This window comes from Roseitalea sp. MMSF_3546, assembly GCF_030732865.1.
Classification (GTDB): domain Bacteria; phylum Pseudomonadota; class Alphaproteobacteria; order Rhizobiales; family Rhizobiaceae; genus Roseitalea.
Genome location: NZ_JASHKB010000022.1, coordinates 1 through 55,726 on the forward strand (window position 1 = coordinate 1; position 55,726 = coordinate 55,726).

A 55,726-nucleotide genomic window follows, 5' to 3' on the forward strand; every position below is an offset into this window, starting at 1 on the left:
CCCCCCCCCCCGCCCCTTTTCGTCTTCCGCTTCCAGCACAAACCGATTTCATGAGCCTGACCGAAGGCGACCGCCTCCACACCGTCAGCGGCGAGCACATTTCGAGCCAGCGCGTGCGGGCAGGCAGGACCGTCCTGTGGTTCGGCGCCCTCGTGATGGTCGCCGCCTTCGCCGTGCAGACGCTCAAGACGGCCGGGCTCACAACGGCCGGCTTCGACAACTGGCGGCCGGTCTTCTACGCCTATTTCTTCTGGGCCTTCGCGCTGTGCGCCTCGCGCGTGATCATCTACGGCGAACAGGGCCAGAAGGCGCTGTTCGTGCTGCCGGCGGCGCTGTTCGTGATCTCGATGGTGGCGTTTCCGCTCGGCTTCGGGCTCTACATCTCGTTTACCGACTGGAACCTGTCCTCGCTCGACGGCGCCCAGTTCAACGGGCTCGACAATCTGCGGCAGATGTGGACCGACCCGTTCTACTGGAACGCGCTCGGCAACATGGTCATCTATGTGCTTGCGATCCTTGTCGAATATGCGATCGCATTCGGTCTGGCGCTGCTGCTCAACGCGCAGATTGTCGCGCGCAAGTTCTGGCGCGTCGCCTTTCTGCTGCCGCTGATGCTGTCGCCGGTGGCGATCTCCTGGATGGTCGGCAAGTCGATGTTCGAGGCCCGGTTCGGGCCGATGGCGCGGCTGGCGCGCTGGCTGGGCTGGGAGAGCCCGTCCTTCTTCGGTTCGCCCGAAATGGCGCGGCTGATGATCATGCTGATGGATGCGTGGAACTTCATCCCCTTCATGATGATCATGATCCTGGCCGGGCTGCAGGCGCTGCCGCGCGAGGTGCTCGAGGCGGCCAAGGTGGACGGCGCCAATGCCTGGCAGACATTCTGGCAGGTGACCTTTCCGCTCATGCTGCCGGTGTCGATCACCGCGATCATGATCCGCATCATCTTCAAGCTGAAGATCGCCGACATCATCATCAACGTCACCGCCGGCGGGCCGGGCGGGGCGACCGATTCGGTGACCAGCTTCATCTTCCGCGAATATCGCGACCGGTCCAATGTCGGCTACGGCACCCTGCTGGCCATGGTCTATCTGGTGCTGATCGTGATCTTCATGACGATCCTGCTCAAACTGTCGGACCGACTGGTGCGCCGGGCGACGGGCGGAGGCTGACCGGTGTCCGATCTGGAGATCACCCATGACGACTATGACCGCCGCCGGCGCATGCGCTGGTGGCTGAGCCGGCTGGTCATCTACGCGCTGCTGATCGCCTGGACGCTCGTGTGCCTTTTTCCGATCTTCTGGACGGTGACGACCTCGTTCAAGCTGGCGCCGGACGTGATGCGCGGCAATCTGATCCCCTATGTCGACTTCCAGCCCAAGGATCGCGGCTGGGAATCGCTCGGCCTTTCGTTCGACACCATGTTCGAGGTGTCGACGGTGCGCGAGGAGTTCCTCAAGCGCTTCATGAACTCGACCGTGATCTCGCTGAGCGCGTCGTTCCTCGCCGTGGTTCTCGGCTCGCTCGCCGCCTACGGGCTGAGCCGATTCTCCTACCGGGTCGGCTTTCTGCGCAATTCGGACATCTCGTTCTTCTTCCTGTCGCAACTCATCCTGCCGCCGGTGGTGCTGGCGCTGCCTTTGCTGGTGCTCTATCGCGAATTGGCGCTGCTCGATTCGCGCGTCGGCATGGTCATGATCTACACGCTGATGGTGCTGCCCATCGTCATCTGGATCATGCGCGACCAGTTCATGGCGATCCCGGTCGAGCTGGAGGAGGCGGCGCTGGTCGACGGCATGTCGGTATGGGGCGCGTTCGCGGTGATCATCGTGCCGCTTGCCCTGCCCGGCATGGTCGCCGCCTTCATCCTGTGCCTGGTCCTGAGCTGGAACGAATACTTCTTCGCCGCGCTGCTGACCTCGACCAACGCCAACACCTTGCCGGTGATGATCGCCAGCCAGACCGGATCGCAGGGCATCAACTGGTGGTCGATGGCGGCGCTGTCGACGGCGGGCATCGCCCCGCTCGTGCTGGTCGGCATCTTCCTGGAGCGCTACATCATCAAGGGCATGACCGCCGGCGCCGTGAAATAGAGCGTGTGGCCTACTCCATGTTGGTGTGGCGCGCGCGCATGGTCTGCGCCGTCTGGCCGAGCCGGCCCCGCAGATCGGCGATCATCGCCTCGAACACAAAGAACAGGGCGCCCTCATAGACCGAGCCCATGGGCAGCATGGACGTGCCGTCATCGCCGCCGTCGGACGCCATGGTCTGGGCCGGCACGGCGAGCACGAGATCGGCCAGTGCGGCCGATGGCGTGCCGGGCACGGCGGTGAAAAGGAGCAGCCGCGCGCGGGCGGCGCGGGCCGTGGTCATCTGCGCGGTCACCGTGGCCAGTTCGCCCGGCCCGGCCGAGACGATCAGCAGATCGCCCGCGCCCAGCGGCGGCATGGTCGTCTCGCCGACATAGCCGACCGCGCAGCCAAGGTGGTACAGCCGCATGGCCAGCCCGCGCAACTGGTAGCCCTCGCGGCCACAGCCATAAACGCCGATGCGCCGCGCACCGGCGATCATCGCGCAGGCGGTGTCGAGGCTGGCCGGATCCACGCCGCCGAGCGCGGTCCCGACACGGTGCAGCGCTTCGTCGAACCGGCCATCCATCACAGCGGCCCGTCGATGGCGGCCATCAGGTCCCTGGTCTGCGAATAAAGGTTCTTGAAGATCGCATACTGGCGCTGATAGAGGGCGGCGTTTTCGGGCAACGGCGCCACCTCGCTCGCAATCGGGTTCCAGCGTTCGATATCGCCCGCCGCGACATCGCCGAGCGCCAGCGCGGCGAGAAAGGCGTCGCCATAGGACGCGCCGATCGACTTCTCGCGCATCACCTGACCCATTGCCGCGACATCGGAGGTCGCCTGCATCCAGACCGCGTTCCTGGTGCCGCCGCCGACGGCGTGCAGGCTTTCGGGCCCCTGGCCGATGTCGCGATAGGTCTCGATGACATGGGCCGTGCCATAGGCGATGCCCTCCAGCAAGGCCCGGAACATGTCGCCGCGCGTGTGGGTCAGATCGAGCCCGAACAGCATGCCCTTGGCGTGGGAATCGTGGATCGGCGTGCGCGCGCCGGAGAAATAAGGCAGCAAGATCAGGCCGTTGGCACCAGGCGGGGAGTCTTGCGTCTCGCCGACAAGGTCGGCAAAGGCCGTTTCGGCGTCCAGATCGCGGGCGAACTGGTCGCGGAACCAGTGCGTCAGCGTGCCCGCCGTCGGGATCCCGGCCATGGAGGCATATTGCCCCTCGAACAGCCAGGGCGCCGACCACAGCCGTCGGTCGCGCACCCACTGGGCGGTCGGCATGATGATGAAGATGGACGAGCCGTACATCACCATCATCTGTTGCGGCGACAGCACGCCGATGCTGACCGCCTCGGCCGCCGCGTCGATCGTGCCGGCGGTAACCGGCGTGCCGGCGGCAAGGCCGGTTTCGGCGGCCGCCTTCGCCGCGACCTGGCCGACGATCTCGGTCGTCCAGACCGGCTCGGGCAGGCGTTCGGGCTCGATGATGTCGGCCGACAGGTCGGTGACGTAGCGCCGGGCGGCCATGTCGTAGAGCGGGGAGGTATTGGCGGCCGAATAGTGATCGATGACCACCCTGCCGGTCAGCCGCTGGACCAGAAAAGAGGTCGAGTTGAGCACATGGGCGGTCCTGGCATAGATGTCGGGATGGTTGCGCTTGAGCCAGAGGATCTTCGGGCCGACAGACTGGGCGGTCAGCGCGTTGCCGCAGCGTTCAAGGATCGCCTCCTCGCCGATTTGAGCGGTCAGTTCGTCGACCTGCGTGGCCGCGCGGTTGTCGACGCCGTAAAGGACCGCGTTCATCAGCGGCTCGCCCTGCGCATCGACGGGCAGCATGCACGGACCGATGGCGCTGGTCGCAACGGCGCGGATCGCGCCCGGGTCGATGCCGCTATCGGCCAGCAGCGTGCCCGTGACATGAACGAAATCGCCCCACCAGTCCTCGCGGGGGCGATGTTCCGCCCAGCCGGCCTGCGGCACCAGCATCTTGTGCCCGCGCGCGGCGCGGGCGACAATCCGGCCCTCGGGGTCGGCCAGAACGCCCTTGGTCTCGAAGGTGCCGATATCGACGCCCAGATAATAGCTCATGACGGATAGTCGTCCCTGTTCAGACTGAAGCCGGCATCGATGCGGCCTATTGCGGCGACGAGCAGTTCGGCCAGGCCGGTCAGGTCGCCCAGATCGCACATCTCCATGGCCGAATGGGTGTAACGGCAGGGAAAGCCGACATCGATGACCGCCACGCCCTCGCCGACCAGCTGGACATAGGCCGTCTCGGTGAGCGCCCCGGTATGGGCGCTGCGCTGCAATGGCAGGCCGGCCGCCGCGGCCGCGCCCTCGAGCAGCGCCACCAGGCCCGGATGCGGAAAGGCGCCGTTGAGCGTGCCGCGGCCGTGAAAGGCGTAAAGCGAAATGCCCGGCCCGCCGCCGAGCCGGACCTCGCCTCGGCTCGCCATGTCGGGCGTGTCGGCGGTTAGCAGCAGATCGAGCTGGATGGCGATCTTCGGCGCGAGCGCCTGCGCCGCCGGTAGCGCGCCGCGCAGGTTGAATTCCTCCTGGACCGAAAAGACGACATGGACGGTCGGCCGCGCCGTCACGGCGGCAAGCCGGCGAACGGCTTCGAGCTGAACGGCGCAGCCGGCCCGGTCGTCGACCGCGGTGCCGGCGATGCGTCCGCCGGCTAGGCGCGCCACATGCGGCCTGTAGACGACCGGTGCGCCGATCCTCACGCCCGCCTCGGCCGCCTCGCCGGCGCTGCGGAAGCCGCAATCGACGAAAACCTCCTGATAGGGCACGACGCGGTACTTCTCGTCCGGGCCGGTGGCATGATGGCTCTTGTTGGCGATCAGGCCGGGCACGTCGCGTCCCTCGCCGACCATGACCAGCACGGGCTGGGCGGCGAGCGCCCGCTCGGGCACGCCGCCGACGCGCTCGAGCCGCAAGAAGCCGTCGGGCTCGATCCTGCGGACGACGAAGCCGAGCTGGTCCATATGCGTGATCAGCATCACCGAAGGCAGGTCTGGATCGCCGTCGAGCGTTGCGATCAGATTGCCGAGCATGTCGGTGCGGCTGTCGATGCCGAGCGCGTCGAGCTGGCGCTTGAGCCAGGCGCGCACGCGGCCCTCATGGCCGCACAGGCCGGGGATGCGCATCAGTTCGTCGAGCGCCTCGCCGATGCGCTTTTCGGCCCCGGTCCCGGCCATGCTCACGCGCCCCGCGCCGCGCGCACGCGCGCCATGAAGTCGTCCGCCCGATCCGGATCGACCGGGTTCCAGGTATTGCCGTCGACCTTGAGCGAGGAGCCGACGACGCAGCCATCGGCGATGGCGAATATGTCGGCCACGGTGGCGTGCCTGACGCCGGTATTGGCCATGACCGGCGTGTCGGGCAGCGCCTTCTTGACCGCTTCGAGATCGCTGATCGCGGCCGCCTCGCCGGTAATCTGGCCCGAAACGAGCACCGCGTCGGGGATCGAGGAGAAGACGGCGCTGCGCGCCCGGTCGGACAGCGGCCGGCGGTCGAGCGACCAGGCGAATTCCGCCGAGACGTTGAACAGCGTGACCAGGTCGGACCGGCCGAGCCGGTCGCGATAGCGCAGCGCCTTGCCGGCGTCGGGCGTCCAGGGCCCCATGTCGGAGGCGTAGGTGCCGGTGAAGATCTCGCGCACGAAGCGCGCGCCGGTCGCGGCGGCCAGCGCCATGGTGCTCATCGGGTCCCACAGCACGTTGACGCCGAAGGGCATGGTCAGATCGTCCTTCAGCCGGCCGATGACGTAGGCCATCGCCGCGGTCGAGGCGGTATCGACCTCGAACTCATAGGGCCGGTCGTTCTCATTGCCGAACATGACCGCGTCGAAACCGGCCGCCGAAAGCGCCTTCAGATCGCGCCGGGCGGCCTCGACGATGGCCTGCATGCCGGCGCGGTGATCGTGCAGGGGCGTGCCCGGCAGGGCGCCCAGATGCACCATGGCGATGGCGGGCTTGGCCGTGCCGAAGACGGCGCTGAAACGTTCGGTCATGTGCGATGTGTCCTCCCCTGCTGCCGAGGCTAGCACCGGGGGTCACATCGCTTCAAGCGTGGCCTTGCCGGCCGCCGCGCGCTGATTCATGATGGTGCCGCAAGGCGGAGGATATCCATGAAAACAAGGCATTGGGAGCGGCTCGAAGGTCGCGGCATCGACTTCACCGAGCTCGGCTTCGGCACCGCCCCGCTGGGCAACCTCTACAAGGCCGTCAGCGACGAGGCGGCGCGCGAAACGCTCGATGCGGCCTGGGAGACCGGCTGCCGCTATTTCGACACCGCTCCGCTGTACGGGCTCGGGCTGGCCGAAACGCGGCTGAACGGGTTTCTGCGGGGCAAGAAGCGCGAGGACTACGTGCTGTCGACCAAGGTGGGACGGCTTCTCGAGGTGTGTCCGCCCGAGCAGCGCCACGGCATCGGCAAGTTCTTCGACACGCCCTCGCGGCGCGAGGTCTATGACTTCACCTATGACGGGGTGATGCGCTCGTTCGAGCTCTCGCTCGAACGGATGGGCGTCGACCGCGTCGATATATTGTTCGCGCACGATCTCGACCTGTTCAATCACGGCACCTGGGAGGCGCTCGAGGCCAAGCTGACCGAGTTCATGGCCGGCGGCTATTACGCGCTTATGTCGCTGCGCGACCAGGGCGTGATCAAGGCGTTCGGCGCGGGCGTCAATGAATGGAAGCCGGCGCAATGGCTGACCGAACGCGGCGATTTCGACATCTTCCTGCTCGCGGGGCGCTACACGCTGCTCGAGCAGGAGGCGCTGGAGAGCTTCCTGCCGCTGTGCGAGCAGCGCGGCATCGGCATCGTCTTGGGCGGGCCGTACAATTCCGGCATTCTGGCGACCGGCCCGATCGAGGGGGCCTTTTACAATTACGATCCGGCGCCCCAGGACATTCTCGACCGGGTCGGACAGATCGAGGCGGTCTGCCGGGACCACGGCGTCAAGCTGATCGAGGCGGCGCTGAAGTTCCCGCTCAACCATCCGGTCGTGGTCTCGGTGATCCCCGGCGGGCAGTCGGCGACGCAGGTGACCGGCAACCGGGCGATCTACGAGACCGATGTGCCGCCGGCGTTGTGGGCCGACCTCAAGCAGCGCGGACTGATGCGCATGGACGCGCCAACGCCCTAGAATCGGTCGAGCAGGGCGCGCACCGCGTCCGGGCCGATCCGGTCGCGGTCGGCGACGGGCGTGGACACAAAAAGCGCGGCGGCGGCCATCGCGTAAGACAGCGCGGCGGCCATCGCATCGCCCTGCGCAAGCCTGGCGACGAGCGCGCCGCAGAACATGTCGCCGGCGCCGTGGCTCGAGGCGACCGGCACGCACGGGGCTTCATGGTGAAGGGCGCCCTGCCCCTTGCGGCGATGGACCAGACCGTCCGCGCCGAGCGTGACGATCAGGTCGGCCGGGCCGCCGGCCCACGGATCGACCGCGCGCAACGCCGCGTCGATTGTCGCGACCGGCCCGCCAAGCAGCGCCTCGGCCTCGATGCGGTTGACGATGAGAATATCGACCAGGGCGAGCAGGCCCGGATCGAGCGGGCGCATGGGCGCGGCGTTCAGAACGGTTTTCGCGCCCTGATCGGCCGCCATGCGGGCCAAAGCAAGGTTCACGGGCTCGGGCACCTCGTTCTGCAGCAGCAGATGGCCGGTGCCCGGCGGCCATGTCAACGCGGCCGGGTCGATGTCGCGATTGACGCCGGAGACGACGACGGCGCCGTAATCGCCCCTGTCGTCGACAATGGCGACGCTCATGCCCGACGCGCCGGTTGCGGCCTGCTGAATGAGCGCGGTGTCGACGCCGGCGCTTTGCAGATTGGCGAGCAGCGTCTGCCCGAAACCATCGTCCGCCAGCCGGCCGGCGAAGGCGGTCGGGGCGCCGTGGCGCGCGCTCGCGACAGCCTGGTTGCCGCCCTTGCCGCCGCAGACATAGCGCACCGCGGCGCCCATCAGCGTCTCGTCGGGGCGCGGCAGGCGCGGCGCGTCGACGACGACATCGAGATGCAGCGCGCCGGCGACAAGGACGCGGCCGTCGCTCATCGCTCGGCGCCGCCGAACAGCGCCGCCTGCACGATGGCCTGGCTTGCCGGCGCATCCTGGCGGGCGATCGCCTCGGCCAGCGCGCCGTCGTCCATCAGCCGGCGGGCGATCGGGATCAGGCGATCCATCGCGGCGATGTTGGCGCGGCACTCGGCGACGGGATCGAGGCCGGACTGGTCGGGAAAGGTGTCGAAATAGACGGCCCGGTCATAACCGCAGCGCATGACTTCGACGAGCAGTTCGAGGGTCTGCACCGGGTGGACCGCGCCGGCCATCAGCCCGTCGTCGCGCTTGCCGTAGCCGTCATTGAGATGCACGCCCAGCAGCCTTGAATGGCGGGCGACGAGCGCGGCCGAATGGGCCGGCATCTCGTCGGCATAGAGCACATGGGCGAAATCGAGCGTGACGCCCATGTTGGGCGCGCCGACCTCGCCGATCGCCAGCAGCGTGGTCGCGACATCGGGCATCAGCGCGAAGGCGCGCGGCTCGTTGGGCTTGTATTCGATGGCGATGTCGATCGACCGGTCATGCGCTGCGACCGCATCGAGAGCGGCGATGGTGTGGTCCCAGGCCCGCCGGTAGTCCAACTGGAAGGCGTAGTCGAACCCGTCCTGGCCCATCCACAGGGTCATCAGCCTGGTGCCCATCTCGGCGGCGGCGTCGATGCCCTTTCTGGTGATGTCGATGGCGGCCTGGCGCACCGTCGCATCGGGATGAGTGAACGCGCCCAGCTTGAAGCCGTGATCGGTGTAGTAGCGCATGGCAAGGCCGTTGACGGCGATGCCGAGCCCGTCCATCGCCGCGCGCAGTTCGGCCGGACCCGTATCCTCGAGATGGTCGGGAAAATTGAGGTCGGCGGCGTTCAGGCCATCGGCCTCGGCGGCGCGCTCGAGCAGATCGAGCGTGGTGATCCGGTTCCTGCCGGGCCAGCGGCGCTCGGCGCCGATGCGGAAGGCGTTGAGCCGCGCCGCATAGCGCGGCCTGTCGGGAAAGCCGGACATGTGTGCTCCTTGAGGAAAGGCCGTCGGCGGGCCGTCACGGCCCCGGATAGGGCAGGCCCGACACGTTCACATAGGTGGCATAAAGGCTGGTCGTGCCGCAGATGAAGAGCCGGTTGCGCCGGGCGCCCCCAAAGCACACATTGGCCACGACCTCGGGCACGGCGATCTTGCCCAGAAGGGCGCCATCGGGCGCATAGCAATGGACGCCATCGCCGGCGCTGGTCCAGACATTGCCGTGGACATCGATGCGAAAGCCGTCGAACAGCCCATTGTCGCATTCGGCGAAGACATCCCCGCCCGACAGGCGGTCGCCGTCGACGGAAAAACGCCGGATGTGGCGAGGGCCGTTGTCGACATGGGTCGCGCCGGTGTCGGCGACGAACAGTTCGGTACCGTCCGCAGAAAAGGCAAGACCGTTGGGCTTGACGAAGTCGGTGCCGGCCGCCTTGACGGCGCCGGTGCCCGGGTCGACGCGGTAAAGGTGCGAGGCGCCGATCTCGCTTTCGGCGCGCGCGCCCTCATAGTCCATATCGATGCCATAGGTCGGATCGGTGAACCAGATGGCGCCGTCGGCGGCGACCACGACGTCATTGGGCGAATTGAGCCGCCGGCCCTGGTGGCTGTCGGCGATCACCGTGACCGTGCCGTCATGCTCGGTGCGGGTGACGCGGCGGCCCAGATGCTCGCAGGTGACGAGCCGACCCTGGGCATCGCGCGTATTGCCGTTGGCGTTGTTCGCCGGTTCGCGGAAGACCGAAACGCCGCCATCCGTCTCGTCGAAGCGCATCATCCGGTCGTTGGGAATGTCGGAGAAGATCAGGTAGCGCCCGCCGCCGAACCAGGCCGGTCCCTCCAGCCAGCGCCCGCCGGTCCACAGCCGTTCGAGATGGGTGTTCATCAGGACGAGCGCGGCAAAGCGCTGATCGATAATGCGAAGATGGTCCAGAAACACGCGCTCGGCCCTCCCGTGCCGCTTGTCTCCGTGTCGGCCAATGGCGGCGGCGCGTCAAGGCGGCCATGGCTTGCCAAGCCCGGTTGCCGGAGACCAATATCGCACCGAGCAAGGGTTCAACGCCAGCCGAAGGTTCGACCATGTCCGCCACCATCACCCATGTCCACGCCCAGGACATTCGATTTCCCACCTCGCGCGCGCTCGACGGCTCGGACGCGATGAACCCGGCGCCGGACTATTCGGCCGCCTATGTGACGCTGCACACCGACCACGGGCCGACGGGGCATGGCCTGACCTTCACGATCGGGCGCGGCAATGAATTGTGCGTCGCGGCCATCGATGCGCTGGCGCCGCTGCTTGTCGGCCATCGGCTCGACGACCTGTTCGCCGATATGGGCGCGATGTGGAAACGGCTGACCGGCGACAGCCAGTTGCGCTGGCTCGGCCCGGAAAAGGGCGTCATCCATCTGGCCGGCGCGGCGCTCGTCAACGCGGTCTGGGACCTCTACGGCAAGAGGGAAGGCAAGCCGGTCTGGCGGATCCTGGCCGACATGACGCCGGAGGAAACCGTGCGGCTGGTCGACTGGACCTATCTTGCCGACGCGCTCGATCCGGGCGAAGCGCGCGAGCGCCTCGAGGACAAGGCCGCCGGCCGCGCCGCGCGGATCGCCGAGATGGAGGCTGGCGGCTATCCGGCCTACACGACCTCGGCGGGGTGGCTGGGCTATTCGGACGACAAGATGCGGGCGCTGTGCGAAGCGGCGATCGCCGATGGCTGGAGCCATTTCAAGATGAAGGTCGGCGCCGACATTACGGACGATCTGCGGCGAGCGGCGATATTGCGAGAGGCGATCGGGCCCGAGCGCAAGCTGATGATGGATGCCAACCAGGTGTGGAGCGTGGACACCGCGATCGCCAACATGAAGCGGCTCGCCGCCTACGAGCCGTGGTGGATCGAGGAGCCGACGAGCCCGGACGACATTCTCGGCCATGGCCGGATCGCGCGCGAGATCGCGCCGATCAAGGTGGCGACCGGCGAGCACTGCCACAATGCGGTGATGTTCAAGCAGTTCCTGCAGGCAGATGCGCTCGGTTTCTGCCAGATCGATTCATGCCGGCTGGCCGGGCCGAACGAGATCGTCGGCGTGCTGCTGCTGGCCGACAAGTTCGGCGTGCCGGTCTGCCCGCATGCCGGCGGCGTGGGCCTTTGCGAATATGTCCAGCACATCTCGATCTATGACTATGTCGCCGTTTCGGGCTCGCTGGAGAACCGTGTGCTCGAATATGTCGATCACCTGCATGAGCATTTCATCGATCCGGTCGTCATGCGCGACGGCCACTACATGCCGCCGACAGCGCCGGGCTATTCGATCGAGATGAAGCCCGACAGCCTGGCCGCGCACCGCTTTCCCTCGGGCGAAGCGTGGACGGCGATGCCGGCTGCCTGACGGCCGGTCAGGCGTCTCGCCCCATCACCTTGCCCGGCGTCAGCACGCGCGGGTCCGGCAGCACCTCGATCAGGGCGGCGGTCTCAGTGGCCATGGCGCGCTCGAAGGCGGGCGCGAAATCGGCCGTCCGGGCGACGCGCTCGCCATGCAGGCCATAGGCGCCGGCCAGCGCCATGAAATCGGGATTGAACAGGTCGGTGCCCGAAACCCGGCCCGGATAATGCGCCTCCTGATGCATGCGGATGGTCGCATACATGCCGTTGTTGACGACGATGACGATGATCTTGAGCTGGTGCTCGGCGATGGTGCCCAGCTCCTGCATGGTCATCTGCAGGCAGCCATCGCCGGCGAAACAGACAACGGTGCGGTCGGGATGAACCAGCTTGGCCGCGACAGCGGCCGGCAGGCCGTAACCCATCGAGCCCGATGTCGGCGCGAGCTGGGTGCGGTAACGGCGATGGCGGTGGAAGCGGTGCAGCCAGACCGAATAATTGCCCGCGCCATTGGTGATGATGGCGTCCTGGGGCAGCCGATCGCGCAGCCAGACGACCGCTTCGCCCAGATTGAACGCGCCCGGCAATGCCGTGGCGGTGTCCGAAAAGGCGCGATAGTCGGCATTGGCGGCTCTCGTCCAGTCGACCCAGGCGCATTGCGCAGGTGCCGCGAGCCGCGTTGCCGCGGCGAGGAATTCGCCGACCGTTGCATTGATCGCCATGGCGCCGTGATAGACGCGGCCAAGCTCCTCGGCATCGGCGTGGATGTGGATCAGGCCCTGGGCGGGTCCGGGGATGTCGATCAGGGTGTAGGACGAGGTGGTGCAGTCGCCAAGGCGTGCGCCAAGCGCCACGATCAGGTCGCTTTCGCCGATGCGCGCGGCGAGCCTTGGATCGATGCCGAGTCCGGCAACGCCGGCATAGTTGGGATGGTCGTTGGGGAACCGGTCCTGGCAGCGAAAGGCGGCGGCGACCGGCAGCGACCAGCGCCCGGAGAGGCCGACCAGCGCGGCGCAGTCATCGGCCGTCCAGGTCTCGCCGCCGACGATCATCAGCGGGCGCCGGGCCGCGGCGAGCCGCTCGCCGAACCGTGCCATCTGCGCGCGCGAGGGCGCGGGCCGGCCGACCACGGCCTCGGGCACCGGTGCCGCCTCCGCCTCGCCCGACAAGACGTCCTCGGGCAGGCCGAGCACCACCGGGCCGGGCCGGCCCGACATGGAAGTGGAAACGGCGCGGGCGAGATATTCGGGCAGGCGCGCGGTGTCGGACACGGTCGCGGCCCATTTTACCTGGTCGCCGAACATCGCCTTGACGTCGATCTCCTGGAACGCCTCGCGCTCGACAAAGCCGCGCTCGATCAGCCCGACCAGCAGGATCATCGGCACCGAATCCTGGGCGGCGACATGCACCCCGGCATAGGCGTTGGCCGCGCCCGGCCCGCGCGTGACCAGCGCGATGCCCGGCCGTCCGGTCAGCTTGCCAAAGGCCTCGGCCATCATCGCCGCACCGCCCTCCTGCCGGGCGATGGTCAGGCGGATGTCGGGCGCGTCGACCAGCGCATCCAGGATCGGCAGAAAACTCTCGCCGGGAACCGAGAAGACGTGGTCGATCCGATTGGCCCGCAGGGCCTCGACGACGATCCGGCCGCCGGATTTCAGCATGGCTTGCACTCCGTCTTGCAATAAGCGGTTGCGTTCGCGCCGACTTGGCCCATTGTGGGACCAAATCGATATCGGGAACGGCCATCGGCGCGCCAGGCGCAGGTGGACGATGGTCTTGTGGTTTGTGATTTGCCGGCATCTGGTGTATTCGAGCCAGCAAAAGCAACGATCACGAAGCAGCCATGGACGACCAAACCGCAACCAGAAGCCGAACCAATTCCGACTTTCTTGTCGCCCATGGCGAACGGGCACGGTCCGATGCCGAGCGCCAGCGCATCTACGCCAAGCTCAAGGACGCCATCGTCACCGGCACGTTCGGCGAGGATGGAAGGCTGCCGACCGAGCGGGCGCTTGCCGAGCATTTCGGCACGGCCCGCAACACCATCCGCAAGACCATGAGCATGTTGGCCGAAGAGGGCCTGATCGAGCGCCATGTCGGGCGCGGCACCTTCGTTGCGCGCGCGAGCCAGACGCGCGCCGACGCGCCGGCCGAGGAGTACAACCTCGCCGAACTGCTCGAGGCGCGGCTGCTGTTCGAGCCCAATATTCCCGACCTTGTCGTCGAGCGGGCGACAGACGACGACATCGCGCTGATGGAGGCCTATCTGGCCGAGATGCACTCGGCGCGCAGCTGGCGCGAGTTCAAGGAGGCCAAGTACTGCCTGCACCTGGCGATCGTGCGGGCAACCCACAACCGCTTCATGAGCTTCGTGTTCGAGCAGATCGTCGCCTCGCGCCGGCGCGCGCAATGGGGCCGGCCCGGCGGCCATCCGAGCCCGGTGGCGGCGGTGCGCGAGGCGGCCTACCGGGACAATGCGCGCATTGTCGATGCGCTCAAGGCGGGCGAAGCGGAGGCGGCGCGCGAGGCGATCCGCTCGTACCTGATCCATACGCTGGCCATGGCCAGTTCGAACTGACCCGGTATTGCGGCGCGCGCTCATCGGCTGTTCATCCGGCGCTGCAGGGCGCGGCCGACCAGCATCAATGCAAGCGACGTGATCAGCACCGCCAGACCCGGAAAGATCGAGATCCAGGGGGCAAACAGGATATAGTCCTTGCCCTGTTCGAGGATCGCGCCCCAGTCGGGGGTGGGCGGCTGCACGCCAAGGCCGAGAAAGCCGAGCGCCGCCTGAATCTGCAGGATCAGTGGAAACAGGATCATGTACTGGGTCAGCATCAGCGGCATGACATTGCGCGCCACGTGGCGGCCCAGGATCGTGGTGTCGCGCAGGCCGACGCTGCGCGCCGCCTCGACATAGGGCAGGCTCGCCTCGCTCATCGCGCCGGCGCGGGCGATGCGGAAGAAGACCGGCATGTAGACGATCGACAGGGCAAGGACGAGATTGACCATTTGCGGGCCCAGAATGCCGGTGATGATGATGCCCAGGATGATCGGCGGAAAGCTGAGCATGACATCGACGAGGCGACCGAGCACCTGGTCGATCAGCCCGCCGAAATAGCCCGAGATCAGCCCGAAGAAGCCGCCCAGGATCGCAGAGAGCAAGAGCGAGCCGGCGCAGATCGAGAGGGTGACGCGTGCGCCGTGCACGACGCGGGCGAACAGGTCGCGGCCGACATCGTCGGTGCCGAACCAGTGGGCTGCCGATGGCGGCTGGAGGGTGGCGGCGGAGTTGATCGCAAAGGGCGATTGGGCGGCGAACAGGCCCGGCACGGCCGCAACGACCACCAGCGCGCCGATCAGCGCCAGGCCCGTGGCCATGGCCGGCTCGTTGCGGGCGCCGCGCAGGAGCCTGACCGGCCAGGAGGGCGAAGCCGGCCGTGTCCGCTCGGGCAGCGTCATGGTCATGACACCCTCATGCGCGGGTCGATGGCGTGGTAGGCGATGTCGATGACCAGATTGACGATCATGGCCACCAGCACGACGAGCAGAAGCGCGCCCTGGACGACCGGGTAGTCGCGCGTTTCGATCGCCGTCAGCAGCAGCCGGCCCAGGCCGGGCAGCGCGAACAGGCTCTCGATGATGACGACACCGCCAAGAATCTGGATCAGGATCAGCCCCATGAAGGTGACGATCGGGATCGTGACGTTGCGCAAGATGTGCTTGAAGAAGACGATGCGCGTGGGCAGGCCCTTGGCGACGGCGGTGCGCACATATTGCTGCTGCAGCGCGGAGACGACGTTCTGGCGCACGAACTGGCTGTAGGCAGCGACCTGCAACAGGGCGAGGCTCGACACCGGCAGAACCAGGATGGCGGCATTGTCGGCGAGCGACTGCGTGGGCGGCACGAAGCGCAGCGGCGGCGACCAGGACAGAGCGCTGGAGACGGCAACCAGCAGCATCAAACCGACCCAGAACACGGGCGCGGACAGGCCGATCACGTTGAAGCCCTGAATGAGCGTGTCGATTGGCCTGCCCTCGTAAATGCCGGCGAGGATGCCGAGTGGCACGCCGATGACGGTGGCCACGGCAAGCGTGACGAGCCCCAGTTGCAGGGTCACCAGGAAGGACGACACGACCATGTCGGTGACGGGAATGCCGCGCGTCCAGCTCACGCCCAGATCGCCGCGCAGCGCATCGCCCAGCCATGTGACGTACTGGACATGGATCGGCGCATCGAGGCCGAAAAAGGCGCGCAGCGCGGCCTCGGCCTCCGGTCCGCCGGCCTGACCCATCATCTGCGCGACGACGTCGCCGGGCACCATGCGCACCAGCGCGAAGATCAGAAAGGTCGCGAGCAGCGCGGTGACGATCGAGGCGCCGAGGCGCTTGAGAAGATAGATGCCCATCGGGGAACCATGGCTGTTTCAGCATGTGGCGACCGGGCGCGCCTTGGCGCCCGGCCGCGCAATGTCAAGCGAAGGCCTTACTCGTCCAGCCAGGTGCGCGCGATACCGTAATACCAGCCGGTGGGATGTTGGCTGTAATTCTGTACCGCCTCGTCCCGCACCACGATGTGGTCCGAGGAGAACATCATGATCGTCGGCACGGTCTCGGCGAGCACCTTCTGGAACTGGGCATAGATATCTTTGCGTTCGTCGTAATCGCTCTCCGAACGGCCCCTGGCGAGCAGTTCGCTGGCTTCCTCATTGTTCCAGTTGCGGAAGTCGGCGCCCTCGGGCTGCTTGTGGAAGTGACGGAAGAACAGTAGGTTCGGATCGGGCTGGGTCGCCCAGTCATTGAAGGTGAAGCCCATCTGGCGCGAGCGGAAGTTGTCGATCCACACGCCCAGATCGACGCGCTGGATCTGCAGGTCGATGCCGATCTCGCCGAGTTGCTCCTTGAGCGTGACCGCGGCCGGGTCCATCCAGTCATAGCCGTTGATGGTGGTCAGCGTGATGTCGACGCCGTCGCCATGGCCGGCGTCCTCCATCAGCGCGCGGGCCCGCTCCAGGTCGCGCGCCTGAAAGGGCAGTTCGGAGGCCGGCACGCCCCAGCGGTCTTCCAGGCCGGCCACGATGGTGGTGATCACCTGACCATAGCCGCCGATCGCCGCCTGCATGATCTCTTCCTTGTCGATGGCGAGCGAGATCGCCTGGCGCACGCGCACATCGTCGAGCGGCGGAGTTTCCGAGCCCAGATCGACGGTTTTCTGGTTGAGCGACGGGAAGCGCTCGATGACCAACCCTTCAATGCCCTCGACCTGGGCGACGTCCTGGGGTCGCTCGAGGTTGACCACGTCGATGCGACCGTTGCGCAGCGCGACCAGCATGGAGGCACTGTTGGGCAGGAAGGCGAAGTTGACCGCATCGAGATAGGGCGCGCCCTCCTCCCAGTAGTCCTCGAAACGCTCCAGCGTGAGGTTCTGGTTGGGGTTGAACTCGGCCAGTCTGAACGGGCCGGTGCCAACGCTTTGGGAGTTCATCGCCGTCCTGGCGTTCTCGTCGTCGAAATAGCCGGCCGGGATGACGGCGCCGTATTTGTTGCCGAGCGTCATGGGCAGTGCCGCGTTGGGCTCGGACAGGGTCATGACCACGGTCAGCGGACCGGTCGCCTCGACGGAGTCGATGATGGCGAAGTCGCCGGCGCCGGGCGAGCCGTTTTCGGGATCGCGGATGTAGTTGTAGGAATAGGCGACGTCCTCGGCGGTCATATCCTTGCCGTTGTGGAACTTGACGCCCTCGCGCAGCTGGAACGTGTAGGTCAGCCCGTCCTCGGAGACCTCATAACTCTCGGCCAGAAGCGGCTTGGCCTCGCCGTCGGCGGCCTCGTAGAAAAGGCCCTGATAGATCAGCACGGTGACGCGGATGCGCGCATCGGCGGCCTGGTGGAACGGATCGAGCGCGGGCGGCTCGACCAGCATGCCGACATCGAGCGTGCCGCCCATCTGCGGGGCATCGGGCACCGGACCGTAGAGCTCGGCCCAGGCCGGGCTCGCGGCGGCGCCGGCAAGCGCCGCCGCAGTGAATGCAGTGATGATGGATTGCCGTGGCCTCCGGCCGATTGCGGCGACGATGGATTTGTGCATGGACATTTCGCTCCTCCAGGCTCGCATGCCACCGCAAAACCGCCGCGCCAAGGCGCGACGCCGCCCGGAGGTGGCCTTTCCGGGCGATCGGTCGAACAATTCGGGCTCAGCTTGCAATACCGATTCACGCAATCCGCCCAAGCTCCCGTTCTCCCTTGGTTTTCGTCAGTCGCGCACAGCGACCGTCATCTCGATCTCCACCGCACAGTCGCGCGGCAGTTCGGCAACGCCCACGGCGGCGCGCGCATGCCGGCCGGCCGCTCCAAAGATCTCGCCGAGCAGGTCAGATGCCGCATCCAGAACACTTGGCTGACCGTTGAAGCCGGGCGCCGATGCGACATAGCCGTTGATCTTCAGGATGCGCTCGATCCGATCGAGCGAGCCCAGTTCCGCCCGAAGGCAGGCCAGACCCTGTAGGACGCAGACCCGCGCTTCACCCTGCGCGGTTTCAAGATCGACCTCGGCGCCGACCTTGCCGAAGACGCGCACCTCGCCGTCGACCTTGGGCACCTGGCCGCTGACATAGGCGACGCCGCGATGCACGGTCACCGGCACGTAGTTGAAGGAGGGGCTGGCCGGATCAGGCAGGTTGATTCCAAGCGACTTCAGCCGTTCTTCATGCATTGGCAGGCTCCTTGGCGAGCATGGACTTGACGACGTCGGCAAGGCCGAAGGCCGGGGCGAAGCCGAATCGGCTGCGAAAGCGTGCATCGTCGATGAGAGGAAAGGTCCGCGCCTGCGGCTCGGGGTCGATGGCGATGTCGAGGCTGCCGAAGCGGCCTTCGAGTTCGGCCGTGACATCGGAGAGCCGCGCGGTGAAGCCGTTGATGTTGTAGACCGCCTCGGCCTGGCCACGTCGCGTCAAGGCCAGGACCATGGCATCGGCAACGTCGGCCACGTGCATCAGGTCCATCGGATCGTCGTGGAATGCGGCGCGAAGCGCCCTGCCGGCGCCGGCAGCCTCGATCAGCGCGACGATGGTCGAGGCTGCGCCCTGGTACCACAGGCCAGGGCCGAGCACGAGCGGCAGGCGCAGGCCGACCACGTCGAGCCCGTACCGATTGCGGTAGTGCACGGCCACGTCTTCGGCCATCTGCTTTGTCAGGCCATAAAAGGTGATCGGGCGGCGCGGCGCGGCCTCGTCGACGCGGCCGGGCGGATAGGCATCCGCATCGCCATAGACGACGGTCGAACTCGTCCAGACGACGCGGCCGACACCGGCTTGGCGCGCCGCTTCGAGCGTGTTGCGGAAGCCGAGCACGTTGATCGCCAGCGCCCGGTCGGCCTCGGCCTCGCCCGAACGCATCAGCCCGCTGCGGCCGACGCTGTGGGCGGCCATCGTCACGAGCGCGCGGGCACCGGTGTCATGGATCGCAGCGACGATGGCATCGCGATCCTCGACGCTGCCATGGGTCTCGTCGAACCGGCCGGCGAGGTCGGCGAGCAGATCGTCGGCCATGGGCGGGCCGAACAGGTGCGGGCGGATGCCCGCCTCGATCAACCGTCGCGTCAGATGGCTGCCGACGAAGCCGCGGCCGCCGAGCACGAGCACGCTTGCCAGTTTCCTCGGCATGTCACAGAGCGATGTCGTCACGGATGCAAGCCTTGAACTGATCGGGCGCGACCTCGCGCAGCGGCGGCACGGTCCTCGCGCAATCGGCGATGGCGAAGGGGCAGCGCGTGCGGAAGACGCAGCCCGAGGGCGGCGCGGCCGGGCTCGGAATCTCGCCCTTCAGGATCACACGGTTCTCCGGCGAGACGGCGCCGGGCACTGCCTGCAGCAGTGCGGCGGTGTAAGGGTGTGCCGGCCGGCGATAGAGTGCCTCGGTCGGCGCGCTCTCCATGACACGGCCCAGGTAGAGGACGACCACGCGGTCGGCGATGACCTCGACGACGGACAGGTCATGGCTGATGAACATCAGCGCCAGCCGCAGTTCCTGCTGCAGCGACCGCATCAGGTTGACGACATCGGCCTGCACCGACACGTCGAGCGCGGAGACCGGCTCGTCGGCGACGATGAACTTGGGCGAGGAGGCCAGCGCGCGGGCGATGGCGATGCGCTGGCCCTGTCCGCCCGAGAACGAGCGCGGATAGCGCTTCATGTGCCGGGCCGACAAGCCGACCTGCTCGAGCAGCCTGACGGCGGCGGCCTCGGCGGCGCGCCCGTCCAAGCCGAAATGCAGGCGCAGCGGCTCGGTCAGTATGCCGCCGACCGTCATGCGCGCATTGAGCGAGGAAATCGGATCCTGGAAGATCATCTGGAAATTGCGGCGGAAGCGACGCAGCGCGTTGGCGTCGAGCGCGCCCAGATCCTGGTCCTCGAAACTCACCGTGCCTGAAGTCGCCTCCAGAAGGCGCAGCACCAGCCGGCCCAGGGTCGACTTGCCCGAGCCGGATTCGCCGACGACGCCCACCACCTCGCCGGGCGCGATGTCGAGATCGACCGCCTCCACCGCGCGTACCGTGCCGCGCCGGGACGGCAGCAGGGAGCGGCCGATCGGAAAATGCTTGGTCAGCGCGCGTGCGCTGAGCAGCGGCGCGGCCTCATCTCGCGTCGCCTCTGGCGCCATGGCGACGGCCGCACTCATGCGACGATCTCCCGATGGCGCATGCAGGCGGTCCAGTGACCCTGCGAGGCCTCTTCAAGGCGCTGCACCCTTGTGGCACAGCCGGCCTGCGCATAGGCGCAACGGTCGTGGAAGGCGCAGCCGGCCGGAGGGTCGAGCGGGTCGGGGAGCGTGCCCGGGATCGGATGCAGCGCCTGGCTCTCTGCGGAAGCATAGTCGCGTTTCGGGATGCAGGCGATCAGCGCCCTGGTATACGGATGCCGCGGCCGTTCGAGCACTTCGGCGACATTGCCCTCCTCGACCACGCGGCTGGCATACATTACCGCCACCCGGTCGGCGATCTCGCCGACCAGCTTGAGATCGTGGGTGACGAAGATCATCGCCATGTTGCGCTCGCGCTGCAGGTGGCGAAGCAGGTCGACGATCTGTGCCTGGATGGTCACGTCGAGTGCGGTGGTCGGCTCATCGGCGATCAGAAGGCGCGGATTGCAGGCCAGTGCCAGCGCGATCATGACGCGCTGGCGCATGCCGCCTGACAATTCGTGCGGATAGGCGTGCACGCGCCGCTCTGGATCGGAAATGCCGACCTGGGCGAGCAAATCGACCGCATCGCGCATTGCCGCACGCCGGTCCTTGCCCAGATGCAGGCGCACCGACTCGGCGATCTGCTCGCCGATGGTGAAGACCGGATTGAGGCTCGACATCGGGTCCTGGAAGATCATCGCGATCTCGTTGCCGCGAATGTCCTCCATGACGCGCTCGTCGAGCTCGAGCAGGTTGGCACTCGCCCCGTCGCGACGGCGGAAGGTGACCGAGCCGCCGACGACGCGCGCCGGCGTGCGCGCCAGGAGCCGCATCACGGTAAGACCGGTCACCGACTTGCCGGATCCGGACTCGCCGACGATGGCCAGCGTCTCGCCCTCGGCGACGCTCAGCGTGACGCCGTCGACGGCGCGGATGATACCCGCCTCGGTGTAGAAATGGGTCTGAAGGTCGCGCACCTGAAGGATCGGCGTTGCAGTCCCGGCAGCGTCCGCCTGCGCCTTGCCCGTTTGCATGACAGCGTCAGCGGACGGCATGGCGCTCCACCGCGTCCATATCGATCTCAATGCCAAGGCCCGGGGCATCGGGCACGGCGATCGTGCCCTCTTCTGGCGCGAGCGGCGTCTTCAGCAGATCTTCGCGCAGCGGGTTCTCGCCCAGGTCGTACTCGAGAAGAACCGGCTTCGGCACATTGTGCGCATGCGGGTAGACCGACAGCGCCGAAACATAATGAAGGGCGGCGGCAAGGCCCACCGCGCCGCCCCAGACATGGGGCGAGATTCGCAGGTGATTTGCATGGGCGAGTTCGGCGATCTTGCGGCCCTGCCAGAACCCGCCGCATAGCGACAGGTCGGGCTGCAGCACGTCGGCCGAGCCGGCCTCGGCAATCGGTCTGAAGTCATGGACCGTGAACAGCGCTTCGCCCGTGGCGATGGGCACGCCAGCGACCGCGTGCAGGCGCGCGAGCCCATCATAGTCGCGCGGGGCGAGCGGTTCCTCCACCCAGCCGGGCCGATAGGGCCGCATGGCATCGATCGCCTGGCGCGCGATGTCGAAAGTGTAGTTGGTGTTGATGTCGACCAGGATCTCGACATCCTCGCCCAGGATCCGCCGCGCCGTCGCAAGGCGCTGCGCGTCCGATTGCGGCGACAGGCCGATCTTGATCTTGACGTGCCGATGGCCGGCCTCGGCCATCGCCTCGATCTGCGGAGCGTAATCGGCCTGGGGCGTTTCGGTCAGATAGCCGCCCGAAGCGTAGATCGGCACGCGGTCGAGATTGCGCCCACCGACCAGCCGGCAGACCGGCACGCCCAGAGCCTTGCCGGCGGCGTCCTTTGCGGCGATGTCGATACCCGAAATCGCGGTCATCATCGCGTTCTGAAGGCCGAAATGGTAGTGCCGGGCGAGGATGCAGTCATAGACATGCTCGATATCGAGAACATCGGCGCCGACGAGGTAGCCGCTCAGAAGCGACAGGTAGGCTTGGTTGAAATCGGGCGGGCCCCAGGCTTCCCCGAAACCGGTGGTGCCGTCCTCGAGCGCAAGGACGACCAGCGTCGACTGGCGGCCGGTCGCCAGCGCCTTGGACATGCCATAGGACTTGCCGTCGGCCAGCGGGACGTTGAGGGCGATGAACTCGATGGACCTGATCTTCACGCCACACGTACCCCGTCACTCGCCGCTGGACATTGCGCTTTCGCCGCCGGTCGCCGAGCCGGTCAAGCTCGCGTTCGAGCGGACGGCACCAAGCGCGGGCATTTGTGAACCATTTCCAACCATATTGCAAGAACCACTTCCCATCGCGCCACAAGATCGGCTAAGCCTCCGAAAAACAAGGGGACGAGAAGGGACCAGGCGCTTGCAATGATGCAACCAATATGGGCAAAGCTGTCGCCCGAAGAGCATGAATTCCAGTACAATCCGCAGCACGCCTTTCCCGATTTCGCCAAGGCGCGGGCGAAGCGGGCACCCTACAACGACCGGGCGCGCGAGGCGCTGACCGTCACCGCCGATGTGCCCTTCGGCGCTCACGCGCTGCGCCGGCTCGACATATACCCCGCCGCCAAAGCCGATGCGCCGGTTCATGTGTTCATCCATGGCGGCTATTGGCGGGCGCAGGACAAGGCGAATTTCGCCTTCATCGCCGGCGCGCTGGTGCCGCACGGCATCACCACGGTAATCGTGAACTATGAACTGTGCCCGGCCTCGACGCTCGATGGCGTGGTCGATTCGGCCATTGCCGGCTTTGGCTGGATCGCCCGGAACATCGGTGCCCATGGCGGCGATCCGGCGCGGATCACCCTGTCGGGCCATTCGGCGGGCGCGCATCTGGGCGCGGCGATCATGGCCCATGACTGGCCCGAGCCGACGGCGATGGGGCTTACCGGTGTGGTGCTGACCAGCGGCATTTACGATCCCGCGCCGGCGATCCACACGTCGGTCAACGCGCAGCTCAATCTCGATGCGGCGATCGCGGCGCGGCACAATGTCGAGCGTCGCGCACCCGTGCTGCGCCCGGACGTGACGATCCTGGCCGGCGCCGGCGAGCCCGACCAGTTCGTCGACCAGTCCTTCCGCTACTACCACAATCTGCGCGCGCACGGATTTGAGCCGGCGCTGCATGTGCTGGCCGGCTACGACCACTTCAACATTCTGGACGAATATCTTGATGCCGACAGCGTGACGATGCGCACGATCCTCCGCCAGTGCGGCGTTGCAAAGGAGGGACGGCCATGACGGAGGCGGCAAGACGGATCCGGCTGGCGGTCTACGATCTGTCCGAAGGCGAGACGCAATTGCCCAACGATGCCGGCACGGTGCATTTCGTCTATGTGAAGACGGGGGCGGCAAGGTTCGACCGCGACGGCCACAGCGTTGGGCTCGGCGCTGACGAAGGCGCGTTCGCAAACGGGCATGTGATCGTCGCGCCCGGATCGGAAGTCTGGCTGTTCGAAAAGGCACCAGTCGCGGCGCCTTACGCGCCGGCCGAACCCGTGGCCGCCCATCCGGCGACGCTCGGCTTTGCCGGCCCGGTGCTGGTGCGCGTCGACCGCATCGAATCACGCCATGGCGCGCAGACGCCCAGGCATGGCCATCGCGGACCGGGCATGCGACGGCTGGTCTTCGGCACGCTGCGCGCCGATGTCGGCGAGGCGGTGCATCGCATCAGGGCGGGCGATGCGTGGTTCGAGACCGGCACGGAGCCGGTGGTCGGCACCAATTACGGCGGCGCGAACGCGGCCTTCGTGCGCATGCTGGCGCTGCCGGCCGAACTCGAAGGGGGCAAGTCGTCCTTCATCGCCGCCGATGCCGGCGAGGCGGCCAAGCCGCGATCGGTCGACCCGCGCCTGTTCGGCGAGGTGCTGGAGGCGGAATAGACGATTTCGGCAGATCTGCGCGTTCAGTCCGGCACGATGCGCGCCTCGGTGGCCGTGTCGAACAGATGGACATGTTCGGGCGCAACGCGGATATGGACCGTATCGCCGGGCTTGACGGTGAGCCGCTGGCGCAGATAGGCGGCCACGGCGTGCCCGTTCATGTCGGCGACCAGCAGCGTATCGAGGCCGGTCGGCTCGACATTGGTGACGGTCGCCGCCGGCCCCTCGCCCTCGCCGACCAGTTCGACATGTTCGGGGCGGAAGCCATAGACGATCGGCCCCTGGGGCGTTCCGGCGACCGCGTGGGACAGGGACGCGCCGCCACCGAAGCCGACGGTGCCGCTCGCCGGATCGTTTTCGCCCTCAAGAAGGTTCATGGCGGGCGAGCCGATGAAGCCGGCGACGAACAGATTGGCCGGCCGGTCATAAAGGTCGAGCGGGGCGCCGGCCTGCTCGATCACGCCGTCGCGCATGACGACGATCCGGTCGGCCATGGTCATCGCCTCGATCTGATCGTGGGTGACATAGATGGTGGTCGTGCGCAGCCTTGCATGCAGATCCTTGAGCTCGGCGCGCATCTGCACGCGCAGCTTGGCGTCGAGGTTGGAAAGCGGCTCGTCGAACAGGTAGACGCGCGGCTGGCGCACGATGGCCCGGCCCATGGCAACACGCTGGCGCTGGCCGCCCGAAAGCTGGCGCGGATAGCGGTCCAGATAGTCCGACAGCCCCAGAATGCGCGCCGCCTCCTGCACGCGCTGTCTGATCTCGGCCTTCGATCGTTTGGCGAAGCGCAGCGAAAAGCCCATGTTCTGCTCGACCGTCATGTGCGGATAGAGCGCGTAGTTCTGGAACACCATGGCGATGTCGCGGTGCTTGGGCTCGACGTCGTTGATGACGTGACCGCCGATGGAAATCGTGCCGCCGGAGATGTCCTCGAGCCCGGCGATCATGCGCAGAAGCGTCGACTTGCCGCAACCGGACGGGCCGACCAGGACAACGAAGGCGCCGGCGGGCACGTCGACCGAGACGCCCTTGATCGCTTCCACATTGCCGTAGAGCTTCCGCACATCGTTGATCTCAACGACCGCCATGGGCAACCTCGTCCTTTTCAGTGGCTGTATGCGTTGTGGCGCCGATCGCCGCCAGAAGGCTCAGGCCGGTGTGATAGCCCGGATCGAGATCGGGCGTGGCCGGCACGAAATCGACCGGGCCACCGGGCACAAGGGTCTGGTAGGCGTAGCCGCGACCGGCCTGCCAGTACCGTTCGAAGAAGGCCGCGTCCGCGGCCTGCCAGATCTCGGCCATGTCGGCGCGCCCGGTCAGGGCGTGAGCGAGCGCGGCGGCGCGGATCGTCTCCGGCAGGGGCCACCAGGGGCAGTGCGGATCGCGCACCTCGCCGGTTTCGGCCGAGACCGACAGGACGATGCCGGGGCCCTTGAAGCCGGCGCGGAAGCAGGCGCGCAGGATATCGGCCAGCGTTTCGACGCGGGCCGGATCGGCGGCAAGGGCCGGATCGTCGAGCGCAAAGCCGACCAGCTCGATTCCGTGGCCGACATTGCACGCCGGCTCGCCCGGCACGTTGAGCAGCAGGCCGGTCCCGGTATCGAGATGGTGCGAAAGCACGTGCTCGAGGAAAGCGGGTCCGAAACCGGCATGGTCGCCAAGACCGAGCCGGCGCAGCATGCCGCAGGCGCCCAGCACGATCATGCGCGGGCCGAAATCGGCCGGCTGGGCGGCAAGGGCCGCTTCGCCCAGGGGCGCGCGTTCGTTCATCTGAAAGCGCCCTGCCCGCACCGCTTCGACGACGCGGTCCAGATAGGCAAGGCGTTCGGGCAGTTCGGCCGGCGCATGGCGCGCCGCGCCGGCGACGAGCCCCTTTGCGGCGAAGGCATCGGAAAAGGTCCAGATGTCGGCCGGCCTGCTCTGCGCGACGATGCCTGCCTGATCGGCAAGAACGGGCCGCATGTCCCGGTCATAGCAGAAATAGATGTGGCCATCTTCGGCCAGAAGATCGGCCAGTGCGCGATAAAGCCGCCGCCCCGCCGCATCGAGCGCGCGGGCCAAGCCGGGATCGCGTGCCTCGAAGAAGCGCGCATGCGTCGCCAGCGCCTCGAGCGCGCGCCCCTGGATCCAGCCATAGGTGTAATCGGGACCGCGCAAACCGTCGGCGCGGGTGTAGTCGGCGCCGGTCATCGGGTTGACCTTGGTGTCGACGAACCCCGGACCGCGCAGGCCGCGGCCGAGCATCCATCCGAGCGCGGCGGCATTGCAGGCCGCGTAGCGTTCTGCCGCGGCGCCGGTATCGAATCCGCCGGTCATTCCTTCATGCCCGTGCTGGCAACGCCCTGCACGAAGTTGCGGCGCAGGATGACGAACAAGGTCACCGACGGAACGAGCACCGCAGCCGAGGCGGCGCTCAGCCGGCCCAGGTCGACCGTGAACCCGGTCTGGAACAGCGCCAGTCCGACCTCGATCGTGTAGGCATCACGCGTCGTGGCAACGATGATCGGCCAGGCAAAGGACGTCCAGGCCTGAAAGAAGGCAAGAACGGCCAGCGCGCCCAATGCGCCGCGCAGCAGCGGCAGCACGATGAAGACGAAGATCCACATCTCGCCGGCCCCGTCGATGCGCGCGGCCTCGAGCAACTCGTCGGGTATGGCATGCATGACGTTCTGACGGATCAGGAAGATGCCGAAGCTCATCACCAAATAGCCGAGCAGCAGGCCCCAGATCGAGTTGAGGATGCCAAGCGCCTGGGCCTGGAAATAGAGCGGGATCATGTAGACCTCGAAGGGCACGATCGCCGTCGCCAGGATGACCAGGAACAGCAGGTGCAGGCTACGGAACGGGAACTTGGCCAGCACATAGCCGGCAATCGCCGAGGTGGCGACGATGGCGATCATCGAAAGGACCGCAAAGGAAAAGCTGTTCCATATCCACAGCAGAAGCGGCGTGTCGCCGAGCACCGAACGGAAATTCTCGAGCGTCGGGTCTTCGGGGATGATGCGCGGCGGCCATGCGACCATTTCCTGGGGCGTCTTGAAGGCGTTGGACACCAGGAACACCAGCGGCAGGATCATCAGCAGACCGAAGGCGAACAGGAAGGCGTCGATCGCAAGATCGGTCAGACGCGCCCTGGTGCGGCGCGACAGGCCGAGTGGGCCGGTGCGGGGAGCGTACCGGTCAGGTGTGGAGGCGTCCTGCGGATCGATGTCTGTGCTCTGGGTCATCGGCGCCCCTTTTCGCGCAGCAGGCCGAACTGGACGAGCGTCAGCAGCAGGACGATGGCAAGCAGGATCACCGCTTCGGCGGCGGCATAACCGATCCGGTAGTTGCGGAAGGCGTTCTCCAGCATGTCGAGCACCAGGACGCGGACCTGTCGCCCGGGCGCGCCCTGGCTGTCGGAGGCGAGCACGAAGGCCTGTGCATAGACGTTGAAGGCCGAAATGAGCGTGACGACCGAGACGTACAGCGTGATCGGCTTGAGCATGGGCACGGAGATGTACCAGAAGCGGGCAATGCCGCCGGCGCCATCGAGCTTGGCCGCCTCGAACAGCGAGACCGGCAGATTCTTGAAGCCGACCAGATAGATCAGCACCGCATAGCCCAGCGCCTGCCACGAGCACAGGATGATGATGGCGATGACCGAAAGCACCGGGTCGAACAGCCAGGGCTGTGCCGGCAGGCCGACCGACTGCAGAAGGCCGTTTAGCGGACCGAGATTGGCGTCGAAGATCCACTTCCACGCCATGGCGGCGGGCACCAGCGAGACGATGTGCGGAATGAACACGGTGGTCTCGTAAAAGCCGGCGAAGCGGCTGCGCGTGCGGTGGTAGATCAGCGCCGAAATGACGAGCGCGGTCGGAATGGTGATGAACAGCACGCCGAACGCAATGGCCGACGTGTTGATCAGCGCCTCGAGGAAGAGCTGATCCTGAAACAGCTCACGAAAATTCTGCAAGCCGATGAACGGCTTGTTCTTGGACAGGATGTCCCACTGGTGAAGGCTCAGCCGCAGCGTCTCGACGATTGGGTACATGCGCACCCAGGCAAAGATCGCCAGGGTCGGCAGAATGGCCAGCATGGCAAAGCGCCATCTCTTCCATCGCAGCATGTGCCGTCTCCAAATGCGCGCCGGGGCGCGCGAGGCGCCCCGGATCCCTGTAAGAAGTCCGCCGGGCCCTATTGGGCCAGAAGGCCTTCGCGCTCAAGGATGCGATTGGTCTCCTCGGCCGCTGCGGCCAGATAGGCGTCAATCGCCGCGTCGTCTTCGGCCAGGGAGGCGTCGCCGAAGGCACGGGTGAGCTGGGCGGCAAACCGGGTGAGGATTTCCTCGATCGGTCCGATCGCCGGCAGGGTGAAGAACTCGTAGTCCGCAGGATAGTCGACGAAGGCGGAAAACTGCGGAATCGCCTCGGTGACCGGGGAATAGTCGACATTGGCGCGGTTGGGCAGCCAGCCGACATTCTCCAGCATCCAGACCAGGTGCTCGGGCTCGTTGGCCTCGCGCGTGAAGGCCCATGCCGCCTCGCTGTCCGCATCGCTGACATAAAGATTGACGGCCAGGGCAATCGAGCCCTCGGGCAGCGGCGCGGTGGCATAGTTGAGGTCGGGCGCCTTGGCGGCGGTGTCGCCGATCACCCAGCTTTCGCGGATGAACATGGCCGTCTGCTCGCGCTGGAATGCCTCGGCATCGGCCGGCATCTGCTCGCTCACCGTATTGAGCGTGTGCACGTTCTGAAGGTACTGCTTGAGCGCCTGCCGGCCCGCCTCGTTGGCATAGGCCGCGCGCCACTTGCCATCGTCGGTCTGCTCGAGCAGATCGCCGCCGAACTGGAACAGGTTGATCCAGAACTTCTCGGCGATGCCCTGCCCGCCACCGGACAGCCGCAGGCTCCAGCCGGACACCGTCGGATTGCCGTTGTCGTCGCGCTGGGTCAGCTTTTCGGCGTAATCGGTGTATTCGGCCATGGTCGCAGGCGGTCCGTCCAGGCCGGCCGCTTCGAGCATGTCGACATTGTAGAACAGCGCACCCTGGCCCCGGAACAGCGGCACACCGTAGACGGTGCCGTCATCGGAGGCCGATTCGACGAAGAACTCGCCGAAGTTCTCGGGATCGGTCACGAAGTCCGCAAGGTCGTCGGGGACCGGCGGCAGAAGGTCGTTCTCGATGTAGCGCTGGGCGGTCGAACCGGCCAGTTCGATCACCTTGACGCCGCCGGCGCCGGAGGTCAGGCCAAGCGCGATGCGCTTTTCGTGTTCGCGCAGCGCGATCGCCTCGACGTTCACCTCAAGGTCCGGATAGTCCTGCTTGAGCGCCTCGGCGACGCGTTCATAGAACGGTGCCATCTCCGGAAAGCCGCTCCAGACGGTCAGCGTTTCGGCATGGGCGGGCGCGGCGGCGAGCATCGTCGCCGATGCGAGGCTGGCCGCCAAGGCGAGTGGTTTCATGGTCCCAACTTTCATTGCGATCTCCCTGCGATCTCCCTGGGTGCGCGGTGGATGCCGCGTCGGAAAACAGTTGCATGCAACCGGTTGCATGTCAATCTGGGAAAGCCCGGGGCATTGGCGCCGATGCGGGTCATTGCCGCGCCAGTGCGACGGCGGTGTCGGCAAGCGTTTCGGCGCACCCGGGCGCAAAGCTTGCCGGCTGGCCGTAATAGCGGTGGGCTTCGTCGACCTCGTAGCCGCCATGGGCATATTCGCCCGCCGGCGGAATGTAGCCGGGATTGTCCTCGCAGAAGCCGGCGAGCATGAGCGGGCCGGCCCCGATTCGCTCGCGCAGATCGAGCCCCGTGGCCGCGAAGATCTCGCCGGGCATCCCGACGAGCCCCATTCCGCCCCAGTCAAGCACGCTGACGCGCGCCGGCAGCGGATCGAGCGGGCGCGGCGCAACGGCTTCGGCCCAGCGCACCCAATGGCGCAACAGGGTCGCACGAACGGGATCGGCGGTTTCGGCCTCACTTGCCCACCGCGCCGCCAGTTCGCCGGGCGGCGCCGGCTCGCGCCGCTCAAATCCCAGCGACACATCCGCGTTTCGGACCGATGCGGTCACGCCGAGCGGCGTCAATGATGCGGCCAGCGCATTGGTCGCGATGCGTGCGCCATAGCTTTCGGCGGTCGGAAAATCGCGACCGGGCTGACCGGATGTGCTCAGCGAGGCTGCGGCCGAATGGCCCGTGTTCAGATCGCCGATGCACCCTGTCAGGAACAGCGCGGTCGCGCCGGGCAGCGCGCGCTCGATCGCGGCGCGGACGAAATGGGGATAGTCGGCCGTCCACAGGGTGTTGTCGGCGCCGAGCACGACGGGGTGGCAGGCATAGTTGACCAGCACCGCCATGGGGGCGCCATCGGCCCCGTCGACGCGCAGCACGGGCAAGGCGCGGTCGATCGGCCCGTCGGCGTGACGGCGATTGCGGGCAATGTCCGGATCGGCTGCCATCGCAAAGCTCAGCGTGGCCGGCCGCCGGCCGGCGACAGCCCGCCCGATGGCCTCGATGCATGCGGATTGGAGCGCTTGCATGTAGGCGGGGTCGGGGTCCGGGCTGAGGCGCCCGGGCATGGTGGACGGACCGCCATGGGTGTGCATGGCCTGGATGACGATATTGCCGTCCGGCAGCGGCGCGGCGTCCCGGACACGCGCGCAGAACGCGCGGTCGAGGCCGATCACATCGACCACCAGGAGCGCCGTGTCGCCGACAACCAGGGCACGCGCGGTGAGCCGGTCATGGGTGCCGGAAGCCGGTTGGGTGCGCGCGGCGAAGCCGGCCATGGCAAGCCCGGCAGGGGGCGTGACGTCGATGGCGGCAACGCCGGCGGCGATCATGGCCTCACGGCCCGGCCGGCGAGCCAGACCTCTCCGATATCGAGTTGCCTTGCGCCGCCGGCGGGCGGCATCTCGAACCGGATGATGTCGGCGCGGGCGCCCGGCGACAACCCCTCGTCGCGTCCGACGAAGCGGCCCGGATTCGTGGTCGCCAGCGGCAACACGTCGGCAAGCGGCAGCCCTGCCATGTCCATGGCGAGGGGCACGCAGGCGGCGAGCGGAATGCCGGCACCGGCCAGATAGGGCGTTCCGGCCATCGAGATACGGCCGTTTTCGGCGACGTCGACGGTGCCGCCGATGGCCTGCTCGTAACGGCCCGGCGGCATGCCGGCCATGGCCACGCTGTCGGAGACAAGGATCGACCGGTCCAGGCCCTTGGCGCGAACCATGGCCTTGAACGGTGCCGGAGGCAGGTGATGGCCGTCGGCGATGAAGGAGGCCATCAGCGCGTCGGCGGCAAGCTGCGACCAGATCAGATTGGGATGACGCGGCAGTTCGGCCGCCGCGCCATTGCCCAGATGTGTCGACAGGCGTGCACCGGCGCGGACCGCCGCATCGATCTGTTCGGGCGTGGCGCCGCTATGGCCAATGGCGCAATGGACATCGCGCTGCCGCAGGGCGGCGATGTATTCGAGGGCACCGGGCTGCTCGGGCGCGAGCGTGACCAGGCGGACCAGCCCTGCCGCCGCCTTCTGCCAGGCGGCGAACTCATCGAGCGATGGCCGGCGGACATGGGCCGCAGGATGGGCGCCGCGCGGGCCGTCGAGCGGTGAGATGGACGGGCCCTCGACGTGGACGCCGGCAATCATGGCCGCGGCGACCGGGTCGGTGTCGCGGGCGGCGCGAATGGCCGCCAGCGCATTGCAGATCGTCGGCTGGTCGGCGGTGATCACGGTCGGCAGGAAGCCGGTGACCCCCAGGCGCACAAGGCGCGCGCACAGGTCGCGCACCGTTGCGGGCGTCAGCGCGCCGTCATTGAGATCCAGGCCGGCAAAGCCGTTGACCTGCAAATCGATCAGGCCGGCGGACAGAAGTCCCGGTTCGGGGTCGCCATGCGGCTCGACGGCGGTGATCGTCTCGCCCTCGACCGTTACCGCAATGCCCCGGCCGGTCAGCGCGTCGGTTCCCGTGATGGGCGCGCGGTCCGTCACAGGCCGCGCACCCGATGGCGAAATCGGTCCAGAAACCGGGCATTGGCCTGATCGCCGCCGGGGGCGTTGCCGCTGCGCCAGACGGGCGGCTCGATACCGCGCTCGACGAGCAGCGCGATCGTGCGGATGGACAGGCAGTTGAGCGCAAAGGCGTTGGCGAAGGTTGAGATGGCCGCGACGTTCTCGCCCAGACCGGGCACAGAAACGACCGCATCGCCGATCGGCACGTCGGTGTCGATATGGATGTCGACGAGGTCGTGCAGATTGTGCCCGGTGGGGTGGCGTGCCGGGTGATCGGGCGCGGTTCCCTGCGCATGGGCGCGCGAACTGACGCCGATCAGCGCGACACCGCGTTGGCGCGCCTCCAGCGCCGCATCGATGAGCGCGGCGTTGATGCCATAGGCGTTGACGAGCACGAGCAGATCGTCAGCGCCCAGACCGCGGTCGGCGATGACCACGCGACCATAGCCCGGCGTGCGCTCGATCGCCATGGAGCGCAGCGCGCCATTGGACAACAGCGTGCCCTCGTCGAGGATCGCGGCGATGTGCATCAGCCCGCCGGCGCGGAAGAACAATTCCTGGGTCGCGAGATTGGAATGCCCGCCCGGTCCGAAGATGTGGACCAGTCGGTCGGCGGCGATCTGGTCGGCGAGCCGCGCGGCGGCCTCGCCCAGCGCGCCGGACTGGCCGTTCTGGATCGCCGACAGTTGCGCATTGATCGCCTGCAGATAGCCGGCGCACAGCGCCTGGGCGTCAATGGGATCGGTCGGCGGCGTTGTCGTGGGGGACATTGCGGGCGGCCTCCGTGTCCAGATAAACGGTGCAGTTGTCATGGCGGCGCAGGATCGAGGCCGGACAGGCCGTGCTGATCGGGCCGGTCAACGCGGCGGCAACCGCGTTGGCCTTGTGGGCGCCGGGCACGACGCAAAACAAGGTCCGGGCGCGCATCATCTGCGGAATCGTCAGCGTCAGCGCATGGGTGGGAACGTCGTCGAGCGTGGCGAATCCCTGATCATCGATCTGCTGGAGGCGACAGACCTGGTCGAGTTCGACGCGCTTGACATCGAGCGGATCGTCGAAATCGGCGACGGGCGGGTCGTTGAAGGCGATGTGACCGTTCACGCCGATGCCCAGGCACACGATGTCGATCGGCGCCTGGGCCAGCAAGGCCGCATAGCGCCGCGCCTCGGCATCGGGGTCCGGCTCGGGCACGATGCGGTGAACCGTGGCGCCGGGCAGATGATCGAACAGATGCCGGTCGAGCCACCTGGCGAAGCGCTGCGGAGCGTCGGCCGGCAGGCCAATGAATTCGTCCATGTGGAACAGCGTGACCCTGGTCCAGTCGATCCCCGGCTCGGCGAGCAAGGCGGTGAACATGGCGCCCTGGCTGGGTGCGGCGGCAACGGTCATGCGCAAACGGCCGGCCTGCGCCAGGATCTCGCGCATGTGGCCGGCGATCGCACCGGCGGCGGCCGCCCCGAGCGCGGCCGCACCGGGATGGATTTCCACCCGCAACGCACCAAAGCGCCGAATGACCGGTGGCGTTGGGCCGTAAACGACGGCATCGGACACGGACACGATCTCCTGTGCTGCATTGGCGGGCGGGCGCGCGGTGGCGCCGGACCCCAGCCGATGCCATGCAACCGGTTGCATGTCAACTGCTTGCGGCGGCCCGCGCGCGCGGGCATATAGGCCCAGTATTCGGCGCCGGGGCGCCGCGCGATGGGGTCGGCTTGGCAAGACAACGGCATACGGTGACGATAAGCCAGGTGGCCGAGGCCGCCGGCGTGGCGCGCTCGAGCGTCTCGCGCGCCTTCACCCGGCCGCATCTGCTCAGGCCCGACACGGTCGAGCGCATCAAGGCGGCCGCGGCGCGGCTGGGCTATGTGCCCAACCACAGCGCGCGGGCGCTGAGCACAGGGCTTTACGGCAATCTGGCGATGATCGTTCCCGACGTCGCAAACCCCTTCTTTCCGCCGATGATCCGGGCCGCGCAGGATGCTGCCGACGATCTCGATTTCTGCGTGCTGCTGGGCAATTCCAACGAGGATCCGGCCAATGAGGACCGGCTCGTGGGCAAGTTCGTCGCGCAGACCGAAGGGCTCATTCTCGCCTCCTCGCGCCTGCCGCGCAAGCGCATCCTCGATCATGCGCAGCGGCGCCCGATCGTGCTCATCAACCGCGACGTCGAGGGCATTCCGCGCGTGCTGATCGATTCGGCGAGCGGGGTCGCGCAGGCGGTCGCGCATCTGGCCGAACGGGGCCACCGCACCATCGCCTATGTCAGCGGGCCGGCCTCGTCGTGGTCGGACAAGTCGCGCCGCGCGGCCGCCGAAAAGGCCGCCGCAAGGCTGGGCGTGACCTTGATCACGCTACCGGCGCGGATCCCCAGCTTCGAGGCGGGCCGCGATGTTACCGACGTGCTGATCGGAACCGAAGCGAGCGCGGCGATCGCGTTCGACGACCTGACCGCGCACGGCATCATGGAAGGCATGATGGCCCATGACCGGGCGATCCCGGGCGATTTTGCCATTGTGGGCTGCGACGACGTGCTGGCCAACCTGACGCGTCCGCCGCTCACCTCCATTTCCAGCCGCTCCCAGGAGGCCGGTCAACTGGCCGTCTCCCTTCTGTGCGAGCTGTTGCGATCGCGGTCGGTCAAGGATGCGCGGATCGTTCTGGACACGCAACTGGTGGTGCGCCAGACGAGCTAACGGAACGATTTTGACATCTGTTACCCGGTCGATGCCGCGCTCGCAAGCAGACGCCGGATACAAAGATCCAATGAAATCAGTGGTTATGACTGGTCATGGGGCTCCGGCATCCGCAATGAGGTGCGATGCCAACGCGATGCGAATGCCGGAATCCGACCACGACTGGTCCAATCGAGCGCCTCGACGACATAGGATGCAAGGTTCGGCTTGCCATTGAGATATGCGGCGAGCCGTTCGCCATGCACTGTGCGCGGTGTTGAGAGCGCGCGCTCGACGGCATCCCGCAACGGACCCCAGCCTTGCTGGCTGAGTGCCGTCAGCAGCCCGCACCGCGCAAGCTCGCGCGTGGTCGCAGGGTGATCGGCACCATCGTAAATGGCCGGCGTGCCCACGAAAGCCGATTCATGGCCCATGCTGGCGCTCTCGCCCACATAGAGATCGCAGAAGGCCATCAGGTGATGCATCGCATCGGGCTTCGCCCGGTAGCGGTAGGCCTCGAACCGGGCGGGCAGGTCGCGCTCGCTTGAGATATGCACGCGGCCCCGCGCGGCGAGCAAGTCGCACAGGGCGACCAGATCGGCTTCGCGCCAGCCGGTCTTGCCCCTGTCATGATTGGCGTTCCACTTGACCGTGCGGATCAGGTAGTTCGGCCGGTCCGGATCGAGTCCGCTGGCAAGCGCGGTCTCGCGATCCGGCGAGAAATTGTCCGGGTGCAGAAAGCACAGCTCCTTGCCGCCGGCAAAGCGCGTGGTCCGACCTTCGGGCACAGGGCCGCTATAGGACTGTGGCACGTACAGATGGCCGATGAAGGGCCAAGTGATGCGGTTCTGCAAGGTGGCGGTCTCGGTGTCGTAAAAACTAACGGAGGGAATGCGAAGCAGCGCCCCGACATGCGATACTGCCACACCGCCAAAGCCGACCATCACATCGGGCCGAAAGCGCAGCGCGTGGCGCGCAACGGCAAGGTCCCGCCACGCCAGTTCGAGCGCCAGCCCCGGCAGCCCTTTAAGGGCGGTCGAGACCGGCGTGTGATCGAGCCGATGGGCATCGAGCAGCGCACAGGCAACGTCCTTGTGCCGCGACAGGATGAGGATCTCGTCGCCACGCTCTTGAAGGATACGGATCGGGTTGAGGAAGAAGAGCACATGGGCGGGATGAACGATGTCGATCAGGACGCGCATCTCAAATCTCTTGAGCGATGGCCGTGCGGCGGGTGCCCAGAAGAACAACCGCCATCGTGCCGTTCACCGTCAGGCCGATCAGCCGGTGCAGGGCGAGCACGACGAGCGCGCCCGCTGCCGAACCGTCTCGAAGCGTGGCCAAGCCGGCGCCGGCCAGTTCCGTGATGCCAAGCCCGGCCGGCGCGATGCCGGCAATCGTGCCGAGCAGTCCCGCGCCCGACAGAATCGCCGCATCGCCCGCGTCGGCCGACACGTTCAAAGCCGCAAGGAGCACGAACAGGCTGAGGACCAGAATGGCGATCATGGACGCTCGCACGGCTACCAAGCCCACCGCCACCCATGGTGGCGCCTGTCGTAGAACCAGCGCGACCACGATTCCCGCGCCGGCAAGGCCTGTGCTCGTGACCAGAAGGCGTCCAGCAGTGGCGGGCAGGGCAAGCCCTGTACACGCGACCGCCAGAGCGATCCACATGGCGGCCGCATAGCCCAGGACCTTGCCGACTCCCCCCAGCGAGACGCCAGCCTCGGCCAGAGCCTTGCCACGTATGGCGATGCTCGCCGGCACGGGCAGCAGATTTGAGACGACACCGATCGTGCTCGCCTGCAGAGCCGGCCGGAAGCCCAGATGCCGCCCGGCAGCGCGGGCACACAAACGCAATTCGCTCGCGTTCAAGACCATCGAGACCGGGGCCGCGATGAGCGCAATGGCGAGTATAGCCCGCCAGTTCACGTCGTCCCAGACAATGCCGAGCGTGCCGATCGCCCATACAATGCCGGCGGCTAATGCGCTTGCGGCGATCGCCAGGATCGCGCCGCGCCCGCGTTCCGCAAAGGCCAGGATGGCTCCATGCCAACGCCGCAGATGGCCAAGGATCATCTCAGCCGGCCTTCCGGAGGTCTTCCGTCGCCTGACCCTCGGCGCGCGGGGCGGTGGTGGTAGGCAGGACGAACAGCCGCTCCTCGACACGATTGAGCCTTTCGAGCGTGAACTCGAGCAATTGCCGGTTGCGGCCGACCAGATCGGCGACCAGCCCCAACATGAGCGCCACGGTGCCGAGCGTGACAAGCGCGCCACCCATGACAAGCGACTGGATGTGGCCAGCACCATCGCCCAGTGCAAAGAAGACCAGAAACCGGACGATTGGGAGAACGCCGAGCAACGTCATCGCCGCTCCAAACCACACGAAGATGCGCAATGGATTGTACATCGCGTAAGCGCGCGCAATGGTAACGCCGGTTTCCGCGATGAATTGCGGGATGCTGGAGAACAGCCTCGAAGGCCGCGTCGCCCTGTTGGTTACGATCGGCACCGAGACTATCGCAAGGCGATTGCGGCCGGCCTGGATCAGCATCTCGGTCGTGTATGAGAAGCTGGAGACAACGACGAGTCGCTGCGCGGCCTGCCGGCTGATCGCCCGAAATCCGCTGACGGCGTCTTCGATATCGGTGTTGGACAGTCGCGCCACGACCGCGCTGCCCATACGCTGCAACAACCGCTTGGCCGGGCTGAAATGCGGGTTTTGCCGGTTCTGCCTGTCACCGACGACGATGTCGGCGCGACCTTTGACGATAGGCGCGACCAAATCGACGATACAGGCCGGATCATACTGGTTGTCGGCATCGGTGTTGACGATGATGTCAGCGCCGGCCTGCAGTGCCGTGTCGATGCCGGTACGGAACGCGGCGGCGAGACCCCGATTGGCGCGGTGCCGCACGACATGGTCCACGCCCCAATTGTGCGCCACCTGGCTTGTATTGTCGGTGCTGCCATCATCGATGACGAGCGTTTCGATGACGCTGATCCCGGGGATCGATTTGGGCAGGGCGATAAGCACTTGCGGCAGCGTTTCGGCTTCGTTCAGGCAGGGAATCTGGATGATGAGCTTCATGAAACCTCGCCTGGATTGCCACACACGCTCCATACGCCTTGCAGCGAGACCGATCAGCGGCCGCCCGCGCGAGGCGAGGCCGGCATCGCTGCGCCTCGCCCCGATGATGCGGGCCACACTCAGTCCTCTTATGTCTCCCGCTTTAAGGTCGGGTTAATCCGGCGCGTCCGCCGAGCCCGACCAAGCCATCGGAGCGGCTTCAGGCCAATTTAACGCTTGCCGCGCTAGTCATGGTGGCGGTGGCCGCCCTGGGCGGCTGTGCCGAGGACCAGACAATGCGCCTGACAGCGAACATGTGGCAAAGCCGAGCCATTCCGGCGGTGGCCGTCATCACGGGCGAGCGGCTCGCGCTTGCCTGCCTTGCCCTTGCCCTTGTGGCCGGCCTTCTGGCCCTGCCCACCGCCGCGTTTACGCTCGATGAAGCCGTCTACATTCAGATGGCGCGCGCCATGGCCGAAGCGGGATCCTTCGCCATCGGCACCAATGGCGGTGTCGACGGAGCGCCGACCCTTTTGCAGCGGCTCACGCATGAGGTTGGCGGTCAGGCAATGCCGCAATACCCGGGCGCCTATGGCCTCGTCGCTGCCCCGTTCTACGCGCATGCCGGCTTGAAGGGCCTTGTTCTGCTCAACACAGTGTCGGCGCTGGCCGCGGTGATCCTGACGCGACAAATCGCGATGCGGCTGTATGACGATCGTTCCGTGGCCTTTGCAGCCGCCGCACTGCTTGGTGGTGCGACATTCCTTTCTACCTATGCACTGGGCATCTGGCCACATGCGCTGGCTCTGGCGCTGATTCTCGTCGGCATCGAGCGCGCGATCCTCTGCACCCGGTGGTCGCGCGTCGTCTCCGGACTCGCGCTGGGGCTCGCGGTGAGCATACGAGTCGACGCGATCCTCGCCGTGTTCGCGGTGTTCTTCTGGTTGCGGCTGTTTGCGGCTCCTGCGCGCCGCGCCGACGCGGCGGTCTTCCTGCTCGGCCTTTTGCCGGGGCTCGCACTTGCAAGCCAGGTCAATTTCGTCAAGTTCGGTGTCGCGGCGCCGCTCGCCTACGGACCGGCGGACGGCGGCACCATGTCCGAGCGCTATATTGCGCTGATGGTCGCCATGGGCATCGCGCTCATCGTGGCGATGGCGGTCAATGTCCGCCACATTCAGCCCCTGCTTGCCAGCGCCTTGGCGCGGCCGTTGCGCATCTGGGGCTTGACGCTTGGTGCCCTTGCCCTGCTGCTGACGGCCAGTGGGACGCTGCGTGACCTGCTCTGGAACGCCTATGTCCTCGTCGCCGACCTGCAGTGGATCGACGACGAACGCTTCCAGGACGGCATGGTGCGGCTCGACAGCGGCTGGATCGTCTTCTGGGGCACGAGCAAGGCGGCATTGCTGCAGTCGGTTCCCTTTGCCGTCCTTGCGCTTGTGCCGGCGGCACGATTCCTGGCCGGCGAGCGGGCCCGCGATCATGCCCTTCCGCTGGCGATGATCGGGGCCTACATCACCTTCTACTCGCTCAATCAGTGGCATGGCGGCTATGCCTCGGCGATGCGTTACTTTCTGCCGGCGCTGCCGTTCCTGGCGATCCTGTCGGCGCTGGCGCTGCGCCGGATCGCGGCGAGCGCACCCCTGTGGGACGATTCGATGCGTCGCACGCTACTGTGGAGTTCGGCAGTAGCCGCCCTTCTGGGGCTTGTCTCGCTGCAAGGGCCGCTAGAGATGCAGTTCGCGGTCGAACTGTACGTGCCGCTGATCATTGCCGCAGCGCTGGCTCTCGGACTGTGTGTTTTCCTGTGCGGCGCCGAGCGGCCCGCCATGCGCCGCGCGATACTCCACCTGGCCATGATCGCCATCGCGTTTTCGGCGGTTGCGAGCTATCGCGACATCGGCGTTCTGTATGCACGACTGGCGGACAACGCCATTGCCGGCCAACGATTGAAGCAGGCCATCCCCGCCGGCTCGCTGGTTTTCACGACGTCCCATTCCGCGCTGGTCCCTGCGAAGCTTGCCGGCGTGCATGCTTACAATCCCGTCGCCGGCAATGAGGGCGTGGCCGCCGCACGCGCATTCGCTGATGCCGGACGGTGTGTGTTCGCCTATCCGCTGGAGGCCGGCGTGACCGCCGCAGATGAGGCGGGCCTGACCATCCGTCCGGTCACGCTCCCCGGCCTTCAAGAGCCGATGGGCGTGCTCGTCGGCGATGGCGGTCCGGCGAGCGGCTGTGCGCCCGCCGGATTTTAGGGCGCCTCAGCGCTCTTCGGCCTGAAGGCCGCGGACGATCGCCCAGCACATCAGCAGCAGGACGAGCGTAAACGGCAGCCCGGTGGAGATCACCATGGCCTGCAGCGCGGTCAGTCCGCCGCCGATCAGCAGCACGATGGCGACCAGCCCCTCGAAGGTGCACCAGAACACGCGCTGGCTGACCGGCGCATCGACCTTGCCGCCGGCGGTGATCGTGTCGATGACCAGCGAACCGGAGTCCGAGGAGGTCACGAAGAACACGATCACCAGCACGATGCCGATGGTCGAGGTGATGGCGGCCAGCGGCAGGCTTTCCAGCATCGCGAACAGCGAAAGCTCCGGCGAGTAGTTGTCGATCACATTGGCCTTGACCGCCGAGGTCTCGGGGTTGGCGATCATGTCGCTGATCGCCGCGCCGCCGAACACCGCCATCCACAGGATACACACCAGCGAGGGGATGATCAGGACGCAGGTGATGAACTCGCGCACCGTGCGGCCGCGGCTGACGCGGGCGATGAACATGCCCACAAAGGGCGACCAGGAGATCCACCAGGCCCAGTAGAAGGCCGTCCAGCCCTGCATGTAGCCGGTGTCCTCGCGCCCGAACGGGTTCGACAGCGGGATCAGCTGCTGGGCGTAGGCGACCAGGCCCGAGCCGAACTCGCTGAGGATCGTGGCCGCGCCCGCCGCAAACAGCACGAACAGCAGCAACAGCGCCGCAACACCCATATTGATCTCGGAGAGCACCTTGACGCCGCCATCAAGCCCGCGCAGCACCGAGACCAGCGCCACCGCCGTGATCGCCAGGATCAGGATCACCTGCACCGTGGTCGAAAACGGGATGCCGTAGACATAGTTCATGCCGGCATTGGCCTGCTTGGCGCCAAGGCCCAGCGACGTGGCAAGGCCGAACAGCGTGGCGAACACGGCGAGCGTGTCGATCACATGTCCGGTCCAGCCCCAGACGCGCTCGCCGAAGATCGGATAGAAGGACGAACGGATCGACAGCGGCAGGCCCTTGTTGTAGGTGAACAGCGCTAGCGCGAGCGCGACCACCGCATAGATCGCCCAGGGGTGCAGGGCCCAGTGATAGGAGGTCGCCGCAAGGGCGATCTCGCGAGCCTGCTCGACATTGGCCGATATCAGGTCGCCGTCTTCGGTGAACGGGCGCACCGTGCCGAGCGGCGCGTCGCCCCAGGGAGTGGCGAAATAGTAGGCCGGCTCGAGCACGCCGAAGAACATCAGTCCGATGCCCATGCCGGCGGCGAACAGCATGGCGAACCAGCCCAGATAGGAATAGTCGGGCGTGGCCTCCTTGCCGCCCAGGCGCACGCTGCCCCAGGGACTGACGATCAGCGCCAGGCAGAAGATGACGAAGATGTTGGCCGACGACAGGAAGAACCAGTCGAACGTGCTGGTCAGGGCCGGGCGCAGCCAGCCGAAGAAATCGGACGCCTGGCCCGGCGCGATCAGCGCATAGGCCACAAACGCGATCACCGACAGGCCGGAGATCAGAAAGACAGGGTTGTGAATGTCGAAGCCGAAGGGTCCGAGCTTGCCTTCGATGTTGTCCTGACCGATCTCGAAATCGGTATCGATCAGGTCGGATGCGCCTTCGGGTTCGGGAATCCCCGTTGGGGTCGCTTGATCAGTCATGGCAAATCCTCTTGAAAGATCGATGTGCGGATGTGCGCCCCGCGCTCATGCATCGCGAACGACGAAGACCGACGCCTTGGCGTGGCCGGCCACGCGGCCGCCATTGGAGGGCCAGATGTAATCGGTCAGTGTGGGGACGTGCGATGCCATCACCACCAGGTCCGCGCCGATATCGCCGACGCATTTGAGAAGCGCATCGTCCAGATCGGTGGTCGGGTCGTGCGAGGTGACGGGATGGATTTCCGTCTTGATGCCGTGCTCGTCGGCCTGTTGCTTGGCAAAGACCGACAGTTTCTCGGCAAATTCCTGCGGGTTGTGTCCCACCGGGCCGGGCGCGGCCGCCGCGACGCTGACATAGCAGACCGTGGCATCGTAGTGCCGCGCCAGGTCCGCAGCGGTCTTCAGCGCCTTGCCGAGCTGATCGGTATGCCTCAGATCGACCGGCGTCATGATCTTTCGGTACATGTGCGTCGTCTCCCTCCAGATGTGATTGTCCGTTCTTTCGCGCGATGGCGGACCGTCGGTGTTGCGCGTGGCCGTGCCTGTGCGGACACGGCCGCCGATCGCAAGCAGACGCCCCGATTCGTGCGCCGGCCTTGCCGCGGCGGCCGCGTGCGGCTCGCACGGGGCAACCGCGCCGGAGCGCTGGCCGGCCATCGGCCGGCCCCGTTTTCGGGCGCGCCGGACCGAAGCCGACGGGCCCGATGACTGCGTTCGGTTCCGTGGACCTCGGGCATTGCCGTTGGCGGTTGCACAGAAGCCCTTCAAGGTCAACCAAGCGCGCCCGGCCGTCAACCGGAGCTTTGCGCGTCGGACCGGTGACGAGGAAGAATTCGACCCAACCGCGGGCCGGCCGCGGCCGCCTGTCCGGTCGAGGCGACCAGACGCGCCGGCGCTCCGGTCAGCTTTCGGCGTAGGGCCTGTTGAGCGGCACCGCACCACGGTTCAGTTCGAGCCCGAAGCCCGGCTCGTCGGACAGCACCAGCCGGCCGTCCTGGGGTATCGCCTCGTTCTCGAACAGCGTGCCGAAGACCGGTTCGAGACGGTCGGCTTCGGGCGAGGTGATCAGATATTCGCAGAACGGACAGTTGGGCTGGCTCATCACATAGTGATAGCTGTAGGCGCCCGAGCCGTGCGGGACGACGGCGATGTCGTAAGCGGCGGCCATGGCGGCCAGGCGCAGCGCTTCGGTCAGTCCGCCAAGCCACATCATGTCGGGCTGGATGATGTCGACGGCACGGCTGGCGACGAGATCGCGATAGCCGTAGCGGGTGAACTCGTGCTCGCCGGTAGTCCATTTCTGGAACGGGGCGCGCTGCTTGAGCAGACGATGGCCGTCGACGTCGTCCGGCGAGAGCGGCTCCTCGATCCAGTTGATGTCGAGATCGCGCACCGCATAGGCAAGATCGACCGCATAGGGCACATCGAGGGCCATGTAGCAGTCGACCATGAGCGCGAAGTCCGGGCCGACGGCATCGCGATGGCGGGCGAGGAAATCGCGGTTCTCGGCCAGGCCGGCTCGGCCGTCGGCGGGGCCGAGCGGCAGCGGCACCTTGCCGCCCCAGAAGCCCATCTGCCGGGCGATATCGGGGCGCGGGCCGGTGCAGTAAAAGCGCAGTTCGTCCCTGGTCCGGCCGCCGATCATCTTGTAGACGGGCTCGCCGCGCAGCCGGCCAAGGCCGTCCCAGAGCGCCAGGTCGACGACGCTGAGCGCGGCCAGCGTGACCCCCTTGCGCCCATAGGGCAGGCTGGCGCGATACATCTGGTCCCACAGCCGGGCGATGTCGCGAATGTCGGCGCCGATCAGGAAGCGGCGGAAGTGCCTTTCGATCAGGAAGCAGGCCGGATCGCCGCCAAGGCCGGTGGCGATGCCGATCGTGCCGTCCTCGGTCTCGATCTCGACGAGTATGCTGCCGAGCACGTCGATGCCCCAGGAGGTGCGGCTGCGCTTGTAGGCCGGATAGGCCGACATCGGCGTGGCGATGGGGCTGTCGATCAGCCAGTGGCCGGCGTGGCGATCGTGATAGTCGCCGCCCGCCCCGCGCGCGTCGATCGTATGGGCGCGGATGTCGGCGATGGTCCAGCGTTGCATGGTGCGATCCGTCCTCGTCGGGGCGCGTCAGCGTCTGGCCGCCTGGCCAGTCTCGGCGGAGCGGTACATGGCGTCGAGCACCTCGACGGCGCGCATGCCGACCGAGCCGTCCGCCTCGTTGGCGATATCCATGCCCCGGCACAGATCGACGAAGCGGTTGATCGGCCCCTCGGTGGAATAGGCGGCGGCGCCCTCGCCCGGCTTGAAGTCGTGCACATAGTCGTCACCGTCGAGCCGGCGCAATTCCAGCCGTTCGCGCTCGATGTCCAGGAACAACAGCCCCTCGTCGCCGTAGAGGCGAATGTCGATATGCGGGCCGACATGCTTGGGGATCGCCGCCGAGCCCGACAGCACGCAGGTGGCGCCGTTTTGCATGGTCACCACGGCCGCGTCGAAATAATCGGCGCCGGTGGGCGACTTGCCGGTCCTGGCATAGACCTCGGCGGGACGGTCGGGAACGATGCGGAACAGCGCGCCGAGCGCGTGCGAAAGCTGGCCCCAGCCATAGCCGCCGGCGTTCCTGGGGTCGGCCCAGGTCGAGGGCGGCGGGCGGAAGGTGTGCTCGGCGGTCTCGACCATGGGCTCGCCGCCGAACAGGTCGAGCAGCGCCGAGCCCATCTGGCAGGTGGCGTGGCGCAAGGTGCCGATGCGGCCCTCGGCGACCAGCCTGGCCGCCATGGGCATGAAATGGGTGAAGTTCCAGCCATGGGGGATCATGATCTGGCGGCCCGCCCTTTCGGCGCGGGCGACCAGGTCGCGCGCGTCCCGGGCCGATGTCGTCATCGGCTTTTCGATCAGCACATGGGCGCCGGCATCGAGCGCGGCGACCGCGTTGTCGTAATGGGCGGTGTGGGGCGAGGCGATGACGACGCCATCGGGTTTGGTCTGCGCCACCAGTTCGCGGAAATCCTCTGTGGCAAAGGGCACGTCGAAGCGCGCACGGACCAGTTCGAGCTCCTGGGCGCCAAGGCGCGAGACGCCGACGATGTCGCAGTCCTGTTCCCGCTTCTTCAGATTGGGCAGGTGGAATTCGGTCGCCCACCAGCCCGCGCCGATCACGGCGATGCGTGCGCGTTCGCTCATCATTGTCCTCCCTTAACGTGTCGTGTCGGCTTGCATGCGCCTGCCGATTTCGGGGTCGCGAATGTCGACCATCTGTCCGGCGAGATCGTCGACGCGGCCCGAAACCAGCCAGGCGATCATCTCGGCGGGCGCGGAAACGGGCGCCAGGTTCTCGCGCGGGATGTCGGAGACGCGGTTGATCCTGGCGGCACGGATCGCGGTCTGCATGCCGGTGTCGACGACGCCGGGCGCAAAGCCGAAGCCGCGGATGCCGACCGGCGTCCCTTCCAGATCGATCGAGCGGGTGAGCATCAGCAGCCCCGCCTTGGAGGCGCAATAGGCGGCCCAGCCCTCCATCGGCCCGACGGCGGCGCCCGACAGAAGGTTGAGGACGCGCCCGCCACCCATCAGCGTGTCCCAGGCGGCGTGGACCACCGCCAGCGCGCCCGACAGGTTGATGCGGCAGGCGCGGTCGAAGTCCTGCGGATCGATGGCGCCGAGCCTGGCCATGGGTTCGATCACCGCGGCGTTGTTGACGACGATGTCGAGCCCGCCGAGCTGTTCGACGGCGCCCTCGACGCGGCCGCGCACCGCGCCCAGATCGCCGACATCGAGCGCCCAGTCGAAGGCCTCGCCGCCGGCCTCCATGATCTCGGCGACCACGGGCTCGCAATCGCCGGGCTTGCGCCCGCACACGGCGACATGGGCGCCGTGCCGGGCCAGAACGCGCGCCGTCTCGCCGCCAATGCCGTGGCGGGCACCGGTGACGAGCGCGCGCCTGCCTTCAAGATCAGCCATAGGGGTTCTCCAGTTGCTCGGGATCGGGCGCGACACCATAGGCCTGAAAGCCGCCGGTGACATAGATGAACTCGCCGGTGATGAAATCGGCATCCGGGCCCATCAGGAAGGACACGGCGCCACCGACGTCGTCGGGCGTGCACCAGCGCCCGAGCGGTATGGTCTTGTGCACCTGCGCCTCGAAGTCCTCCCAGGCCATGCCCAGGCTGTCGGCCTTGGCCTTGAAATGCCTCGCCATGCCGGTGCCGGGGCCGACATGGCCCGGCCCGACGCCATTGACGCGCACGCCGGCGCGGGCGACCTCGACGGCCAGGCACTGGGTCAGCGCGTAGATGGCGCTCTTGGAGGCCATGTAGGCGGCAGAAAAGGGGTTTCCGAAATTAACGCGCGTGACGATGTTGACGATGCGGCCCTGGCGTGCCCTGACCATGTGGCGCGCGCCCTCCCGGCACATCAGGAAGGTGCCGCGCGCATTGATCGAATGGATGCGGTCCCAGTCCTGGGCGGTGCTCGCCACCACCGAGACGTTCTTGTGCACGCCGGCATTGTTGACCAGGCCCCACAGGCCCCGGTCGCGGGCGATGGCGCCGACGGTTTCGACGACCGCGGCTTCATCGGCGATGTCCAGAACACACGCCTGGGCGCCGATCCCGGCGGCGGCCCGTTCAACGGCGGCGGCGTCGATATCGGCGATGACGACCTGCCGGCCGTCATCGATCAGGCGCCTGGCGATGGCAAGGCCCAGACCGCCGGCCGCACCGGTGACGAGGACGGCGCCGGTCACGCCGCGCTCCAGGCTCGAAAGGCGTCGCGCATCCTGACGGTCTCGGACAGGACGTCGTCATGGACCGTGGCCATATAGGCCTGGTGCACATACTCGATGGCGAGCCAGCCGTCATAGCCGGCATCGCGCAGGGCGGCGAAGAAGGCGGGGAAATTCAGCGTCCCCTCCTCCATCTTGGCCTGCAGCGCGCCGGGCCGCGCCTGGCGCAGATGGACATGGCCGGCATGCGGGACAAGCGCCTCGATCTCGTCCTGCCGGTAGCCGATGACGGCGAAGTGGGCCGGATCGAGCGTCAGCGCGAGACCGGGCACCTTGTCGATCAGCGCGGCAGCAAGCTCCGGGCTTTCCAGATAGGAATGCACATGCGGCTCGACGGTGACGGTCACGCCGGTGCCGTCGGCCGCCTCGACCATCGGCTTGAGTGCCTCGGCGGTGCTGGCAAGCGCGCTGGCGCGCGACTGGCCCGGCCCGAGCAGCCCGGGCAGGACGAAGATCGTCGGCGCACCCACGGCCCGGCAGAAGGCGAGCGCGGCGTTGAAGTCGGCGAGGTTGCGCGCATCGGGCGGCGACTGGGCGAGATTGCGCTCGGCGGGATCGGCGCCGAACAGGTGATAGAGGTTCGCCGCGGGGAGCGGCAATGCCCGCCGGAGCTCGGCGCCATAGGCCTGGGGTTCGGCCAGTAGCCGGTCCTTGTCGAGCGCGGCGCGGTAGAAGTAGCCAAGGTCGATGCCGTCAAGGCCGATGGCCCGGGCGATGCTCGCCGCCTCGGCCAGATCGCATTGCGGAAACGACCAGCTCGTCACGCTCAGTTTCATCGGGTGTCCTCCCGGTCATTGGATGTCGGTTGCACCGATCAGGCCGCCTTGCTGGAGCCGGCGGCGTGCATCAGCGCCTCGGCGCCGACCGGCCCGTCGAACCGCGCGACGCTGCGGCCCTTCTGGAGCACGGTCGCGGTGTCGGCAAGGCCGGCGATCTCCTCGGCGTCCGAGGAGATCACGATCACGGTCAGGCCCTGATCGGAGAGCGTGCGCAGATGGGCGTAGATGTCCCGGCGCGCGCCCAGATCGACGCCGCGGGTCGGCTCGTCGAGGATCAGCACGTTGAGGTCGTCGACCAGCCAGCGGCCGATGCAGACCTTTTGCTGATTGCCGCCCGAAAGCCCGCGAATGGGCTGCTCGGGCCCGGTGGTGCGCACGCCGAGCGCGTCGATCCACCTGGCCGCGAACTGCCTCTGGCGCGGCACCGAGATCGTGCCGCCGCGCACATAGCGCGACAGGAAGGGCAACGTGAAGTTCTCGCGCAACGGCATTTCGGCGACGATGCCCTCGGCCTTGCGCTCGCCGGGCACCAAGCCCACACCGCTTGCGATGGCATCGGCGGCAAAGCGCGGCCGGAACGGCGTGCCGTTCAGCGTGATGGTGCCGCCGGTCAGCGCATGGGCGCCGAACAGCGCCTTGCCGATGGTCTGGACGCCCGAGCCGATCAGGCCGAACACGCCGTGGATCTCGCGCTGGCGGGCGGTGATCGAGATGCCGGCCAGCGTGTCGCCGTCGGCGATGTCGCGGGCGACGAAGAACGGCGCGCCGGGCGCAATGGCGGGCGGCGGATAAAGATGCTCCATCTGGCGACCGAGCATGGCCGCGAGCACCGAGTCATGATCGGTTTCGGCGGTCACGAACACGCCCGCATTGATGCCGTCGCGCAGCACCGAGATGCGGTCGGAGACCTCGAAGACCTCGTCGAGATAGTGCGAGATGAAGACGATCGCGGTGCCGGCCTGCCTGAGGCCGGCCATGATGGCGAAAAGCTTGTCGCGCTCGGGCTCGGAGAGCGAGGCGGTCGGCTCGTCCATGACGAGCACGCGCGCCTTGCCGGCGAGAGCGCGGGCGATCTCGACCAGGCGCTGTTCGGACAGGGTCAGCCGCGACAGGCGGGCACGCGCATCGATGTCGCCAAGGCCCAGCTCTTCGAGCAGGTCCTGGGCGCGGCGGACCATTTCGGCAAAACGCACGGTCGCCAGCGGTCCGTCGCCATTTGCGGGCATGGCGCCCAGAAAGACGTTCTCGGCCACCGACAGGTCCGGCAGGACGGACAGCTCCTGCGGGATCAGGCGGATGCCGTGGGCCATGGCATCGCGCGGCGCCTCGATGCGCACGGTCTCGCCGTCGATGCAGACCGTTCCGGCATCGCGGCTGTAGATGCCGGTCATGATCTTCATCAGCGTCGACTTGCCGGCACCATTGGCGCCCAGAAGCGCGACGATCTCGCCGGCATCGATCGCAAAGCCGACGTCGTCGAGCACCAGATTGTTGCCGAAGGCCTTTCTTATGCCGGTCATGTCGAGCAGCATGGCGCGCCTTTCCGGAACGGCCGGTTGACGGTGGCCGGGCCCGCGCAGGGCGGGCCCGAAGCGGCAATCAGTTGGACGGGATCAGGGTCTCGTAGCCCTGCAGCTCTTCCTTGCCGCGCAAGCTCGCCAGGTGCTCCTCGAACGCCTCCTGCGGGAAGGTGTATTCGAAGTCCGGCCCCTCGCCGCATTCGACATCGTAGAACTCGCAGATATTGGCCTTGGTCACCATGACATGGTTGACGAGGACGGCCGGGGGCACGTCGACGCCGGCAAGCTCCATCAGCGCGATCGGCACCAGATAGTTGCCGTAGCGCTCGGGGAAGTAGCCGACCGAGGCGATCAGGCGTTCCTCGGTGGCCAGCGTTTCGACCTCGTCGGCGCCCATGCCGACGAACAACGCGTTGTCGGCGCGGCCGGCCTGGGTGGTCGCGCGCAGCATGCCGGTGACCGACTGGTCGTTGATGGCAATGCCCATGATCGGCACGCCCTGGGGAATGCGCCCGATGACGTTGTTCATCTGGGTGAAGGATTCCTGCAGCGTGTTCTTGGTGTCGATCCTGATGATCTGATCTTCGGGGAAATCCTCGACGACCGCCTGAAAGCCGGCGATCTGGCCGCCGGTGCGCATGGCGGGAATGGCGCCCGACTGCGGCAGCTCGCCGACGACCAGATAACCGTCATTGACCGCCTCTTCGCCCCATTCGGCGATCGCGGCCTGGGCCAGGAACGCCCCGCCCATGAAACCCGAACGCGGGTTGTTGGCGCCGAAGAAGGTCGCGCCGGGCATCGGGATGTCGATGGCGGTGACCGGAATGTCGGCCTCGTTGAACTTCTGCATCACCGTGGGGCCGAAATTGACGTCGGTCTGGAACTCGATGACATAGTCGACATTGCGGCGCACATAGCTTTCCGCGTTCTGCAATGCGACGGCGCCGTCGAGCCGGTTGTCGGTGACGAGCAGTTCGATGCCGGCCTTTTCGGCATTGGCCTCGATGCCCTGTTCGGTCTTGACGCCGAAGGGAATGTCGCGCTGCAGATTGGCAAAGCCGAAGATGTACTCGTCGCCATTGCGCGGCGGCGTGACCTCCTTGGCCGCGGCGACCAGTTCGTCATACTGCTCGGCGGTGATCTCCTGACCCTTGAGGTCTTCGGGCTCCAGTGCGAAGGCCGGCGCGGACAACAGGGCCAGCGCGGCGGTGGTGATCGTGAGTTTGTGCATCGTAACTCCTCCATGCGATGCGCTTGGGGCAGCGGGACGCCGCCCCTTCCCTGCGGCCGGTCGTGCCGGTCCGCAATCGGTGTGAGGGCGGGCCGTCACGAGACGGCCTCGCGCTGCGGGCCGCTGCCCGGCACCGGCTTTCTGAGCGGCCGGCCGGCCAGGTGATTGGCGATATCCTGGGCGACCAGCCCCTGAAGCCGGCCGATCGCCGCGTCCGAATACCAGGCGGCGTGGGGGGTCAGCAGCAGGTTGGGCGCCCGGCGCAGGGGCGAGTCCGCCGGCAGCGGCTCGACCGCGAAGACATCGAGCGCGGCGCCGCCGATAACGCCGTCCCTGAGCGCGGCGGCGAGATCGTCCTCGTCGATCAGGGCGCCGCGGGCGGTGTTGACGATGAGCGCATGCGGGCGCATGGACGACAGCCGCGCCGCGCCCACGAAGCCGACCGTGTGTTCGGTTGCCGGCGCATGCAGGCTGATCGCATCGCAGGTCGCAAAAAGGGCGTCGGCATCCACCTTGTCGATGCCAAATTGCCCCGCTTTCTGGGCCGCAAGCGCCGGATCGGCGGCGGCGAAGGCAAAGCCGAAAGGCGCAAGCCGGCGATGAACGCCGCGCGCGATCTGGCCGAAGCCGAAAAACCCGATGCGCGTGTCCGAAAACGGTTTCAGCGGCGCGGCGACCGCGACCGCCGCCCACTCGTTGCGGCGCACCGAAGCGTCGAGCGCGGGCAGCTTGCGCAGCATCGCCAGAAGGCTGGCCGCGGTGTGGTCGGCGACCTCGTCGGGGCAATAGTCCGGCACATAGCCGACCGGATGGTTGCGCGCGCCGGCGGCGCGGACATCGATATTGTCGTAGCCGATGCCGTATCGGATGATGGCGGCGCCGGGCGCCAGGCCGGCAATGGCGTCGGCGTCGAGTTCGGCGAACTGGACGATGGCGATATCGGCGCCGCGCACCGCATCGGCGACCTCGCCGGGGCTCTTGCATTGATGCGCGCGCAATCGGGCGCCGGCGGCCCGTGCCGCGGCGCATTCGCGCTCAAGATCGGGGAAGGTATAGTCGGTGACGACGACCTTGCGGGTCATGGCTGCTCCGCCTGGCATGCCTTGGTGGTGTCGAGCACGAAGTCCATGTGCGCGGCCATGGCGGCGCGCGCGGCCTCGGCGTCGCCGGCCTTGAGAGCATCGACAATCGCCTCGTGATCGCCGACCGAACCGGCCAGGACCGCCGGCGTCTCCGAGGCGATCTTGCGGAATTCGAGGCCCAGCATGTTGAGCGACTGGGCGGCACGCATCAAGAAGGGATTGTCGGCCATATGCGCCAGATGGGCATGGAAGTCGGTGTCCACCTGCCGATAGCGCGAGGGGTCGTCGAGCACCTGCTTCTGCTCGTCCAGGAGCGCGTCGAGCCGGGCAAGGTGCCCCGATCCGGCATTGACGGCGGCCAGCGCGGCGATCTCGCCCTCGATCAGCCGGCGGGCGGCGTACAGCTTTTCGACCGTGACGTCCTGAAGCGTCAGGAAGAAGGTCAGCGGTTGCAGCAGGTCGGCCGCATCGAGCCGGGAGACGAAGACGCCCCCGCCGTGACGCACCTCGAGCACGCCCAGAACGCTCAGCGCGCGCAGCGCCTCGCGAATCGTCGGGCGGCTGACGCCGAACATCTCGGCGAGCCGGCGTTCGGGCGGCAGGCGCTCGCCGGCGGCGAGCTTGCCGGCGCTGACATAGCCGAGCAGCCGGTCGACCACGATGCCGGTCACGCTTTCGCGGCGGATCGTCTCGACCTCGAAGGCCTCTGCCGGCTCCATGTCTCCTCCACGCTCCTCCGGGATCAGGTGAAAGTGGCCTGACCACTTGTTGACTTACCAACTGCATCGGTGCTAGTCAACCACCAAGCGGGAGGAGACCTGACGGCATGAAGATCGACACCATCCAGTCATGGGTGCTGCGCTACCCCGACGCCAACGATCACGGCGAATGGCGGCTGACCGTCTTCGTGCGCGTTCAGACCTGCGACGGCGTGGTCGGCTGGGGCGAGGGCATCGCCATGTGGCCGGAGGCATGCAAGGCCACCAAGCTGTTGATCGACGAAGCCTTCGGCCCGCTGCTGATCGCGGCCGGCGACATCACCGTCGCCCAGGCCTGGGAGATGATGCGCGGCCATTGCTGGTGGTATGGCGAGGGCGGCATCGCCTGCTTTGCCTATTCGGCGCTCGACATGGCGCTGTGGGACATTGCCGGCCAGATCGAGGGCAAGCCGCTTCATGCCCTGCTCGGCGGCAAGAAGCGCGATTTCATGCCGGCCTATGCGTGCAACCACGTCAACAAGGCTACCAATCAGGACAATATCGACGAGGTGGTCGGCTTCAAGCAGGCCGGGTTCGTCGGCGTCAAGCTGGGTTTCGGCAAGCGCGGGCTGTCCAATATCGGACGCGACCCGAAGAACGATGTGGCCTTCATTCGCGCTCTGCGCGCCGCCGTGGGCGATGACTTCGATATCCTCGTGGACGCCGGCCATGGCGTCAGATGGGACCTGTGCACGGGCATCAACACCGTCAGGGCGATGGCCGAATACGGCATCGGCTGGATCGAGGAACCGTTCTATCCCACGCGGATCGAGGCGCATCGCGCGCTCAAGGCGGCGGTGCCGGTGCCGATCGCCATGGGCGAGCGCGCCTTCACCGTCACCGATTACGAACGGCTGATCGCGACCGGCGTCGCCGACGTGCTCGGCGTCGATCCGGGGCGCGTGGAGGGGATCACCGGTTTTGCGCGCGTCGACCAGCGCGCCGGCGCGGCGGGCCTGACCATGAACGCCCATGCCTGGAGCACGGCGGTGACGACGGCGGCAAGCCTGCATCTGTCGCTGGCCTCGGCCAACACCAGGCTGCTCGAACTCAAGCCCTTTGCCGTTTCGGTGCAGACCGAACTGGTCTCCGAGCCGATCGTGCAGCGCGACGGCAGAATTGCGCCGATCGAGCGGCCGGGGCTGGGCATCGACGTCAATGAAGACCTCGTCCGGCGCCTTGCCTGGGACGGCTGATTTCGGGAGATCGCAACGATGACGGACGTGCCCGCAAACGGAGCCAGGAAGACCAGGCACTGGCGCGACCTGCTCAGCCAGGACAATGCCGGCGTGGCCGTGCTCGGCACGCTGTTCCTGATCCTTGTGGTCGGCTTTTCGCTGCTCTCGCCCTACTTCCTCAACGTCAACAACTTGCTGTCGATCGGCACCAACATGGCGGTGATCGGGCTGATGGCGATCGTCGGCACGCCGGTCATCATCGCCGGCGCGCTCGACCTTTCGGTCGCCGCGATCGCCGGGCTGGCCGGGGTGCTGGTCGCGCTGCTCGCCGCCATGGGCATCAATATCTGGCTCGCCGCGCTGCTGGCGGTCATCATCTGCGGCATCATCGGCGGCGGCAACGGGCTGCTCGTGACCCGCCTGCACCTGAACCCGCTGATCGTCACGCTGGGCACGATGAGCATCATCACCGGCTCGGCGCTGGTGCTGACCAACGGGCTGTCCAAGCCGCTGCTCGTGCCGGCCTTCAACTGGCTGGGGTCGGGGCGCGTCTTCGGCGTCCCCTTCCCGGTCATCGCCATGTTCGCCTTCGCCACGTTGTTGTGGTGGATCCTGGCGCGCACGAAGTTCGGCCGCGAGGTCTATGCCGCCGGCGGCAATCCGGAGGCGAGCCGGCTGATGGGCGTCAATGTCGAGCGCATCCAGCTTGTCCTTTACATCGCCTCGGGCGCGGTCGGCGCCATGGCCGGCATCATCCTGGCCGCCATGCTGGGCGCGGCGGCGCCCAACGCGGCCGGCCAGCAACTGCTCACCGTTGTCGCGGCCATCATCCTGGGCGGAACCAGCCTTTACGGCGGGCGCGGCTCGGTGTGGGGCACGGTGTTCGCCGTGCTGATCCTGGGCACGCTCAATAACGGGCTGACCCTGATGAACGTCTCAAGTTTCTGGCAGGAGATCACCCGCGGCACCGTGCTCATCCTGGCCGTCGCCTTCGACCAGATCCGCACGCGGGCGGCGCACTGAGGGGCGGCCGCGCCCGCCGGCGGCGGGGAGATGCGCGGGCGCGAAAACTGCGCTAGAATTGCCGGCATGCGCGATGCTCCCGCCGCAACCGCCGCCGATTTCGGGCCCGACAGCGCGCCGCTGGCCGTGTTGGCCGCGGCTCGGACGCCCGGCGTGCTCGCGGTGATCACGGGCGTGGAAGGCCCCTCCTACCGGCCGCTTGGCGCGATGATGGCGTTTGCCGCCGCTGGCGGGCAAACGGGCTCGCTGTCATCGGGCTGCGTGGAAGCCGACCTGGCGATCCATGCCCAGACGGCGCTGGGCGAAGGCAGACCGCTCGCGGTGCGCTACGGGCGCGGCTCGCCCTTCATCGACATCCAGTTGCCCTGCGGTGGCGGGCTCGAGATCCTGCTGGTGCCGGACCCGGACCGGGCCGTGCTGGACGAGGTCTGCGGCCGGCTCGCCGCGCGCGGCCCGATCACGCTGAGGATCGACGCGGACAGCGGCGCGCTCGGCATCGACGACGCCGCGGCGACGGGCTGGCAGGGGACGGCCTTTGCCGTGCATCTGCAGCCGGAGCTGCAGTTCCTGACCTTCGGCAAGGGGCCCGAGGCGAGCACCTTCGCCGCGCTCGCGCGCTCGGCCGGCTATCGGGCGATGCTGCTGTCGCCGGACGAGGAAACGCTCGCCCATGGCCGGCAGGCGGGCTGCGCGACACGCCATCTGGCACGCCGGGCCATGCCGGCCGACATCGCCCCGGACGGCTGGACCGCGGTGACGCTGTTCTTTCACGACCATGACTGGGAGCCGCCGATCATCGAAGCCGTACTCGAAAGCCCGGCCTTCTATATCGGCGCGCAGGGCAGCCGGCGGGCGCGGCAGGCGCGCGATCTCGACCTTGAGGCGCGCGGCGTCGCGCGCGAGGCGATCGCCCGGGTGCGCGGACCGATCGGGCTGATCGCCTCGGCCCGCGATCCGCGCACGCTGGCGGTTTCGGTGATCGCCGAGATCCTCGATGCGGCGCGGCAGGCGCGGCTGCAGGCGTGAAGCGGCCCGTCAACGCGCCGAGGCGACCAGTGCCCCGGCATCGCGGATGCGGGCCTTGGCGTGCAGATTGCCGACCCGGTCGAGCTGCCAGTCGACGACCACCTGCTGGCTTTCGGCGACGGATCTGGCGGTGACGCATTGCGCCATCATCACCGGCGCGGTCCGGTTCATGCGAATGCGGATGTTGGCGTCGGCTTCGCAGGCCTCGACGGAGGCATAGTGCGGGAAGGTTTCATTGCTCTGGCGGCAGACCATCATCGACTGGTCGCATCCCAGAAGCAGCATGACGGCGACGATCGTTTCCATGTCTTCTCTCCAACTGTTCGTTGGGAAGACGATAGCGGCGGCCGCCGCGGGCCGCCGTGCGATCGGACACAGTGCGCAGCCGGGCCGCGGCCTCAGGGATCGGCCATCGCCGCTTGAAGGATGGCGCGATAGTCGTCCGCCGTCAGCGGCCGTGGGTTGGTGGCGTTGGAGTGATCGAGCACGGCCGCCTCGGCGACATCGGCGACGATCGAGCCGGGCACGCCCATCCGTGACAGCGAGGTCGGAAGGCCAAGACGCGCGACCAGATCGGCCATCGCCCCGGGCAGGTCTTCGGC

At 67.4% G+C, this 55,726-nt stretch carries 53 protein-coding genes (1 of these 53 cut by a window edge); 12 read left to right on the forward strand and 41 right to left on the reverse strand.

Features of this window, described 5'->3' with window-relative positions; genetic code table 11:
• The first annotated feature begins 50 nt into the window (after positions 1-50).
• Together RBB34_RS15345 and RBB34_RS15350 are read left to right on the forward strand one after the other, a co-directional pair.
• Complete coding sequence (locus RBB34_RS15345) at positions 51-1,169, forward strand: sugar ABC transporter permease (RefSeq protein ID WP_306120116.1); 1,119 nt, start codon at positions 51-53, stop codon at positions 1,167-1,169.
• 51 nt (positions 1,170-1,220) lie between these two features.
• On the forward strand, positions 1,221-2,090 hold the full coding sequence (locus tag RBB34_RS15350) for a carbohydrate ABC transporter permease (protein WP_306120176.1): 870 nt from the start codon (positions 1,221-1,223) through the stop codon (positions 2,088-2,090).
• A gap of 10 nt (positions 2,091-2,100) precedes the next feature.
• On the opposite strand, the gene RBB34_RS15355 is transcribed toward RBB34_RS15350, so the two are convergent.
• The 4 genes from RBB34_RS15355 to RBB34_RS15370 are packed head-to-tail and all read right to left on the reverse strand — an operon-like array spanning position 2,101 to position 6,087.
• Complete coding sequence (locus RBB34_RS15355) at positions 2,101-2,655, reverse strand: 6-phospho-3-hexuloisomerase (protein ID WP_306120117.1); 555 nt, start codon at positions 2,653-2,655, stop codon at positions 2,101-2,103.
• Positions 2,655-4,157, reverse strand: coding sequence for an FGGY-family carbohydrate kinase (locus tag RBB34_RS15360; protein ID WP_306120118.1), 1,503 nt, complete (start codon positions 4,155-4,157; stop codon positions 2,655-2,657). Before RBB34_RS15360 ends, RBB34_RS15355 begins: the two co-directional genes overlap by 1 nt.
• Entirely contained in the window at positions 4,154-5,272 is a 1,119-nt protein-coding gene (locus RBB34_RS15365; protein ID WP_306120119.1) for a M20/M25/M40 family metallo-hydrolase, read from the reverse strand. The genes RBB34_RS15360 and RBB34_RS15365 overlap by 4 nt, the downstream gene beginning before the upstream one ends.
• A gap of 2 nt (positions 5,273-5,274) precedes the next feature.
• Complete coding sequence (locus RBB34_RS15370) at positions 5,275-6,087, reverse strand: BtpA/SgcQ family protein (RefSeq protein WP_306120120.1); 813 nt, start codon at positions 6,085-6,087, stop codon at positions 5,275-5,277.
• A 117-nt stretch (positions 6,088-6,204) separates the two neighbouring features.
• On the opposite strand from RBB34_RS15370, the gene RBB34_RS15375 reads away from it, so the two are divergent.
• Positions 6,205-7,227: an aldo/keto reductase gene (locus tag RBB34_RS15375; protein WP_306120121.1), complete on the forward strand. Its 1,023-nt coding sequence runs from the start codon at positions 6,205-6,207 to the stop codon at positions 7,225-7,227.
• Here the strand turns inward: RBB34_RS15375 and RBB34_RS15380 are convergent.
• From RBB34_RS15380 to RBB34_RS15390, 3 genes are read right to left on the reverse strand one after another with little or no spacing between them, the layout of a single operon-like run.
• Positions 7,224-8,135, reverse strand: coding sequence for a ribokinase (locus tag RBB34_RS15380; protein WP_306120122.1), 912 nt, complete (start codon positions 8,133-8,135; stop codon positions 7,224-7,226). The two genes, RBB34_RS15375 and RBB34_RS15380, sit on opposite strands and share 4 nt — an antisense overlap.
• Positions 8,132-9,136, reverse strand: a complete 1,005-nt coding sequence (locus RBB34_RS15385) for a TIM barrel protein (protein ID WP_306120123.1) — start codon at positions 9,134-9,136, stop codon at positions 8,132-8,134. The genes RBB34_RS15380 and RBB34_RS15385 overlap by 4 nt, the downstream gene beginning before the upstream one ends.
• Before the next feature lie 34 nt (positions 9,137-9,170).
• Positions 9,171-10,034 (reverse strand): SMP-30/gluconolactonase/LRE family protein, encoded by an 864-nt coding sequence (locus RBB34_RS15390; protein WP_306120177.1) that lies wholly within the window; start codon positions 10,032-10,034, stop codon positions 9,171-9,173.
• A gap of 194 nt (positions 10,035-10,228) precedes the next feature.
• Here RBB34_RS15390 and RBB34_RS15395 point away from each other — a divergent pair, with 194 nt between their 5' ends.
• Entirely contained in the window at positions 10,229-11,536 is a 1,308-nt protein-coding gene (locus RBB34_RS15395; protein ID WP_306120124.1) for an L-fuconate dehydratase, read from the forward strand.
• A 7-nt stretch (positions 11,537-11,543) separates the two neighbouring features.
• Here the strand turns inward: RBB34_RS15395 and RBB34_RS15400 are convergent, their stop codons facing one another.
• Positions 11,544-13,190: a thiamine pyrophosphate-binding protein gene (locus tag RBB34_RS15400; protein WP_306120125.1), complete on the reverse strand. Its 1,647-nt coding sequence runs from the start codon at positions 13,188-13,190 to the stop codon at positions 11,544-11,546.
• A 182-nt stretch (positions 13,191-13,372) separates the two neighbouring features.
• On the opposite strand from RBB34_RS15400, the gene RBB34_RS15405 reads away from it, so the two are divergent.
• Positions 13,373-14,107: an FCD domain-containing protein gene (locus RBB34_RS15405; protein ID WP_306120126.1), complete on the forward strand. Its 735-nt coding sequence runs from the start codon at positions 13,373-13,375 to the stop codon at positions 14,105-14,107.
• A 20-nt stretch (positions 14,108-14,127) separates the two neighbouring features.
• Here RBB34_RS15405 and RBB34_RS15410 read toward each other — a convergent pair whose 3' ends face one another.
• The 8 genes from RBB34_RS15410 to RBB34_RS15445 form a co-directional block, all read right to left on the reverse strand.
• Positions 14,128-14,997 carry an ABC transporter permease gene (locus RBB34_RS15410; RefSeq protein WP_306120127.1) on the reverse strand — a complete coding sequence of 290 codons (870 nt, stop codon included), beginning with the start codon at positions 14,995-14,997 and terminating at the stop codon, positions 14,128-14,130.
• Complete coding sequence (locus RBB34_RS15415) at positions 14,994-15,938, reverse strand: ABC transporter permease (protein ID WP_306120128.1); 945 nt, start codon at positions 15,936-15,938, stop codon at positions 14,994-14,996. The genes RBB34_RS15410 and RBB34_RS15415 overlap by 4 nt, the downstream gene beginning before the upstream one ends.
• Before the next feature lie 77 nt (positions 15,939-16,015).
• Positions 16,016-17,623 (reverse strand): ABC transporter substrate-binding protein, encoded by a 1,608-nt coding sequence (locus tag RBB34_RS15420; protein ID WP_306120129.1) that lies wholly within the window; start codon positions 17,621-17,623, stop codon positions 16,016-16,018.
• 159 nt (positions 17,624-17,782) lie between these two features.
• Positions 17,783-18,241, reverse strand: a complete 459-nt coding sequence (locus RBB34_RS15425; RefSeq protein ID WP_306120130.1) for a RidA family protein — start codon at positions 18,239-18,241, stop codon at positions 17,783-17,785.
• Positions 18,234-19,190, reverse strand: coding sequence for an NAD(P)-dependent oxidoreductase (locus tag RBB34_RS15430; protein WP_306120131.1), 957 nt, complete (start codon positions 19,188-19,190; stop codon positions 18,234-18,236). The genes RBB34_RS15425 and RBB34_RS15430 overlap by 8 nt, the downstream gene beginning before the upstream one ends.
• Position 19,191: 1 nt before the next feature.
• Positions 19,192-20,205: an oligopeptide/dipeptide ABC transporter ATP-binding protein gene (locus RBB34_RS15435; protein WP_306120132.1), complete on the reverse strand. Its 1,014-nt coding sequence runs from the start codon at positions 20,203-20,205 to the stop codon at positions 19,192-19,194.
• A complete protein-coding gene (locus RBB34_RS15440) occupies positions 20,202-21,242 on the reverse strand; it encodes an ABC transporter ATP-binding protein (protein WP_306120133.1) in 1,041 nt (346 codons plus the stop codon). Before RBB34_RS15440 ends, RBB34_RS15435 begins: the two co-directional genes overlap by 4 nt.
• Before the next feature lie 7 nt (positions 21,243-21,249).
• On the reverse strand, positions 21,250-22,383 hold the full coding sequence (locus RBB34_RS15445; RefSeq protein WP_306120134.1) for a mandelate racemase/muconate lactonizing enzyme family protein: 1,134 nt from the start codon (positions 22,381-22,383) through the stop codon (positions 21,250-21,252).
• Between the two features lie 207 nt (positions 22,384-22,590).
• On the opposite strand from RBB34_RS15445, the gene RBB34_RS15450 reads away from it, so the two are divergent.
• Both RBB34_RS15450 and RBB34_RS15455 read left to right on the forward strand, forming a co-directional pair.
• Positions 22,591-23,463, forward strand: a complete 873-nt coding sequence (locus tag RBB34_RS15450; protein WP_306120135.1) for an alpha/beta hydrolase — start codon at positions 22,591-22,593, stop codon at positions 23,461-23,463.
• Complete coding sequence (locus RBB34_RS15455) at positions 23,460-24,104, forward strand: hypothetical protein (protein ID WP_306120136.1); 645 nt, start codon at positions 23,460-23,462, stop codon at positions 24,102-24,104. The genes RBB34_RS15450 and RBB34_RS15455 overlap by 4 nt, the downstream gene beginning before the upstream one ends.
• Before the next feature lie 23 nt (positions 24,105-24,127).
• On the opposite strand, the gene ugpC is transcribed toward RBB34_RS15455, so the two are convergent.
• The 9 genes from ugpC to RBB34_RS15500 form a co-directional block, all read right to left on the reverse strand.
• Positions 24,128-25,195: a sn-glycerol-3-phosphate ABC transporter ATP-binding protein UgpC gene (gene ugpC, locus RBB34_RS15460; protein WP_306120137.1), complete on the reverse strand. Its 1,068-nt coding sequence runs from the start codon at positions 25,193-25,195 to the stop codon at positions 24,128-24,130.
• Positions 25,182-26,423: an AGE family epimerase/isomerase gene (locus tag RBB34_RS15465; RefSeq protein WP_306120138.1), complete on the reverse strand. Its 1,242-nt coding sequence runs from the start codon at positions 26,421-26,423 to the stop codon at positions 25,182-25,184. Before RBB34_RS15465 ends, ugpC begins: the two co-directional genes overlap by 14 nt.
• The gene (locus tag RBB34_RS15470; RefSeq protein WP_306120139.1) at positions 26,420-27,334 is read right to left on the reverse strand and encodes a carbohydrate ABC transporter permease; all 915 of its coding nucleotides are present in this window, start codon (positions 27,332-27,334) and stop codon (positions 26,420-26,422) included. Before RBB34_RS15470 ends, RBB34_RS15465 begins: the two co-directional genes overlap by 4 nt.
• Positions 27,331-28,218 carry a sugar ABC transporter permease gene (locus RBB34_RS15475; protein ID WP_306120140.1) on the reverse strand — a complete coding sequence of 296 codons (888 nt, stop codon included), beginning with the start codon at positions 28,216-28,218 and terminating at the stop codon, positions 27,331-27,333. The genes RBB34_RS15470 and RBB34_RS15475 overlap by 4 nt, the downstream gene beginning before the upstream one ends.
• 68 nt (positions 28,219-28,286) lie before the next feature.
• Positions 28,287-29,513 carry an extracellular solute-binding protein gene (locus RBB34_RS15480; protein WP_306120178.1) on the reverse strand — a complete coding sequence of 409 codons (1,227 nt, stop codon included), beginning with the start codon at positions 29,511-29,513 and terminating at the stop codon, positions 28,287-28,289.
• 172 nt (positions 29,514-29,685) lie between these two features.
• Complete coding sequence (locus RBB34_RS15485) at positions 29,686-30,930, reverse strand: neutral/alkaline non-lysosomal ceramidase N-terminal domain-containing protein (RefSeq protein WP_306120141.1); 1,245 nt, start codon at positions 30,928-30,930, stop codon at positions 29,686-29,688.
• Complete coding sequence (locus RBB34_RS15490) at positions 30,927-32,081, reverse strand: amidohydrolase family protein (RefSeq protein WP_306120142.1); 1,155 nt, start codon at positions 32,079-32,081, stop codon at positions 30,927-30,929. The genes RBB34_RS15485 and RBB34_RS15490 overlap by 4 nt, the downstream gene beginning before the upstream one ends.
• Positions 32,078-32,872, reverse strand: a complete 795-nt coding sequence (locus RBB34_RS15495) for a sugar isomerase domain-containing protein (protein WP_306120143.1) — start codon at positions 32,870-32,872, stop codon at positions 32,078-32,080. The genes RBB34_RS15490 and RBB34_RS15495 overlap by 4 nt, the downstream gene beginning before the upstream one ends.
• On the reverse strand, positions 32,835-33,653 hold the full coding sequence (locus tag RBB34_RS15500; protein ID WP_306120144.1) for a 6-phosphogluconolactonase: 819 nt from the start codon (positions 33,651-33,653) through the stop codon (positions 32,835-32,837). Before RBB34_RS15500 ends, RBB34_RS15495 begins: the two co-directional genes overlap by 38 nt.
• A 161-nt stretch (positions 33,654-33,814) precedes the next feature.
• On the opposite strand from RBB34_RS15500, the gene RBB34_RS15505 reads away from it, so the two are divergent.
• Positions 33,815-34,795, forward strand: a complete 981-nt coding sequence (locus tag RBB34_RS15505; RefSeq protein WP_306120145.1) for a LacI family DNA-binding transcriptional regulator — start codon at positions 33,815-33,817, stop codon at positions 34,793-34,795.
• An 83-nt stretch (positions 34,796-34,878) separates the two neighbouring features.
• Here RBB34_RS15505 and RBB34_RS15510 read toward each other — a convergent pair whose 3' ends face one another.
• Genes RBB34_RS15510 through RBB34_RS15520 form a run of 3 tightly spaced genes read right to left on the reverse strand, consistent with a single transcriptional unit; the run spans position 34,879 to position 37,865 of the window.
• Positions 34,879-35,976, reverse strand: a complete 1,098-nt coding sequence (locus RBB34_RS15510; protein ID WP_306120146.1) for a DUF354 domain-containing protein — start codon at positions 35,974-35,976, stop codon at positions 34,879-34,881.
• A gap of 1 nt (position 35,977) precedes the next feature.
• Positions 35,978-36,853 (reverse strand): hypothetical protein, encoded by an 876-nt coding sequence (locus tag RBB34_RS15515; RefSeq protein ID WP_306120147.1) that lies wholly within the window; start codon positions 36,851-36,853, stop codon positions 35,978-35,980.
• 1 nt (position 36,854) lies between these two features.
• Positions 36,855-37,865 carry a glycosyltransferase family 2 protein gene (locus tag RBB34_RS15520; RefSeq protein ID WP_306120148.1) on the reverse strand — a complete coding sequence of 337 codons (1,011 nt, stop codon included), beginning with the start codon at positions 37,863-37,865 and terminating at the stop codon, positions 36,855-36,857.
• Positions 37,866-38,302: 437 nt separating this feature from the next.
• On the opposite strand from RBB34_RS15520, the gene RBB34_RS15525 reads away from it, so the two are divergent.
• Positions 38,303-40,096 (forward strand): hypothetical protein, encoded by a 1,794-nt coding sequence (locus tag RBB34_RS15525; protein ID WP_306120149.1) that lies wholly within the window; start codon positions 38,303-38,305, stop codon positions 40,094-40,096.
• 6 nt (positions 40,097-40,102) lie between these two features.
• Here the strand turns inward: RBB34_RS15525 and RBB34_RS15530 are convergent, their stop codons facing one another.
• The 11 genes from RBB34_RS15530 to RBB34_RS15580 form a co-directional block, all read right to left on the reverse strand.
• The gene (locus tag RBB34_RS15530) at positions 40,103-41,752 is read right to left on the reverse strand and encodes a BCCT family transporter (RefSeq protein WP_306120150.1); all 1,650 of its coding nucleotides are present in this window, start codon (positions 41,750-41,752) and stop codon (positions 40,103-40,105) included.
• Positions 41,753-41,797: 45 nt separating this feature from the next.
• Positions 41,798-42,217: a universal stress protein gene (locus RBB34_RS15535; RefSeq protein WP_306120151.1), complete on the reverse strand. Its 420-nt coding sequence runs from the start codon at positions 42,215-42,217 to the stop codon at positions 41,798-41,800.
• Between the two features lie 436 nt (positions 42,218-42,653).
• Positions 42,654-43,844 carry an L-rhamnonate dehydratase gene (gene rhmD / locus RBB34_RS15540; RefSeq protein WP_306120152.1) on the reverse strand — a complete coding sequence of 397 codons (1,191 nt, stop codon included), beginning with the start codon at positions 43,842-43,844 and terminating at the stop codon, positions 42,654-42,656.
• 27 nt (positions 43,845-43,871) lie between these two features.
• A complete protein-coding gene (locus RBB34_RS15545; protein WP_306120153.1) occupies positions 43,872-44,927 on the reverse strand; it encodes a Gfo/Idh/MocA family oxidoreductase in 1,056 nt (351 codons plus the stop codon).
• Between the two features lie 12 nt (positions 44,928-44,939).
• Complete coding sequence (locus RBB34_RS15550) at positions 44,940-45,704, reverse strand: SDR family NAD(P)-dependent oxidoreductase (RefSeq protein WP_306120154.1); 765 nt, start codon at positions 45,702-45,704, stop codon at positions 44,940-44,942.
• Positions 45,697-46,488, reverse strand: coding sequence for an SDR family NAD(P)-dependent oxidoreductase (locus RBB34_RS15555; RefSeq protein WP_306120155.1), 792 nt, complete (start codon positions 46,486-46,488; stop codon positions 45,697-45,699). Before RBB34_RS15555 ends, RBB34_RS15550 begins: the two co-directional genes overlap by 8 nt.
• A complete protein-coding gene (locus tag RBB34_RS15560; RefSeq protein ID WP_306120156.1) occupies positions 46,485-47,303 on the reverse strand; it encodes a sugar phosphate isomerase/epimerase family protein in 819 nt (272 codons plus the stop codon). Before RBB34_RS15560 ends, RBB34_RS15555 begins: the two co-directional genes overlap by 4 nt.
• Positions 47,304-47,341: 38 nt before the next feature.
• Entirely contained in the window at positions 47,342-48,838 is a 1,497-nt protein-coding gene (locus RBB34_RS15565; RefSeq protein WP_306120157.1) for a sugar ABC transporter ATP-binding protein, read from the reverse strand.
• 67 nt (positions 48,839-48,905) lie between these two features.
• Positions 48,906-50,057, reverse strand: a complete 1,152-nt coding sequence (locus RBB34_RS15570; protein ID WP_306120158.1) for a sugar ABC transporter substrate-binding protein — start codon at positions 50,055-50,057, stop codon at positions 48,906-48,908.
• Positions 50,058-50,152: 95 nt separating this feature from the next.
• Positions 50,153-51,139, reverse strand: a complete 987-nt coding sequence (locus tag RBB34_RS15575; protein WP_306120159.1) for a C-terminal binding protein — start codon at positions 51,137-51,139, stop codon at positions 50,153-50,155.
• The gene (locus RBB34_RS15580; protein ID WP_306120160.1) at positions 51,136-51,858 is read right to left on the reverse strand and encodes a FadR/GntR family transcriptional regulator; all 723 of its coding nucleotides are present in this window, start codon (positions 51,856-51,858) and stop codon (positions 51,136-51,138) included. The genes RBB34_RS15575 and RBB34_RS15580 overlap by 4 nt, the downstream gene beginning before the upstream one ends.
• A 107-nt stretch (positions 51,859-51,965) precedes the next feature.
• On the opposite strand from RBB34_RS15580, the gene RBB34_RS15585 reads away from it, so the two are divergent.
• The 3 genes from RBB34_RS15585 to RBB34_RS15595 all read left to right on the forward strand — a co-directional run bounded on the left by RBB34_RS15585 (position 51,966) and on the right by RBB34_RS15595 (position 55,124).
• On the forward strand, positions 51,966-53,093 hold the full coding sequence (locus RBB34_RS15585; RefSeq protein WP_306120161.1) for a mandelate racemase/muconate lactonizing enzyme family protein: 1,128 nt from the start codon (positions 51,966-51,968) through the stop codon (positions 53,091-53,093).
• A gap of 18 nt (positions 53,094-53,111) precedes the next feature.
• Entirely contained in the window at positions 53,112-54,098 is a 987-nt protein-coding gene (locus RBB34_RS15590) for an ABC transporter permease (protein WP_306120162.1), read from the forward strand.
• Between the two features lie 66 nt (positions 54,099-54,164).
• A complete protein-coding gene (locus RBB34_RS15595; RefSeq protein WP_306120163.1) occupies positions 54,165-55,124 on the forward strand; it encodes an XdhC family protein in 960 nt (319 codons plus the stop codon).
• 9 nt (positions 55,125-55,133) lie between these two features.
• On the opposite strand, the gene RBB34_RS15600 is transcribed toward RBB34_RS15595, so the two are convergent.
• Together RBB34_RS15600 and RBB34_RS15605 are read right to left on the reverse strand one after the other, a co-directional pair.
• The gene (locus RBB34_RS15600) at positions 55,134-55,430 is read right to left on the reverse strand and encodes a hypothetical protein (protein ID WP_306120164.1); all 297 of its coding nucleotides are present in this window, start codon (positions 55,428-55,430) and stop codon (positions 55,134-55,136) included.
• A 92-nt stretch (positions 55,431-55,522) separates the two neighbouring features.
• On the reverse strand, positions 55,523-55,726 hold the final stretch of the coding sequence (locus tag RBB34_RS15605) for an iron-containing alcohol dehydrogenase (RefSeq protein WP_306120165.1). Its footprint extends 936 nt past the window's final position; only the last 204 of its 1,140 coding nucleotides appear in the window; its start codon lies beyond the right edge, outside the window — the gene reads right to left on this strand; it ends in the stop codon at positions 55,523-55,525.

Bases quoted from the DNA above. Each gene is read 5' to 3' on its own strand.
- RBB34_RS15345 (WP_306120116.1), top strand. From the start codon at position 51: ATGAGCCTGACCGAAGGCGACCGCCTCCACACCGTCAGCGGCGAGCAC.
- RBB34_RS15350 (WP_306120176.1), top strand. From the start codon at position 1,221: ATGCGCTGGTGGCTGAGCCGGCTGGTCATCTACGCGCTGCTGATCGCC.
- RBB34_RS15355 (WP_306120117.1), bottom strand. From the start codon at position 2,655: ATGGATGGCCGGTTCGACGAAGCGCTGCACCGTGTCGGGACCGCGCTC.
- RBB34_RS15360 (WP_306120118.1), bottom strand. From the start codon at position 4,157: ATGAGCTATTATCTGGGCGTCGATATCGGCACCTTCGAGACCAAGGGC.
- RBB34_RS15365 (WP_306120119.1), bottom strand. From the start codon at position 5,272: ATGGCCGGGACCGGGGCCGAAAAGCGCATCGGCGAGGCGCTCGACGAA.
- RBB34_RS15370 (WP_306120120.1), bottom strand. From the start codon at position 6,087: ATGACCGAACGTTTCAGCGCCGTCTTCGGCACGGCCAAGCCCGCCATC.
- RBB34_RS15375 (WP_306120121.1), top strand. From the start codon at position 6,205: ATGAAAACAAGGCATTGGGAGCGGCTCGAAGGTCGCGGCATCGACTTC.
- RBB34_RS15380 (WP_306120122.1), bottom strand. From the start codon at position 8,135: ATGAGCGACGGCCGCGTCCTTGTCGCCGGCGCGCTGCATCTCGATGTC.
- RBB34_RS15385 (WP_306120123.1), bottom strand. From the start codon at position 9,136: ATGTCCGGCTTTCCCGACAGGCCGCGCTATGCGGCGCGGCTCAACGCC.
- RBB34_RS15390 (WP_306120177.1), bottom strand. From the start codon at position 10,034: ATGAACACCCATCTCGAACGGCTGTGGACCGGCGGGCGCTGGCTGGAG.
- RBB34_RS15395 (WP_306120124.1), top strand. From the start codon at position 10,229: ATGTCCGCCACCATCACCCATGTCCACGCCCAGGACATTCGATTTCCC.
- RBB34_RS15400 (WP_306120125.1), bottom strand. From the start codon at position 13,190: ATGCTGAAATCCGGCGGCCGGATCGTCGTCGAGGCCCTGCGGGCCAAT.
- RBB34_RS15405 (WP_306120126.1), top strand. From the start codon at position 13,373: ATGGACGACCAAACCGCAACCAGAAGCCGAACCAATTCCGACTTTCTT.
- RBB34_RS15410 (WP_306120127.1), bottom strand. From the start codon at position 14,997: ATGACCATGACGCTGCCCGAGCGGACACGGCCGGCTTCGCCCTCCTGG.
- RBB34_RS15415 (WP_306120128.1), bottom strand. From the start codon at position 15,938: ATGGGCATCTATCTTCTCAAGCGCCTCGGCGCCTCGATCGTCACCGCG.
- RBB34_RS15420 (WP_306120129.1), bottom strand. From the start codon at position 17,623: ATGTCCATGCACAAATCCATCGTCGCCGCAATCGGCCGGAGGCCACGG.
- RBB34_RS15425 (WP_306120130.1), bottom strand. From the start codon at position 18,241: ATGCATGAAGAACGGCTGAAGTCGCTTGGAATCAACCTGCCTGATCCG.
- RBB34_RS15430 (WP_306120131.1), bottom strand. From the start codon at position 19,190: ATGCCGAGGAAACTGGCAAGCGTGCTCGTGCTCGGCGGCCGCGGCTTC.
- RBB34_RS15435 (WP_306120132.1), bottom strand. From the start codon at position 20,205: ATGAGTGCGGCCGTCGCCATGGCGCCAGAGGCGACGCGAGATGAGGCC.
- RBB34_RS15440 (WP_306120133.1), bottom strand. From the start codon at position 21,242: ATGCAAACGGGCAAGGCGCAGGCGGACGCTGCCGGGACTGCAACGCCG.
- RBB34_RS15450 (WP_306120135.1), top strand. From the start codon at position 22,591: ATGATGCAACCAATATGGGCAAAGCTGTCGCCCGAAGAGCATGAATTC.
- RBB34_RS15455 (WP_306120136.1), top strand. From the start codon at position 23,460: ATGACGGAGGCGGCAAGACGGATCCGGCTGGCGGTCTACGATCTGTCC.
- ugpC (WP_306120137.1), bottom strand. From the start codon at position 25,195: ATGGCGGTCGTTGAGATCAACGATGTGCGGAAGCTCTACGGCAATGTG.
- RBB34_RS15465 (WP_306120138.1), bottom strand. From the start codon at position 26,423: ATGACCGGCGGATTCGATACCGGCGCCGCGGCAGAACGCTACGCGGCC.
- RBB34_RS15470 (WP_306120139.1), bottom strand. From the start codon at position 27,334: ATGACCCAGAGCACAGACATCGATCCGCAGGACGCCTCCACACCTGAC.
- RBB34_RS15475 (WP_306120140.1), bottom strand. From the start codon at position 28,218: ATGCTGCGATGGAAGAGATGGCGCTTTGCCATGCTGGCCATTCTGCCG.
- RBB34_RS15480 (WP_306120178.1), bottom strand. From the start codon at position 29,513: ATGCTCGCCGCCGCGCCCGCCCATGCCGAAACGCTGACCGTCTGGAGC.
- RBB34_RS15485 (WP_306120141.1), bottom strand. From the start codon at position 30,930: ATGATCGCCGCCGGCGTTGCCGCCATCGACGTCACGCCCCCTGCCGGG.
- RBB34_RS15495 (WP_306120143.1), bottom strand. From the start codon at position 32,872: ATGTCCCCCACGACAACGCCGCCGACCGATCCCATTGACGCCCAGGCG.
- RBB34_RS15510 (WP_306120146.1), bottom strand. From the start codon at position 35,976: ATGCGCGTCCTGATCGACATCGTTCATCCCGCCCATGTGCTCTTCTTC.
- RBB34_RS15515 (WP_306120147.1), bottom strand. From the start codon at position 36,853: ATGATCCTTGGCCATCTGCGGCGTTGGCATGGAGCCATCCTGGCCTTT.
- RBB34_RS15520 (WP_306120148.1), bottom strand. From the start codon at position 37,865: ATGAAGCTCATCATCCAGATTCCCTGCCTGAACGAAGCCGAAACGCTG.
- RBB34_RS15525 (WP_306120149.1), top strand. From the start codon at position 38,303: ATGGCGCGCGCCATGGCCGAAGCGGGATCCTTCGCCATCGGCACCAAT.
- RBB34_RS15530 (WP_306120150.1), bottom strand. From the start codon at position 41,752: ATGACTGATCAAGCGACCCCAACGGGGATTCCCGAACCCGAAGGCGCA.
- RBB34_RS15535 (WP_306120151.1), bottom strand. From the start codon at position 42,217: ATGTACCGAAAGATCATGACGCCGGTCGATCTGAGGCATACCGATCAG.
- rhmD (WP_306120152.1), bottom strand. From the start codon at position 43,844: ATGCAACGCTGGACCATCGCCGACATCCGCGCCCATACGATCGACGCG.
- RBB34_RS15545 (WP_306120153.1), bottom strand. From the start codon at position 44,927: ATGAGCGAACGCGCACGCATCGCCGTGATCGGCGCGGGCTGGTGGGCG.
- RBB34_RS15550 (WP_306120154.1), bottom strand. From the start codon at position 45,704: ATGGCTGATCTTGAAGGCAGGCGCGCGCTCGTCACCGGTGCCCGCCAC.
- RBB34_RS15560 (WP_306120156.1), bottom strand. From the start codon at position 47,303: ATGAAACTGAGCGTGACGAGCTGGTCGTTTCCGCAATGCGATCTGGCC.
- RBB34_RS15565 (WP_306120157.1), bottom strand. From the start codon at position 48,838: ATGCTGCTCGACATGACCGGCATAAGAAAGGCCTTCGGCAACAATCTG.
- RBB34_RS15570 (WP_306120158.1), bottom strand. From the start codon at position 50,057: ATGCACAAACTCACGATCACCACCGCCGCGCTGGCCCTGTTGTCCGCG.
- RBB34_RS15575 (WP_306120159.1), bottom strand. From the start codon at position 51,139: ATGACCCGCAAGGTCGTCGTCACCGACTATACCTTCCCCGATCTTGAG.
- RBB34_RS15580 (WP_306120160.1), bottom strand. From the start codon at position 51,858: ATGGAGCCGGCAGAGGCCTTCGAGGTCGAGACGATCCGCCGCGAAAGC.
- RBB34_RS15585 (WP_306120161.1), top strand. From the start codon at position 51,966: ATGAAGATCGACACCATCCAGTCATGGGTGCTGCGCTACCCCGACGCC.
- RBB34_RS15590 (WP_306120162.1), top strand. From the start codon at position 53,112: ATGACGGACGTGCCCGCAAACGGAGCCAGGAAGACCAGGCACTGGCGC.
- RBB34_RS15595 (WP_306120163.1), top strand. From the start codon at position 54,165: ATGCGCGATGCTCCCGCCGCAACCGCCGCCGATTTCGGGCCCGACAGC.
- RBB34_RS15600 (WP_306120164.1), bottom strand. From the start codon at position 55,430: ATGGAAACGATCGTCGCCGTCATGCTGCTTCTGGGATGCGACCAGTCG.